Raw genomic sequence first — 55,074 nt, 5'->3', positions numbered from 1 at the left:
TTGCGGGTGAGGGAGGTCAGTCGCGGGCCGCGACCGGTGGCGCCCACGACCCGGATGCCGGCGGCCCGGACGCGATCGAGGACCTCATGGGTGTACGCGGACACGGTGTCGTCACTGCGAACCAGTGTGCCATCGAGATCGGTCGCGACCAGTTTGGGGAGTCCAGGCTTGACCATCGATTACCTCCGGGGTGTCGCAAACCCCCGCGGAGGGCGGAAGGAGAACGGTACACCCGCCGGACTACCAGCGGCTATGACTTCTGGTAGCCGGACGGTGTATTGACCGTTAGCGGGAAGGTTCCAACACGTCACGGCCCCCGAGGTAGGGCTGGAGGGCCTTGGGGACGCGCACCGAGCCGTCCGGCTGCTGGTGGTTCTCCAGGATCGGAATCAGCCAGCGGGTGGTCGCGAGCGTGCCGTTCAGCGTGGCCGCGGTCTGCGGCTTGCCGTCCGCGTCGCGGTAGCGGATGTTGAGCCGCCGGGCCTGGAAGGTCGTGCAGTTCGACGTCGAGGTGACCTCGCGGTAGCGGCCCTGCGACGGCACCCAGGCCTCGCAGTCGTACTTGCGCGAGGCGCTCGAGCCGAGGTCGCCGGCCGCCACGTCGATCACCCGGTAGGGGATCTCGACCTTGGCCAGCATCTCCTCCTCCATCGCGAGCAGGCGCAGGTGCTCCTCGGCGGCGTCCTCCGGCTTGCAGAAGGAGAACATCTCCACCTTGTCGAACTGGTGCACCCGCAGGATGCCGCGCACGTCCTTGCCGTACGACCCGGCCTCGCGCCGGTAGCAGGACGACCAGCCGGCGAACCGCTCCGGGCCGCTCTCGAGGTCGATGATCTCGTTTGAGTGATAGGCGGCCAGGGCCACCTCCGACGTGCCCACGAGGTAGAGGTCGTCGGCCTCGAGCCGGTAGATCTCGCTCGCGTGCGCGCCGAGGAAGCCGGTGCCCTCCATCGACTCCGGCTTGACCAGCGACGGCGTGATCGACGGGACGAAGCCGTGCTCCACCGCCTGGGCGATCGCCATCTGGAGCATGCCGAGCTGGAGCAGCGCGCCGACGCCGGTCAGGAAGTAGAACCGCGAGCCCGAGACCTTGGCCCCGCGCTCGGTGTCGATCGCCCGCAGCGCCTCGCCGATCTCGAGGTGGTCCTTGGGGTTGTCGATCTGGGGGATGTCGCCGACCTCGCGCAGCACGACGAAGTCGTCCTCGCCGCCGGCGGGCACGCCCTCCTGCACCACGTTCGGCACGGCCAGGTGGGCCTGGCGCAGCGCCTCGTCGGCCGCGCTCGTCTCGGCCTCGGCCGCCTTGACCTCGGCCGCCAGCTCCTTGGTGCGGGCGAGCAGGGCGGCCCGCTCGTCGCCGGAGGCCTTGGGCACCTGCTTGCTCAGCGATTTCTGCTCGGCCCGCATCGCCTCGAACCGCTGGGTGGCGGAGCGGCGGGCCTCGTCGGCGCGCAGCAGGTCGTCCACCAGCTCGGTGGACTCGCCGCGCACTCGCTGGCTGGCGCGGATCCGGTCGGGGTCGTCGCGAAGCAGACGCAGGTCAATCACGATTGACGAGCCTACCGGCGAGCAGGCCCGATCTTCATCCGGATATGCCGTCGGTGTAGGACGTGAACGGCTTGGCCGGTGCGACCGTCAGGTCGAGGGGAGCGTCGGGCTGCCTGTCGTCGGCGTCGGCCGGGCGGCGCCACGACCAGGGCTCGACCGAGGCCGGAGCCTCGTCGTCGTCCACCTTGTCCGGCTGCCCCAGGTAGCGTCCGGCCAGGTAGAGAGCGGCCACGGCCAGCGCCATGGCCACCAGCGCGCACCAGAGGCCACGCCCGTACGTCAGGGAGATCTGGTCGCCGTCGAGCGCGATCTCGTAGACCCGGTCGATCGCCCCGCTGCTGTCGCCGAGCTCGGCCGCGAGCGCGATGAGCAGGCCGAACGCCGTGCCGGCGGCGCTGAGGCCGGCCAGCCGGGCGTAGCGGCGACCGGCGGGCGGGCCGAACATGGTCAGCACCACGGCCGGGACCACGAGGAAGATGCCGATCAGATAGCCGGTGCCGAGCGCACCCAGGTCGCCGATGCGGGCCGCGACCGCGCGCTGGCCCACGTCGCCGCTGAGCACCTCGGCGTCGACAGTGGTGACCTGCCACTCGGAGAAGAGCGAGGCGAGGGCGGCGACGCCGGCCAGGGCCGCCAGCAACGGGACCACCCGCCGGTCGCCGGCCAGCTCACGAAGGGAGAAGCCGGACTGCCACCGCCGCTGCCGGACGGGCGGCTCCGGGCCGAACTCGACCACCGACTCGGCCGGGGCGACGCCGAGGTCGATCGGCTGCTGCTGCGCGGGCATGTGAACCATGATGACGGGTGCGCAGGTCCCACGGCCAGCGGCCGAACGATGGACTAGCGTTCTGGATATGCCTATTCGTACCGCAACCGCCCGCTGGCAGGGGAACCTCACCGAGGGTTCCGGCACGATCAAGACCGGCAAGGGTGGCATCCAGGGGAACTACTCGTTCAAGTCGCGCTTCGAGGAGGGCGAGGGGACGAACCCGGAGGAGCTGATCGGGGCCGCGCACTCCGGCTGCTTCTCGATGGCGTTCTCCAAGGCCCTCTCCGACGAGGGCTTCACGCCCAACTCGGTCGAGACGGTCGCCAAGGTGCACATGGACAAGACGGACGCCGGCTTCAGCGTCACCCGCATCGACCTCGAGACCGTGGGCGACGTCCCCGGCATCGACGACGCGGCCTTCCAGAAGATCGCCGTGGCGGCCAAGGAGGGTTGCCCGATCTCCCGGCTGCTCTCGCCCGGCGCCGAGATCACGCTCAGCGCCAAGCTGGCCTGATCTTCTTGATGGCAAGACCGGGGCGCTTGGTCGTACGGATGATCGGGCGCCCCGGGCACAATGGGTGGCGTGCCGGTCGAGATGAGTGCCGAACGTTTCGAGGAACTTGTCGGTGAGGCCCTCGACGAGGTGCCACCCGAGCTGATGCGCATGATGAACAACGTCGTGATCATGGTCGAGGACCTGCCGCCGGACGGCAGCGACGACCTGCTCGGCCTCTACGAGGGCACGGCGCTCACCGATCGCGGCTGGGACTACGCGGGCGTGCTGCCCGACCGGATCACCATCTTCCGCCTGCCGACGTTGAAGATCTGCGACTCCGAGACCGACGTGATCGACGAGGTCGCGATCACCGTGGTGCACGAGATCGCCCACCACTTCGGCATCGACGACCACCGCCTGCACGAGCTCGGCTGGGGATAGCTCCGCCCTCTTACGCTGGGTCCAAGGCCCCACAACAGGAGGACGTTCATGCGCAGTGAGCTTTTCTCGGCGGAGAACCTCGAGAAGGAGTCGGCCCAGCCCGGGCTGCGGCTGCAGAACTCGAAGCTGCTCAAGGCCGAGCTGAACGGCGAGTTCATGGCGCGGGTCGGCTCGATGGTCGCCTATCAGGGTCAGGTGCAGTTCGAGGCGCTCGGCTCGGGCGGCATCGGCAAGTTCCTCAAGCAGAAACTCACCGGTGAGGGCGTCCCGCTGATGCGGGTCAAGGGCCACGGAGACGTCTTCCTGGCCGAGCGGGCGGCCGACATCCACCTCATCGACCTCGACCCGGGCGACGCCCTGTCGATCAACGGCGCCAACGTGCTCGCCTTCGAGTCGTCCCTGCGCTACGACATCAAGATGGTCAGCGGCGCCGGCATGATGTCGAACGCGGGCCTGTTCAACTGCGTCTTCACCGGCCAGGGCCGGATCGCCGTCACCACGCACGGCACCCCGGTGGTGCTGACCATCGACCAGCCGACGTATGTCGACCCGCAGGCCGCGATCTGCTGGTCGGCGAACCTGCAGACCGGATATCACCGTGCCGAGCAGCTCGGCATGGGCACGCTGCTCGGCCGCTCGACCGGCGAGCGCTTCACGATGAGCTTCGCCGGTCAGGGCTTCGTCGTGGTCCAGCCCTCCGAGGAGCCGCCCGGCGGCATCGCCGGCCTGGGCGGCGGCAACCAGCAGCAGGGCGGCGGCGGCATCCTAGGCAACCTCTTCGATTAGGCGGTTTCGCCCGCCCTGACCTGGGCCAGCCAGGCCGCGGAGTCGGCGAAGTCGGCGTTGGCCAAGCCCGGTGGGGACGGGACCGGGGCCTCCTGGACCAGGCGGTGGCGGGGGTAGCTGCCCAGGAAGCGGACGTCGGCGCAGATGCGGCGCAGGCCTTGGAGGGCCTCGCCCAGCTGGGGCTCGGCGACGTGGCCGGTGCAATCCAGGAAGAAGACGTACGTGCCCAGCTGCTCGCCGGTCGGGCGGGACTCGATGCGGGAGAGGTTGATCCCGCGCACCGCCAGCTCGGTGAGCACCGCCAGCAGGGCACCGACCTGGTCGCGCCGGATCGAGACGGCCAGCGACGTGACATCGTCGCCGGTCGGCTCGGCCGGGCGGCCGGGGCGGGTGAGCAGCGCGAACCGGGTGACCGCGTCGGGGTGGTCGGCCACCTTGTCGGCCAGCACGGTCAGCTGGTTGCGGGACACGCCGATGGGGGCGCAGAGGGCGGCGTCGTGCTCGCCGGCGGCCGCGCTGATCGCGGCGGCGGCGTTGGAGAGCACGTCGACGATCACCGCGTCCGGCGCGTTGGCCCGCAGCCAGTTGCGGCACTGGGCCGAGGCCTGCGGGTGGGCGGCGATCGTCCGGATCGCGGCCAGCGGCGTGGGCTGCCGCGCGCCCAGCACGAACTCGACCGGCAGGACGACCTCCCGGGTGATCACCAGCGGGGCGCCGGTGACCAGCTCGTCCAGGGTGACCGGGACGGCGCCGCCGACCGAGTTCTCCAGCGGCACCAGCGCGGCGTCGGCCTCACCGGCGCGGACCGCCTCGAGCGCCTCGGGGACGCTGCGGGCGGGGGTGCGCAGGCCGCGCTCGGCCGCGGGGATCGTGCGCAGGGCGGCCTCGGTGAAGGTGCCCTCTGGGCCGAGGTAGACGAAGCGCGTGGGCGGCGTTCCGGGCATGACGGGAAGTCTAGGCCCGGCTCGCGCGCTCGGCGCGGCCGAGTAGCAGCAGGGTGGCGCGGCCCGGCCGAAGCCGCGCGGCCCAGCCGTGGCCGGGCGGGGCGCGTCAGAAGCCGCAGGCGAGCACGCGGATGCCGGGCGGCGCGCTGTTCTGCACCGGGTCGATGCACACCTCCGAGCCCGCGGCGACCAGGGTGAGCGTGGCCCCGGAGCCGGTGGCGACCACCATGAAGGGGTCCTCCTCGGCTCCGCTGAGCTCGAGGGCGGTGAAGGACCACGTGCCCGAGCAGCGCGGGCCGTCCTGCACGACCAAGGGCTTGTTCGCCATGCCCTGCTGCTTCTTGGCCAGGATGACGATCTCCGGACCGGTCGGCACGGTCGTGCACTTGGGCGCGTGCGAGGGCGTCGGGGTGGGTGACTTCTCGGTCGGCGCGGTCGTCGTCGGGACCGTGGCCGGCGGGAGGGTGGCCGGCGGGAGCGTGATCGTGGGATAGGTCGCCGTCGGATAAGCCGGGACGGTAATCGGCGGGGTGGTGACGGGCTGGGTCGCCGGCAGGGGCAGCGAGGGGTCCAGCGGGACGGGCGCGGCGCTGGCGGTCGCGTACGTCGGCGAGGTGGGTTGCGGCTGCGGCGGGGCGCCGCAGGCCGACAGGATCGCCAGGGGGAAGACGATCAAGGGGATGGAGCGTGTGCGGGGGAACACCCGGACATGCTAAGCCCGATCAATCAGGAAGCAATGCGATGACCGGCGGCGTGCAGGGTGTCCATGGCCTCGGTCAGGCGCACGGCCGGTACCAGCAGATAGTCGGTCGTGTAGGTGGAGAACGTCACGATGTTTACCCGGGCGTCGGCCAGCGGGCCGATGAGCGAGGCCAGGACGCCGGTCAGCGCGAGGTCGAGCGGCCCCACGACGCGCAGGCAGCGCCAGGCGGTGTCGGCCGTGGCGCCGTCCGGCACACGGTCGCTGGGGCAGATGATCGACAGCTCCTCCGGCGCCCAGCTCAGCGAGATCACACTCTTCTCGTCCGGCCCCTCACTCAGGGAAGCGGGAAGGGGTGAGCCGGCCGGAAGGCGGCACACCGCGTACTCCCCTGGTAGCAGGTCGAGATCGAGCATGAACGCAGACTACGTTTCGAGGTCATTTCTGCACATGCCCGCGAGGTGCGGTAAACACCACAGCGGCTAGTAGCGCACCGGGGAGAAGAACGTCAGGGACCCGGCCACGCGCTCGCTCTCGAACAGCGGCGTGGCGATCGCGTCGACCGTCAGCGGCGGCTCGCCCGGGCCCGGCACGACGCGCAGCAGACCCCGAGCCAGGCGCTCGCTGCGGACCGCGAGCAACGGCGGGATCTTGTCGGCGTCGGACTCCTCGAGCTCGCCCGCGCCGGCCGTGAAGTCGATCAGGTGCAGCACCCCGCCGAGGGGTTTGCCGATCACCTCCGGCGGCTTGCCCAGCCCGAGCAACTCCGCGGCCGAGGCCGAGAGGGCCTGGATCGTGGTGGAGTTGTCGATGATCAGGCACGGCTCGGCGGCGGCCGCGACGGTCGCCGTCCACCTCTCGAGACTGGGGACGAACTCGGCCTCGGACGGTGTGCGCGCCTGGGGGACGAACGCTCCGGAAAGTGAGAGTTCGACGTGCGCCACCCGGTCCTCCTCGCTCCTGCGGATCAACGGCGGCGCCGCGGCGCGACCGGTGACCCGGGCGCTCGCCGCGGCGATGAAGCCGTCGACATCAACCGCAAGGAACGTTACCGGCGAGCCGGACGCTTGTCAGCGGCCGTTTGTCCGTCGGCGTGCCAGCGATAGTCGCCGGCCGGCCGGTACGGAGCGTTGGCCCAGGTGGCCGGATGGTTGGCCACGGCCGAGAGCTTGCCCGCGGTGGCCGGCGAGATGCGGGCGCCGCCGGCGATCAGCAGGCGGTCGAGCTCCTTGTCGGTGGAGACCAGCACCTCCTTGGGGAGGCCGTGAACGCTGATCACGCCCGATCCGACGAAGGTGAGCACGGGGGTGACGGGCACGCTCAGGCCGACCGCGGCGGAGAGGGCCTTGCTCGCGCGGCGGGCCTCGCGGCGGGCCTCGGCCACGTACGCCGGGCGCTTGCCGTTGATCTGGACCACGTCGCCGGCGATGAGCACGCGGGCGCGGCCGTGGTCGGCGACGGTCACCGCGTAGACGCCGCCGGGGCCGATCGCCAGGAATCCGGCACGGTCGTCGGCCGGGTCGGGCTCGTAGTGGCCCAGGGCGTCGGTGCGCGGCCAGTCGACGATGTGCCACGCCGGACCGAGACGGTCCAGGCGGGTGAGAGCTCGGTTACCCGCGGCCTCGAGACGACGGGCGTCGCGCTCGGAGCGGCGGCGCTTGAAGTACTCGGTGGGCGACGGGCGGTTCGGTGCCTCCAGCGCTGCGGGCTGCGCGAGAGGGCGGTCGATGAGGCTGGTGGGCTTCGCGGGCAGAGCAGGGCGTGCTGGGAAGACAGTCACTTCGACCTCCGGCAAAAGGTCCTTCGGGCTCTCTTTTCACTACCGTAAGTGCTCGACCCCCTACGGAAGCAAGACACCAGGGCGGAAAGAAAGGGGAGTGAGTGGGGATGAATGCCGCATTCACGCATCGCGACTTCTTGCGGATGGTGCATCTTGGCGCCCGTTCCCCTGTTCGACTGGTTCTCGGACAAAGTTAGTCGGCGCGCCGGGTTCATGCACAGGTGTCTCATGATCTAGACCGAACGTCATCGAACAACCGCGAGGAGTGCTGGGAGATCGACTGCGGAGTACGGTCGGGTTGTGGCGCACTACGTCGACAGCGAGGTGGGCAGGCTCCGCACGGTGCTTCTGCACCGGCCCGGACCCGAATTGGCCCGATTGACCCCTAGGAATAACGATTCGCTGCTTTTCGATGCGATTCCGTGGGTCGGGCGGGCGCAGGAGGAGCACGACGCCTTCGCGGCCGCCCTGCGTGAACGCGGCGTGGAGGTGCTCTACCTCGGTGAGCTGCTGGCCGAGACGCTCGCCGTCGCCGAGGCCCGCGAGGAGCTGACCGCCGGGGTGCTGGCCGACCGCCGGCTCGGCGACACCCTCCGCGACAGCGTGGGACGGTATCTGGCCGACCAGGACCCGCGGCGCCTGGCCGACGTGCTGATGGCCGGGCTGGCCCACGAGGAGCTGAAACCGGGGCCGGGCGGCCTGGTCTACGAGCTCATGGACCGCCACGACTTCGTGATCGACCCGCTGCCCAACCTGCTGTTCACCCGCGACTCCTCGGTCTGGGTGCGTGAACACGTGGCGGTCACCAGCCTCGCGATGCCGGCCCGCAACCGGGAGACGACGCTCACCCAGGCGATCTACCGCTACCACCCGCGCTTCGCCGGGGCCGAGCTGCTCTACGACCCCGGGCTGGAGCACCTCGAGGGCGGCGACGTGCTGCTGCTGGCGCCGAACGTGCTCGCCATCGGTGTCGGCGAGCGCACCACCCCGGCCGGCGCCGAGCGGCTGGCCCGCCGGGTCTTCGCGGCCGGGCTCGCGCACACCATCCTGGCCGTGCCGATCGCCCAGGAGCGCGCCACCATGCACCTGGACACGGTCTGCACGATGGTCGACGTCGACGCCGTGGTCATGTATCCGAACATCGCCGACACCCTGCAGGCCTACACCGTGAAGGCGGACGCCGACGGCGAGCCGCGGGCGCGGGGGCCGAGGCCGTTCCTCGAGGCGGCGGCCGAGGCGATGGGAATCGACCGGTTGCGGATAATAGACACCGGTCTGGACCCCGTCACCGCCGAGCGCGAGCAGTGGGACGACGGCAACAACACCCTCGCCATCGGCCCTCGGCTCTGTGTGGCTTATGAGCGAAATGTCGAAACCAACGCCCAGCTGGAGCGGGCCGGCATCGAGGTCGTGCGGATCAGCGGCAGCGAGCTCGGCAGCGGCCGAGGCGGCCCTCGGTGCATGAGCTGCCCGATCGAGCGGGAGTCGCTCAGTTGAGGGCGGGAGTCGCTCGGCTAAGGGCGGGGATCGCGCGGCTGAAGGCGGGAGCCCTTCCGGCTAGGAGCAGGTGACGCGGGAGACAATCAGCTCGGGGACCGGGACCGGCCCGTCGACCAGGTCGGCCCGGTCGGGGAAGTCGAAGACGGCGATCTGGAGCTGCATCGGATACTGCGGGGCCTGGTCGACGCGCTTGACGACCTCGCCGTCGATCGTGAAGGCGAGTGACTCCCGGCGCCACTTCACGCCGTACGTGTGAAAGTCGGAAATGTCCAACGAATGCGTGACCGTTCCCCAGTCCTCGGTCAGGTTGGGATCGCGGAAGCGATGCAAGCCCATGCCGATCTCGTGCGGGGCGGTCCCGAAGACCTCCATCACGCAGATTTCGCCGGACAGCTCGGGGGCGGTCTCGACGCCGGCGAGCCAGAACGCGACCATCGACCACGGCGTGATGACGCCCCGCATGGTGATCTCGACGTCGCTGTAGAGGGGCGTGACGCCCCAGAACTCCCCCTGCTCCTCGCGGACCTCGAGCCCGTCGCGGAACGGCTGGCCGCCGACCGTGCTGCCGACCGACCCGGAGTAGTTGGCGCTCTGGATGCCGGAGACGCGCAGCGGCGTCTCATGAATGCCCTCGGCCCACAGCGGCTGGTCGGCGGGGATGCTCAGCCGAAGCTCCCCGCCGCCCACTTCATAGGTCGCCGCCGACCGCGTCCGAGAGCTCCAATGCGGCAAATACCACGGAACCCAGACAGAGCGGTCCAGCTCCGCAGAGGTGAACCGCTCGTCCAGCACGGTCAGCGCAAGGTCAGCTGGCGGCCGATCAAGCCCTGCTTGGCGCGGCGGGCGTCGGGGTCCAGCGGGCCCGTCTCGGCCAGGATGTCGGCGTAGCGCTTGGCGAAGTCGGCCAGCGGGGCCTCCCAGTCGGCACCCTCGCCCTCGCCCGGGATGTCCCAGACGGGCACGAGCAGGCCGTGGGCCCGGAACATGCCGGCGAACTTGGTGTTCTCGCCCAGCAGCAGGTCGCCGGAGGCCGAGAGGCGGGCCAGCGCGTCGAGCGCCTTGTCCTCCGCCTCGGGCAGTACCCAGCGGACGTGACCCTTGTCGGGGGCGACCCGGCACCAGTACGCCGCGTGGGCGCTCTGCAGGCGCACGGTCGGGTAGATCGAGGCGTTCGCCCGTTCGAGGGACGCCTTCACGTTCGGGTCCTCGGCCTGCTCGGCGTCGAGCCAGTACTCGAAGCCGTCGTGCATGGTGATCTCGAGCGGGCCGTCGACCAGCACGTCCTGCAGGCGCGGGCCCTCGCCGGGCAGGGCCGGCACCGACACCGTGTCGCCGGGCTCGGTGCGCAGCGCGCTCAGGATCGCCACCGCGAGGTCGCGGGAGACGTCACCGGACTGGACGTGCCGCTGGAGACCGATGAAGACCCGCCCGTCCTGGCGCGTCATCGCCGGCCAGGCCATCGGGAGGACCGTCGAGAGGGTGATCGGGCGGTCCCCGTACTCCTCGATGATCTCGGGCTTGAGGGTCAGCGGCGCGGACGCGGCCGGAACGAGCTCGCGCAACGCGATCCACTCCGGCTCGTCGGCCATGCCCTCGAACGGCCGGGCGACGAAGATGTCCCGCACCTTCTCGCGTTTGGGTGCGGACGACTGGCGTTGGTTGCGACGCTTGCTCACGGCGACACAGCCTAGGCGCTGAACCGCCCCGTGTCTTTTCAGGCTCGCGGGAGACGGACCTCGGCCGTGGTGCCGCCGCCCTCGCGGGGGCGCAGCGAGACCCAGCCGTGCTGCCGCTCGACGAGCCGGCGCACGAGGTAGAGCCCCAGGCCGGCGCCGGGGTGATGCTGCCGGTCGCCGGACTCGGCCTGCCAGTAGCGCTCGAAGGCCCGCTCGACGTGCTCGGGCTTGATGCCGGCGCCCCGATCGGAGACCCGGAAGCGCAGCGTCTCCTCGTCGGCGCCGGCGCACAGCTCGATCAGCGAGTCGGGTGGCGAATATTTGTCGGCGTTCGTGGTGAGCTCGGTCAAGATCGTCGCGATCGAGTCTTTTTCCCCGTACGCCTTCGGAAGCTCCGCCGGAAGGTTGCCGATCAGCATGCGCCGGCGCAGGTCGGCCGGCAGCTCCTCGACCGCGCCCCGCAGCGTCTCGGGCAGGTCGAACGGGCCGGCCGGCGAACCGCCGATCTCACCGTCGGCGCTGGCCGCGGAGAGCAGGCGGTCGACCAGCCGGGCCAGCTCGCCGGCCCGGGTGCCGATGATCCGGACCGCTTCCTGGCGCCCGTCCTCGCCGAGCGAGTCCCAGTGGTTGGTCAGCGTGTCCGCGTACCCCTTGATGACCGTGACCGGCGTCCGCAGCTCGTGGCTGGTGACGGCGACCCAGAGGTCGCGGGCGTCCTGGCGGGTGGAGCTGTGCACCGGCAGGCCCGCGCGGGCCGCGTAGAGCCGCCCCACGTGCGCGGCGAGCAGCTCCAGCACCGCGTGGTGCTCCGGGCCGGGCTCGCCGTCGCCATCGCCGAAATAGACGTGCAGGGAGCCGACGATGGCGTCGCCCACCTCGCAGCGGGCGCCGAGCATGCGGCGCACGTCGCCGCCCTCGACATGCTTGGCGAACTCGTCGTTGAGCGAGTCGAGCGGGATGAGCAGCGTGCGGCCGCCGCGCAGGCGGGAGTCGGCGCGGTCGACCCGGCGGCCGATGGCGGGCGCGCAGGCGCCGGTGGCCGCGATGATGCGGCCGTGGTCGGGCGCGTACTCGGCGAAGCCGGCCCCGCGGCCGCCCAGCGCCTCCTGGGCCAGCCGGACGACCTGGTGCAGCGTGGGCAGCCCGGTCTCGCCGGCGTTGATCCGGTCGAGGAGGGCGATCTGACCTCGTGTCAGCGCGCTGTAGTCGGGGCGGTCCGGCATGCTTGCGAGTTTGCCTCGCTTCCCTGTCTTTGGGCAGGGCCTCGGAGTGTCGTGCGTCACATTTCGGCGAGACGATCGAGAACGAAGCGCGGCCGGTCGGTGATCACGCCGTCCACTCGGTGCTCCAGCACCAGGTCGAGGTCGGCTTTCTCGTTCACGGTCCAGATGTACGCCTGATGCCCGGCGGCCCGGATGGCGGGGATCAGGCCCGGCCGGGCCCGTACGAGCCCGACGCCCGGCCCGGCGATGCGCGCGCCGAACGGCAGCCGGCCCCGGGTCACGCCGACGCCCGGCGGCAGCAGCTCGACGAGGTAGACCGTCGGGATCGTCGGCGCCTGGGCCCGGACGCGGCGCAGGGCCAGCGCCGCGAACGACATCACCGTCACCCGGACGGGGTCGTCGGGACGCTGCTCGGCCAGACCGTGCCGGCGCAGCATCTGCACGAGCCGCCGCTCGACCTCGGCGCCGTAGCGTGACGGGTGCTTGGTCTCGATGAGTAGCCGCACCTGCCGGCCGCTGTCACGCACCGCTTCCAGCAGCCGGTCGAGGGTGAGCAGCCGGGTCAGATCGGGCAGTGGCTCCTCGTCGACCGGATAACCGGGGTGCCACGAGCCGAAGTCGAGCGAGTCGAGCTCGGCGAGGGTCTTGGTGCTGACCAGGCCGCGGCCGTTGCTGGTGCGGCCCAGCCGCCGGTCGTGCACGCAGACCAGGTGGCCGTCGCGGGTCAGCCGGACGTCGCACTCGAGCCCGTCCACACCGTCCTTCAGCGCCTGGAGATAGGCCCCGAGGGTGTGCTCGGGCAGCGCGTCACCGCCGCCACGGTGCGCGAAGACCAAAGGACGGTAATTACTCACAGGACGCTGGGTGGCTGACCGTTCTCACTGACAACCTCGCGGCCGGAAGCCTCCCAGGACTTCATGCCGCCGTCGAGGTTGCGCACGTTGTCCCAGCCGTTGCCCATGAGGTACGACACGACCTGGCCGGAGCGGCCGCCGGAACGGCACACCACCACGACCTCGACATCGGTCGGCACCTCGGCCACGCGGGCCGGGATCTCCATCATCGGGACGTGGTGGGCGCCGGGCGCGTGGCCCGCCGCCCACTCGTCGGGTTCGCGAACATCGAGAAGGTACGCGCCGTCCTCGACTTCGACGGCGGTCACGCTGGGCACTTGGGGTCCGAACACGGCATTAAGCGTACGGGGGTCAGCCACCGGCGGTGGCGCTCGACCCCTTCAGGTTGGCCGACATCCACTCGCTCATCTTGTCGGCCGCGACCGCCTTGTAGAGCCCCAGCGCCTTTTCCCGGTCGGAGACGACGACGGACTGCCCGCCGATGGTGTCGGCGCCCTTGTTGGGGCTGGTGATGAAGGTGAGGTTGCTGCCGCGGACGCCGCGCAGCTCGGAGGCCATGTCGGTCAGCGAGAAGTCGTTGTCGACGGTGACGGCGGCCGTGACCGCCTTGAGGAACGAGTTGAGCTTGCCGGGGTTGGTGATCGTGCCGGAGCTCGTCGCCTTTTCCATCAGGGCCTTGAGGAACTCCTGCTGGTGCTGCATGCGGGCGAAGTCGCCACGGGCGAACTGCTTGCGCTGGCGCACCCAGTCGAGCGCCTGCTCGCCGTTCATGTGCATCATGCCCTTTTTGAACACCCGGTGCGGCTTGTGGATCGACGTGATGGTCTGCTCGACCTTGAGGTCGACGCCGCCGAGCGCGTCGGTGACCTCCTTGAAGCCGCCGAAGTCGATGGCCATGACGTGGTCGACCTTGACGTCGGTCATGCACTCCACGGTGTGCACGGCCCGGGGCAGGCCACCGAAGGCGAAGGCCGCATTGATCTTGGCGCGGCTGCCGTCGGAGCACTCGGCGTCGTTGCTCTTCGGGATCGTCACCCACAGGTCGCGGGGGATCGAGATGAGCTGGGCGCTTTTGTGGTCCTCGGGGACGTGCATGAGGATCAGCGTGTCGGCCCGCCACTTGCCGGCGCCGTCGTCCTTGGCGTCGGGGTCACGGGAGTCGCTGCCCACCAGAAGGATGTTCTGCGCGCCCTCGATCGCCTTGGCCGGGCGGTCGGTGGAGATGCCGGAGAAGGCGTCGGTGCGCTTGAGGTCCTTGTCGAGGCCGCGGGCATATCCGTAGAGGGAGATGCCGGCGATGACCGCGATGATCAGGAGCGCCAGGCCGGCCAGCAGGGCGATGCGCTTCCAGCGCGGCCGCGGGCGGTTGCCCCGGTAGGAGTTGCCACTGCCGCCGCCGGCGGGCGGGCGGCCACCGCCGCCACCGCTGTTGCCACGGGGCGGCCAGTCCTCTCCCGGCCCGGACGGACGTGACGGACGTGCCGTTGCCCGGCCCGCGGGCGGAACGGAGGCTCTTCCCGACTGATTGCCGTACGGAGAGGTGGGAGCAGACATGAAAGCAAGGTTACGGACCCCGCGCCCGTTCGCCTCGTCTTAACGGCCGACGCGGCACGAAGGGGGGAGAGGACGGCTCTCCCCCCTTCGTCTATTCGCAGGTCAGTGCGCGCCGTGTCCGGTAAGCGACCGGACCTCGAGCTCGGCGTACTTGTCGGCGTCGGACTCCTTGGAGATGACCGTGCCGATCCAGCCGGCCAGGAAGCCGGCCGGGATCGAGATGAGACCCGGGTTGGACAGCGGGAACCAGTGCCAGTCGTGGTCGGGGAACATGGCCGTCGGCGAGCCGGAGACGACCGGCGAGAAGAAGACCAGGCCCACGGCCACGATCAGGCCGCCGTAGATCGACCACATCGCGCCGGAGGTGTTGAACCGCTTCCAGAACAGGCTGTAGAGGATGGCCGGCAGGTTGGCCGAGGCGGCCACCGCGAAGGCCAGCGCCACCAGGAAGGCCACGTTCAGGCTCTGCGCGAAGATCGAGAGCGCGATCGCGACCGCGCCGATGACCAGGGCGGAGATGCGGGCGACCCGCACCTCGTCCCGCTCGGACGCCTGACCGCGCTTGATCACGTTGGCGTAGAAGTCGTGCGCGAGGCTCGACGACGAGGCCAGGGTCAGGCCGGCCACCACGGCGAGGATCGTGGCGAAGGCGACCGCCGCGATCACCGCCAGCAGGATCGCCCCGCCGGTGTCACCGCCGAAGTAGTCGATGCCGAGCGCCTGGGCCAGCTGCGGCGCGGCGGTGTTGCCGGCCTTGTCCTGGGCCGTGATGTTCTTGCCGCCCACCAGGGCCGCCGCGCCGAAGCCGAGGGCCAGGGTGAACAGGTAGAAGGTGCCGATGATGCCGATCGCCCAAAGCACGCTCTTGCGGGCGATCCGGCTGGTCGGCACCGTGTAGAACCGGGTCAGGATGTGCGGCAGGCCGGCCGTGCCGAGCACCAGCGCGATGCCGAGCGAGAGCAGGTCCATCTTGCTGTAGAAGGTGGCCGACGCGCTCGCCGTCTCGACGCCGTAGCGCAGGCCCGGCTCGAGGAAGGCGTCACCCTTGCCCGACTGGGCGGCGGCGTCGCCGAGCAGGTCCGACAGGTTGAACTTGTAGTGCGCGAGCACCAGGATCGTCATCAGCAGGGCGCCGGTCATCAGCATGAACGCCTTGACGATCTGGACGTACGTGGTGCCCTTCATGCCGCCCACGACGACGTAGACGATCATCAGAGCGCCGACCAGGATGATGGTGGCGACCTTGGCCGTGTCGGCGTCCATGCCGAGGAAGGTCGTACCCGGCTTGATGCCCAGCAGCAGCGACACGAGCGCGCCGGCGCCGACCATCTGGGCGATCAGGTAGAAGATCGACACGACGATGGTGGAGACGCTGGCCGCCGTACGGACCGGGCGCTGGCGCATCCGGAACGCCAGCACGTCGGCCATCGTGTAGCGGCCCGCGTTGCGCAGGTACTCGGCGACCAGCAGCAGCGCGACCAGCCAGGCGACCAGGAAGCCGATCGAGTAGAGGAAGCCGTCGTAGCCGTAGAGCGCGATCAGGCCGGCGATGCCCAGGAAGGACGCCGCCGACATGTAGTCGCCGCCGATCGCCATGCCGTTCTGGAAACCGGAGAACTGGCGGCCGCCGGCGTAGAAGTCGGTGGCGGTCTTGGTCTGCCGGCTGGCCCAGATCGTGATGCCCAGGGTGATCGCGACGAAGACCAGGAAGAGCGTGATGGTGAGACCGCGCGAGGAGGAGGCGGTGGCCTCGGCGGCGAGGAAGTGCGGTTCCATCAGGCCTCGGTCCCCTTCTTGTCGCCGCTCTCGATCTTCTCGCCGCTGTCGATCTCGTTGTAGATCTGCTCGGCCAGCGGGTCGATCTTCTGCGCCGCGTAGCGCGAGTAGTACCAGGCGATCAGGAACGTCGAGAGGAACTGGAGCAGGCCGAAGACCAGCGCCACGTTGATGTTGCCGACGAGCTTGGTGCTCATGAAACCGCGGGCATACGCGGAGAGCAGGACGTATAGGGCGTACCAGAGGAAGAACGCGGCCGTCATCGGGAAGACGAAGCTGCGGACGATGTGGCGCAGCCTTCCGAACTCCTCGGACTGCTGGACGGCCACGTACCTCTCGGCGGAGGTCGGAGGCACTTCGGTAGTCACCGGGTTTCACCACCTTCGGGTGGGGCGGACTTTCCGGCAACGTACGGAAGTTGCGGGCCGGTCACCGGCGGCCGGTCGGCCGTTGCGCCGAGTGGCCGTCTGACTGCGCCCAATGGAAGACGAAGGTCAGCGGGTTACAACTCCCGGTACCTCCCTCGATAGTGGATCAGCGGGCCGGCCGGGGAATCGACGGTGATCGTCTCGATCACGGCCTCGACCAGCAGCGCCCAGCCGCACTGGCGCGACGATGCGAGGCGGCAGCCGGCCCAGGTGCCGTGGCCGGCGGGCACCGGGCCGTAGTCGGTCTCGATCCATTCGTCGGCCGCGAAGAGGCCGCCGGGCGCGGGCATGAGGCCGGCGAACCGGTCGGCGACCTGCCGGTCGGCCGGGGCCAGCGGGATCACCGCGAACCGGCCGCTGGTCTCCACCGCGTCCCAGAAGTCGCTCTCGTCGTCGATCAGCCCGAGCACCCGGCCCGGATCACCGTCGGCGATCAGCGCCGACGAGACGGTCAGCCCGGCCGGGCCGGGCGTGGTCCAGAGGGTGACCGGGCTGGCCAGCCGGCCGCGCAGGCGCCGGACCGCGGACTTTTCCTCGTCCGGGGTGGCGAAGGGATCGGTCGAGTGAATCGTCACGCTGACCATTCTGGCTTTGCTTACAGAAGGTGCACGACTCTATCCGTCAACATTGATCAAGAACTATCTTCCTACGGGAGGAGGTCGCCCGTGCATCAGCAGGTGCAGTTGCACCCGGGAGAGGTGCTGCTCGTCGGCGCCGACGCGAGTGTGCAGTTCGAGGGGGCCCGGGCGCTCACCTTCCGGCTGATCCGGGTCGACACGCGCAGCACGTACGACGGCTGGCTCTGGCTCGAGGGTTACGTGCTCGGGCCGACCGGGGTGGCGCTGCAACGCCGCCGCATCTTCGTACGCCGTGAGGGTCTTCGTCCTGCTCTCTGAGAAGTTCCTGGATGTAACGTGTGCCAATGGATGAGGCGTTGCCTCGGCCCGGCGAGGTCATCTATGTGGGCGGGGCGGCCAGCGTCCAGTTCCAGGGCGAGCGGGCGCTCACCCTCCGGGTCATCCGCGTCGACCCCCGGCTGACCTACAACGGCTGGCTCTGGATCGACGGCTACGTGCTCGGGCCGACCGGCGAGGCGATCGAGCGGCGGGTGATCTTCGTACGGCAGGACGGCCTGGTCAAGCGGCGCTGACTCACCGGCCGGCGGTGACCGCGGCCAGCACCTCGGGCATGCGTCTGTCCAACGTGTCTCCGGCCAGGCCGGAGCCGATCAGATAGGCGGCGCAGCCGTAGGCGACGCCGGCCGGCAGGCCGATCCACAGCCAGACGTCGCCGAGGAAGAAGCCGACGACCAGCAGCGGCGCCGACACCACCACGGTGCCGGCCATCGCGCCCAGCGTGAGCAGGCCTTTCGCCACCCCGCCGCCCGAGGAGACCGCGAACGGGCTGGTCGTCTCGGGCAGCGAGTACGCGGCGAGGACCGAGATCGGCAGCACCACGCCCAGCCCCACCCCGTACGCCGCGACGAGCCCGCCGAACTGCGCGGCGATCGACTCGGGCCGCCCGCCCACCAGGGCCACCACGACCGCGACGACCACCAGCAGCGGCACCGTGAACAGGGCGTGCGCCGCGGCCCGCGAGTGGATCTCGGTGCGGCCGGGCACGCCCGCGGTCATGTTGGCCGCGTACGCGCTGCCCTCGTAGCCGAACTGGTTGGCCAGCGCGATCGCGGCCAGCGCGCCCACGAACAGGGTCATCGGGCCCGGCGACCCGCCGCTCATCGAGATCGAGACCGGCAGGAAGAGCCCGACCACGGTGAAGGTGATCAGCGAGGCGCGCCGCCGGGTCTCCCGCAGCCAATAGCGGACCTCGCGGCCGACCAGCGCCCCGAACCGAGTGGCGGGCAGGCGGCCGAACAACAGGCGGCCGACCGGCGATCTCGTGTCGGTGGCCGCGCCGCCGCGCCCGCTGCCGGCGGTGCCGAGCATGGCCTTTTCCAGTGTCGCGCCCCACCACCACAGCAGTCCGGCGATGGCGGCGATGACGATCAGGAGCTTCAGTGGTACGGCCCAGGGCCGCCCCGCCGCGACGTCGAGGCCGACCGTCCACGGCGCGCCCAGCGGCGTCCACCCGGCGATGTCGGCCACCGTGCCGAACGCCGCCCAGTCGGCCCGCTCCAGCCCGGCCAGCACGGCCAGTTGCAGCGGCCCGAGCAGCGCGGCCGTCACGGCGAGCAGGATCACCGCCAGGTCGCGCGAGCGGCGCGACCGCAGCCCGGTGGCGAACGCGCTGGTCACGGCCCGGCTCACGGCCACGCAGAGCAACAGGCCGGCAACGATCCCGGCGACCTGGGCCAGGGCGGCGGCGGCCCCGCCGAGCTGTCCGGCCGTGTTGACCGTCCCGGCCGTCGCGACCAGCGTCGCCACCGCCGGCAGCCCGACCAGCGCGGCCACGAACAGGCCGGTGATCAGGGTGCGGCGGCGCAGCGGGAAGAGCGCGAAGCGGGCCGGGTCGAGCGACTCGTCCACGCCGAAGAAGACCAGCGGCAGCACCACCCAGCCCAGCACCAGCGCCGACCCGCCGAGCGGGAGCAGGGTGGCGGCGGCCTGCTCGTCGCCGAGCACGCCGGGCACGGCGAAGATCGCGTAGCCGGCGACCGCGAAGATGCCGGACAGCAGCACGCCGCTCACGAACAGCGCCACGCGGCCCGGCCGGCCGCGGAGCCCGTTGGCGATGAGCCGAAGCTTGAGCCGCACGAACGGCATCGGCGAGCCGCCGGGCACCCGCGCCGGCGACGCCGAGGTCAGAGCCACGCCAGCTCCGACCCGGTGCCGACCCGGGCGCCGACGACCTGGACGAAGACCTCCTCCAGGGAGCGGTCGCCGCGCACGGCGTCGAGCGTGCCGTGCATCCGCAGAACGCCGTCGGACAGGATGGCGACGTGCGAGCAGAGCCGCTCGACGACCTCCATGACGTGGCTCGAGAAGATCACCGTGCCGCCGCCGGCCACGTACCGCTGAAGGATGTCCCTGATCCTCGCGGCCGAGACCGGGTCGACGGCCTCGAACGGCTCGTCGAGCACCAGCAGGCGCGGGGCGTGCAGCAGCGCGCAGGCCAGGCCGATCTTCTTGCGCATGCCGGCCGAGTAGTCGACCACCATCGTCTTGTTGGTGGTGCCGAGCTCGAGCACGTCGAGCAGCTCGCGGGCGCGCTGGTCGACGGTCGCGGCGTCCATGCCGCGCAGCAGGCCGTGATAGGCGAGGAGCTCGGCACCGGTGAGCCGGTCGAAAAGGCGTACCCCGTCGGGAAGGACACCGAGGCGGGCCTTCGCCGCGACCGGGTCGGCCCAGACGTCGTACCCCAGAAGGAAAGCCTGACCCGCGTCGGGCCGTAAGAGACCGACGGCCATGGAGAGGGTCGTGGTTTTGCCGGCGCCGTTGGGACCGAGCAGGCCGTAGAACGAGCCGGCCGGGACGTCGAGGCTGACGCCGGAGACGGCCAGCTTGGTGTCGAAGTGTTTGACCAGTCCGCGCAGCGACATCGCGGGCGGCGGTGCTTCTGAAGGAAGTTCTTCCCCTGATCGTTGCGCCGGCACGGTCATGATTTCGAAGTTAGCAGGTCACGACACCCGCAACGACTCCGGCGCGTGGAGGCGGAGCATGGTCGCGCCGACGTCCGGAGGCACCCGGCGGCCGGTCAGCAGCGACCCGGTGACCATGACGAAGAAGGCCAGCGGCACGGTCCACGCGGCCGGCTCGCCGATGAACTCGGCGAACCATCCGTGCAGCGGCGGGCCGAGCACGGTGATCAGGACGGCCGCCATCGATGCGCCGCCGCCGATCAGGATGCCGGCGATCGCGCCGACGTCGGTCAGCCGGCGCCACCAGATGCCGAGCACGAGCAGCGGGCAGAAGCTCGACGCGGCGACGGCGAAGGCCAAGCCCACCACCCGCGAGACGTCCATGTTGGAGGCGTAGATCGACAGCAGGATGGGCACGACGGCCGCGAGCACCGTGGCCAGGCGGAAGTCGCGGACCGAGCCGGCCCGGCCGCCGTGCAGCACGTCGGTGAAGACCACGCCGGCCACGCTGGTCAGCAGGCCGGAGGAGGTGGAGAGGAAGGCGGCGAGGGCGCCCGCGGTGACCAGCGCGGCCAGCAGCCGGCCGAGGTGACCGCCGCCGAGCGCGGCCTCGGGGAGCAGGAGGACGACCGCGTCGGTGCGGCCCGTCATGAGCAGTTGTGGGGTGTAGATGCGCCCCAGAACACCGTACAAAGTCGGCAATAAATAGAAGAGCCCCACGAGACCCAGCACGACCAGGGTGGTGCGCCGGGCGGAAGCGCCGTCGGGGTTCGTATAGAAGCGCACGAGCACGTGAGGGAGGCCCATCGTGCCGAGGAAGGTGGCCAGGATGAGCGAGTATGTGGCGAAAAGGGTGCTGTTGCCGCTGGGCTGAAGCCAGTCCGTTCCGAAGGTGCTGTCCACGGTGCTGACGGGCGGGACCTCGTCGCCCGCTTCATAGCTTAAGATTTGTCCCTTTTGTACGGGTGTGCCGGCGATGATCGCGTCCTGTTCCACAGTGACCGTGGTCGCGGTGGGAAAGACCGTGGGTGTGACCGCCGGACGGCCGTCCGACTGCCACTGGAGCACCAGGAAGATCACGGGGACGGCCAGGGCGGTCAGCTTCAGCCAGTACTGAAAGGCCTGCACGAAGGTGATCGCGCGCATGCCGCCGAGCGCCACATTGGCGGTCACCACCACGCCGACCAGCAGGGCGCCCCAGACGTACGAGCCGCCGGTGACCGTGGTGAAAGTCAGGCCAGCGCCCTGCAACTGCGGCACCAGGTAGAGGCAGCCGATGAAGACGACGAAGATGCTGGCCAGCCGGCGCAGGGTCAACGAGCCGAGCCGCACCTGGCAGAAGTCGGGCAGGGTGAACGCGCCCGAGCGCCGCAGCGGCGCGGCCACGAACAGCAGCAGGGCCAGATAGCCCGCGGCGAAACCGACCGGGTACCAGAGCACGTCCACGCCGTAGCGCAGGACCAGGCCGGCGACGCCCAGGAAGGACGCCGCCGACAGGTATTCGCCGCTGATCGCGGCCGCGTTCCAGGCTGGGCTGACCGAGCGCGAGGCGACCAGGAAATCCGAGGTCGTGCGGGCGAAGCGCAGGCCGTACACGCCGATGCCGACGGTCACCAGCACCACGACCACCAGGCCGGGCACGACGTACGGGTTCACCGCTCGGGCCTGCGGATCACGGCGATGAAGTCCTGCTCGTTGCGCTCGGCCCAGCGCACGTAGGCCCAGCCCACGACCAGCAGGAACGGGAAGGCGGCGACACCGAGCAGCAACCACGGCAGGTAGATGCCGAAGATCTTGAACTCGGCCACCCCGGGCGCGGCCACGAACAGCAGCGGCAGCGCGCCGAGGGCGATCACGACGACCAGCGCGAGCCGCAGAGCCAGCGCCAGCTGGGCCCGCATCAGGCCCTTGACCAGGGCCTCACCCACGGGAGTCTGTTCCGCGAGGTCCGTGCGGGTCAGGTCGGCGGGGCGGCTGCGGGCCGCGACTTCCCCGAGCACGACCCTCGTACGCCGGGGGGTCTCGTCATCGGGGGCCATGCCGGGAGTCTGGCCGCCCCGGACAGGATGTCAAGACCCGCATCGGGCATTCGGGTCGATCAACTGCTGGGCCCGCTCCCGGCCCCAGTTCCAGCTGCGCCAGTCACCGGTGCTTTCCACAAGACAGTTCGCGCGGACGCCGGGCACGTCGAGGAGGGCCGGCACGGCGTCGGGCGAGAGGTTCTGGAGATAGACGAAGTCGATCTCGCGGCCGTTCGCCGGGTGGATGTTGCGCTCGGCGATCAGCGCGTCCGGGTTGGCGGCGGCCAGGCCGAGCAGGGCGAGAACTCCGGCGGCGATCGCCACTCGGGGCAGCCAGGATCCATTTATCCGTACGCCGGCGAGCAGCACCAGGAGCAGGGTGAAGACGACCCAGAGCTCGCAGCAGAAGACCAGCAGGCGCAGGCGGGTCAGGCCGTACTCGTCGGTGTAGATGGTCATCCGGTTCAGGGCGGTCGCGGCGATGACCAGGGTGAGCGTGGTCAGCGTGCCGAGGATGACGCGGATCAGGAGGCGGTCGGCGGGCTCGTCGCGGGGCGCCCAGCGGGCGGCGCCGGCCAGGACGACAAGGGTCAGGGCGGTGACGGCGCTGAGCTGGAAGAAGCCGTGGCGGGCGGCGTTCGCGTACTCGGCGACCTGGAAATTGCCGGCGAACAGGACCACGGCCTGCACGCCGACGAAGGCGCCGAAGAGCATGGTGAGCAGGGTCAGCGGGATCGCCCACTCCCAGCGGTGCACCTTGCGGGTCGCCGCGGTGTCCAGGCTGGACAGATCGGGCGGAGCGGTGGCCAGCAGGGCGGCCCCACCGACGATCATGGTGGCCAGGCCGCCGATGAAGATCCAGCGGAAGAGGGATCCGCTGGTGAGGTCGGGCATGACCGCCTCGATGGCCTGGGAGAAGTAGAGGTCGGCGGAGGCCAGGAGGGCGCCGAACGCGGCGAGCAGCACGATCGAGACGGTGGCGGTGGCGGCGATCCGCACGCTGATGCCCTTGCTGAGACCTCTTCGCAGCCAGGGAAGGGCGCGGAAGGACGCGATCAACGGAATGGTGTACGCGGCGAAGATGCTCCGCATCGAACGGCCGCCGGCCAGGGCGAGGGCGGCGGTCAGCGTCGCGGTGACCAGGCAGAGGGCGAAGAGCCAGCCCGCCGCGCGCAAGGTGCTGACCGCGAGCAGCGCGACGGTGGCAGCCGTCCAGGCGATGCGCTCCGGGTTCACCACTCTTGTCGACATATCCGAAATGGGCGCTATATTACCGATCGGCATTGGTCGGGATGGCGCGATCCGGGCCACGGTCACGGCCGCGACCGCGACCAACGTGCTGATCAGCCAGCCCACGCCGGGCTCGCCCAGCGGGAGGCTGAAGGCGGTGACAGCGGCGGCGGCCATCACGGCTGCTGTCGTGGCGCCGCTCGCCGGGAGGCCGGGTCCCGGCCATTGCCGCCACCAGGGTGCGGCGGAGGGCCAAGGCCCGTGAAGAGGCCGTGTTCTCCAGTCCGGTGCGTTCGTGGTGAGGGACAAGGCTCTACCTCCGTCAGGGCAGCATCGATCGGCCCGGCTTCTCGGCGGGCTTTGTCGGTCTTGCTTTTGCTTAAAGCGGCAAGGTCACCTGGATGTGGCAGCCGGGGCGGCCGCGCTCGGGGTCGACCACGGCGATCGTGCCGCGGTGCATCTGGACCACCCAGCGGGCGATGGCCAGGCCGAGGCCGGTGCCGCCGCCGGCCGGGCGCTCGCCGCGGGTGAAGCGCTCGAAGACCCGGTCGCGTTCGTTCGGCGGGATGCCCTCGCCCTCGTCGGCGACCGAGACGAGCAGGTGCTCGCCGCGGCGCTCGGCGCGCACCTCGACGGTGCCGCCGGGCGGGCTGTGCCGGGCCGCGTTGTCGACCAGGTTGGCGAAGACCTGGTGCAGCCGCTGCCGGTCGCCCGGCACGACGATCTCGGGCGACGTGACCTTGAAGAGCACGTCACGGCCGGCGCCGGCCGCGTTCACCTCGGCCTCGCGCACCACGTCGCGCAGGAAATCCGGCACGTCGATCGGGTGGCTGGCCAGCGGTGTCACCCCGGCGTCGACCCGGGACAGGTCGAGCAGCTCGGTGACCAGGCGGCCGAGGCGCTCGGTCTGGGCGAGCGCGGTCTGCATCATCGCCGGGTCGGCCTCGGCCACCCCGTCGACGATGTTCTCCAACAGCCCCTGGAGGGCCGTGATGGGCGTACGCAATTCATGCGAGACGTTCGCGATCAGCTCTCGCCGCTGGCGATCGGCCGCGCCCAGGTCGGCCGCCATCTGGTTGAAGGCGACCGCGAGCTCGCCGACCTCGTCGGCCGAGGTGGCGCGGACCCGGCGGTCGTAGTCGCCCTGTGCCATGGCCCGGACGGCCGCGGTCATCTCGCGCAGCGGCGAGGTCATGCCGCGGGCCAGGAACTGGACGATCGTCACGCCGATGACCGTGGCCGTGACGCCGGTCCAGATCGGGAACCAGCCCAGCCACAGGTAGAACCAGACGAGCCCGCTGAAGCCACCGGCGAACAGCACCATGATGATCTTCATCTTGATCGACCGCACCGGGTCGAGCGGGCGCGGCAGTTTCACTTTCACTTCTCCACCTCTAAGGCGTAGCCCACGCCGTGGACCGTGCGGATGAGGTCGGAGCCCAGCTTGCGGCGCAGGCCCTTGATGTGGCTGTCGACCGTCCTCGTGCCGGAGGCGTCGGCCCAGCCCCAGACGTCGGCGAGCAGGCGCTCGCGGGGAAGGACCGTGCGCGGGTGCGCGGCCAGATGCACCAGCAGGTCGAACTCGGTCGGGGTCAGGTGTGCCTCGACGCCGGCCCGGGTCACCCGCCGCTCGGCCTGGTTGATCTCGAGGTCGCCGAACCGGAGCGGTGCCGGTTTCTCGCTTTTCGTTTTGGTGGCTCGCCGCAGGAGAGCGTGGACCCGGGCGGCCAGCTCGCGCATCGAGAACGGCTTGACCATGTAGTCGTCGGCGCCGACGGCGAGACCCACCAGCAGGTCGGTCTCGTCGTCGCGGGCGGTCAGCATGAGGATCGGCACCGGGCGCTCGGCCTGGATGCGGCGGCACACCTCGAGACCGTCGAAGCCCGGCAGCATCACGTCGAGCACGATGGCGTCGGGCGGCGTCCGCCGGGCGGCTTCCACCGCGGACGGGCCGTCGCCGGCCACCTCGACCGTGAAGCCCTCGGCCCGCAGCCGCGCCGCGACCGCCTCGGCGATCGTTTTTTCGTCCTCGACGACCAGGACCCGTCGCTCCGTCTCCACGGCCCCCACCCTTTCCTCGCCGTCGCGGCCGGTGTGCCCCCGTGACGCACCGGCTTTCCTCGTTGTGGCGGCCGGTGTGCCCCCGTGGCTCACCGGCTTCCTTCGACGGCGGTGAGCCTATTGATCACCCGTGCAGGCCGGGCGCTGAGGTTGTGAACAACCTGTGGAGATCAGAGTAGGCGCGGACACTTTCCCGGGTTCCAGCGTTTCCCCCATAACCGTATATAAACGGTAAAGGGGGAACAGTTGGACATCATCGATCCGTTGGTCGGCGCGCTCGTCGCGCAGGTCATCAACTGGATGGTGGCGGAACTGCCCGGACTGCGCATCCGCCACTTCGACCTCCGCATCACCTGGCGGTCCAGCCGGCCTTCCGGGGACGACGAGCCGTGACGACCTTCGACGCCTTCTACCGGGACCAGTTCCGGTGGCTCTTCGTCCGGATGAGGGCTTGCGGGCTCGGCGAACAGGACGCCGGGGACGTCGCCCAGGAGGCCATGCTGCGGTTGTACCGGCAATGGTCCGAACTGGACCGATCGTCGGAGCCGGCCTTGAAGGCGTACGTGCTGACCACGGCGAAGAGGATCCACATCGACCGGGCCCGCCAGGCCGTACGGCAGCGAACCGGCCTCACCCGCATGGCGCCGCTGGTGCGCGTGGCGGAGGACGACGCGTACGGCGGAACGGAGGCGCTCGACGTCCTGCGCGTCCTGGACGGCCCGTCGCGCGAGGTGATGTCGCTGCTCTACGACGGCCTGCGCATCGGGGAGATCGCCTCGCTGCTCGGGCGCAACCCCTCGACCGTCCGGTCACAGCTGCAGAAAGCCCGCGAAACCCTGCGGCCCTTGCTGGCCCGTCAAAAGGAGTTGGATCATGGTCGATGAGGTGCTGACGCCCGAGGAGCGCGCCCTGTTCTCCCGGGCCGAGGCGGAGGCCCTCACCGGCCTGTCTTTCGACTTCGAGGCAGGCTTGGCCGACGTGAAAAGGCGCGCGCCGGCCGGAATCCCGCGCCAGCGCACAGGATCGTCGGTAAGAGCCCGCATCAGCGTGGTGGCGGCGGTCGTGATGACGGCTTTCGGGGTGACTTACGGCTTCCAGCAGGCAACGACGGGCGCCCTGGTGTTTTCCGGCCCCTTGCCGCCGTCGCGGTCGTCTCCCCAGGCATCTGCGCTCTCCACCCCGCCGCCCTCCAGTCCGTCCGGGCCTTCCTCCATCGCGTCGGCTGCCGTGTACCCCGGCGGCCCCACGGCTCGGCCGGCCTCCCCGCCGGTCGGCCCGCCTTCACTGACCGGCCCTGTCGGCTCGCCCTTCGCGGGCGGTCCTCTGGGTTTGCCCTCTACGGGCGGCTCTGCGGGTTCGCCGTCCGTGGGCGGTCCTGAAGGTTCGCCGTCCGCGGGCGGGTCTGCGGGTTCGCCGTCCGTGGGCGGTCCTGGGGGTTCACCCACCGCCGGTGGCCCTGCCGGCTCGCCTTCTGGGGCCGGCCCCTCCCGGCCCGCGCCGACCTCGCCGGCGCCGTCCGGATCGCCGTTCCCTTCCACGGCGGGCACGGCGACGTACCGGCTGCGTTATCCGGCGACCCTGGTCACCGTGCCGATCAGCGGCGCCGCCCCGCAGAGCCTGGCCCTCGACGAGCCGAAAATCGTCAACGACGGCCCGGTGCGCATCTCGGCGTCCCCCGGCACCGGCGACTCGGTCCTGGCCAGCAGCGGCGGCGTGCTGGCGGCAATGATCCCCACCGCCGACGCGACCCCCGGCGACTGCGCCCAGGCGATCCAGCAGACGCCGGACTCCCAGCTGCCCCTGCGCGAGGACCGCACGTACTGCCTCATGACCGCAGACTCCGATCCCCAGCAGACCTTGGTCCGCCTTAACGTCGAGCAGCCGCACCAGGAGGGGCAGCTCTTGCTGCGGATCAAAGCCTGGGACGCCACGCCGTAATTCACGCGTGCTGAAACCGGCAACATCACGAGCGTTCAGACGGAGTCGAGCAGGTCGGGTTCTGCGTCTTCTTCAAGGGCCCACGCTAGTACGGGGTTTTCGACACCGGCTTGATCTAGTGCGATTTCGGCGGCTGTGCGCAGTCGTGCGAGTGAGATGTTCCGCTCCCAGGGCTTGAGAGTTTCTTTGCGAAGGGCGGCGTAGTAGGGGGTGAGTGTTGAGCCGGCGAGAGCCCACCGTTCCGCGGTAGCTGGGCCGAGTTTTGGTAGCCGTTCCTGGAAGACCGCCTCGATGCGCGGTCGGGAGGCCGGGGTGATGAGAGTCAGGTCATGGAGGGCGAGCTCGGTTCTGATCTCGTCGAGTAGCCGTGTCTCTGTCTTCGGGGGAAGGGTCAGAAACTGGCGGCGTGTCTCGGCGACGTGGAAGCCGAGGTCCTTGGCCATCCAGAACAGGCGATCATGCGCGCGGCGGCAGACCAACAGCGGGATGACGGGCAACTGTACGTTCGCGTTTCGCACCACGGCAGCCTTGTGGAGAAGCTGATGAACTTCAGCATGGCGTGGGTACAGCGTGAGCCGCCGGTTCTTGACCTCGATGAGGACTGCGTGTGTCTGTCGGGGAAGGGCGGTGATGGGGTCAATCGTGGAAAGCCAGGCACCCGAGTCGAGGGCTCCCTGTAGGGCTGTAGCGCCGACCTTCTTCACTTCGCCGAAGAGTTGGTTGATGTTGATGGAGGTGTAACCGAACTTGAGTGCGTCGCCGAGGGACTCTCGGACGACGGTCTCACCAGCGGTCCCGAACTGGGCTGAATAGTTGAGGTACCGGGTGTAAAGTATCGCCTTACGCCGGATCGCCATCTCGATGGCGGTTTTTCGGCCTCGGCCCGTGTCAGGCGGTATGTAAAGGTCGGCGCCGCGGCCGGCCTTCGTGGGATGAGCCACCTTGGCGATCGTGCCCGAGCTGAGCAGGTTGTTGAGGCCTTCTTGGATGATGTGGGGAAGAGGAGAAGTGGTCGTGGCGAATCGGCGGCACGCCGATCTCCCATAGCCGGGCCTCGAGTTCGGCGTGCGGTGCTGCCAGTTGCGTCTCGACGACCTCGGCGAGGTGCCTCTCGGCGAGTGCGACCCAGCCGGATCGGTCGAGTCCGCTAGGCCCACCCCGCCCGTGTTGAGCTGGCATCTTCTGTTTTCCCCCGCGTCGGTGCCCTAATACAGAGATGGCTCTGGTTCGCCCCGCGCACCTCCGCCAATGGCTGCTGACCCTTTGGCGGGCGTCAACATAAAGCGATGGTTGGCTATGGAGTCGCACAGTTTGGGCGACGGGGTGTCGGCCGTGGCCGGTACGGGCGCTCGTCTGAGTCACTGTGCGGAGGGCAGAGCTATCCGCCAGGGCCTGTGGATAACCCTGTGGACAAGGGTGTGGGGCTGTGGATAACTGTGTGGATTGGGTGGGGAGCGGGGTGTGGTCAGCGCTGCCAGTCGTGCTTGGCGGCTCGGATCAGGCGGTCTTTCAGCTCTCGGGTGTGGCGGCGGCTTACCGGGAGCTCTACGCCGTCGACGTTCACCACGTAGCCGGAAGGGGTCAGGCGTAGCTCGGCTATCAGGCGGATCTGCACCAGGAAGGATCTGTGGATGCGGACGAAGCCGGCGTCGGCCCAGCGCTCGGCCAAGGTGGCCAGGGAGACGCGGACCAGGTGGGAGGCGTCTGACGTGTGCAGGCGGGCGTAGTCGCCCTGTGCCTCGACCCAGCGGACCGAGCTTCTCGGCAGCATGCGGGTGGTGCCGGCCAGCTCGACGGGGATGGCGGGCTCGTCGGCGGGCTGGGTGGGTGCGGCGGCGGGGACGGTGCGCAGGCCGGCCACGCGGCGGAGGGACTCGCCCAGGCGTTCGGCCCGTACGGGCTTGCGGACGTAGTCGGTGACGCCCAGGTCGAAGGCGTCGACGGCGCCGTCGTCGTACGCGGTGACGAAGACGATCGCGGGTGGGCGGGCGAAGCGGCGCAGGATGCGGGCCAGCTCCATGCCGTCGAGGCCGGGCATGCGGATGTCCAGGAAGACCGCGTCGACCTCGGTGTCGCGCAGCACGCGCAGCGCCTCGGTGGCGTCGCCGGCGCGGTGCACGTGTGCCACCCGGCCGTCGGCGTTGAGCAGGTAGGCCAGCTCGTCGAGGGCGGGTGGCTCGTCGTCGACGGCCAGCACGACAAGGCTCACGCTCGTACTCCCGGGTGGAACTTCGGCACTCGCATGCTCACCTTCGTCCCGGCGCCGGGCGCGGTCTCCACGACCAGGCCGAAGTGGTCGCCGAAGACCGAGCGCAGGCGCTCGTCCACATTTGCCAGGCCCACGTGCTGCCCGTCGTCGGTCTCGGGCCCGCCCGCCGCGAAGACCTCCGGATCCATGCCGACGCCGTCGTCCTCGACCGTGATGTGACATTCGGCACCGGCGTCCCGTGCCTCGATGCTCACCATACCGACGCCCGGTTTACGGGACAGACCGTGGCGGACGGCGTTCTCGACGAGCGGTTGCAGGCACAGGAAGGGCAGGCCGACGGGTAAGACCTCGGGGGCGATCTGCAGGCGTACCTGAAGCCGATCTCCGAATCTCGCCCGCTCAATGGTCAGATAGCGGTCGATGGAGCGCAACTCCTCGGCGAGCGTGGTGAAGTCGCCGTGGGCCCGGAAGGAGTAGCGGGTGAACTCGGCGAACTCGAGGATCAGCTCGCGGGCGCGCTCCGGGTCGGTGCGCACGAACGAGGCGATCGCGGTCAGCGCGTTGTAGATGAAGTGCGGGCTGATCTGGGCTCGCAGCGCCCGCACCTCGGCTCGGGCCAGGCGCTCGCGGGACGATTCGAGCTCGGCCAGGGCGATCTGGGTGGCGGCCCAGCGGGCGGTCTCCAGGGTGGCCTGGACGAGCCCGGGCGCGGGATGGTCGTCGGCCACGGCCACCAGGGCGGCTGCCGCGCGGCCGTCGGGGCCGGAGAGTGGGGCGACGACGGCGCCGCGCACCACGCAGTCGACGCGGTCGCAGGGCAGGTCGGCGGCGGCGAGCACGACCGAGCGGTGGGTGTCGAGGGCGCGGGTGGCGGCGGCGGTGAACTGCTCGGCGTGGTGGCTGCCGCGGCCGTCGAAGGCGAGGCAGCGGTCGCCGTCGGCGATGGTCAGGCCGGCCGCGCCGACCAGGGCGCGCAGGTGGCGGGCGGCCTTGCCGGCCGAGGCGGGGCTGAGGCCGCCGCGCAGCGGCTCGGCGGCGAGCGCGGCCGTGTGCAGGACGTCGTAGGTGGCCCGCTGCATGGCGGTGGCGATGCCGCGGCGGGCCCGGAGCCGCACCACGGCGAGGACGGCGGCGGCCAGGGCGGCGAGGACGGCGACGACCGCGAGCACGCTTCCGACCTGGTTCACGCAGCAGATATTGACGGCTACGGGTCGATTCGTCCAATGGTCATACCGTGTTGGCAGGGTGCCAATTGGGATTACCGGCGAGTAACGAAGCGATCAACGATCGACGCACATCGATACACGTGCGACACCCCACACCCCAGGGAGTGCTCCATGAAGAGACTCGCGCTGATCGCCGCGGTCGCCCTCGCCGTGGCCGCGCCGGCCGCACCCGCCCAAGCCGCCAACCCCTACGAGCGCGGTCCGGCCCCCACCAACGCCAGCATCGAGGCCACCCGCGGATCGTTCGCCATCGCCCAGGTCACCGTGGCCCGCTCGTCGGTCAGCGGCTTCGGCGGCGGCACGATCTACTACCCCACCAGCACCGCCTCGGGCACCTTCGGGGCCGTCGCCATCTCGCCTGGCTTCACCGCATCGCAGTCGGCCGTGTCGTGGCTCGGCCCGCGGCTCGCCTCGCAGGGCTTCGTGGTGATGACGATCGACACCAACAGCACGCTGGATCAGCCCGACAGCCGGGGCACGCAGTTGCTGGCCGCGCTCGACTACCTGACCGGGCAGAGCTCGGTCCGCACGCGGATCGACGCCACCCGGCTCGGCGTCATGGGCCACTCGATGGGCGGCGGCGGCAGCCTGTCGGCCTCGCGCACCCGGCCGTCTTTGCAGGCCGCGATCCCGCTGACCCCCTGGCACGGCACGAAGAGCTGGAGCACCGACCGGGTGCCGACGATGATCATCGGGGCCGAGAGTGACACGGTGGCGCCGGTCAGCTCACACTCCGAGCCGTTCTACACGAGCATGACGTCGGCGCCGGACAAGGCGTACCTGGAACTCAACAACGCCAGCCACTCGGCGCCGACCTCGGCCAACGTGACCGTCGCGAAGTACTCGATCTCGTGGCTCAAGCGCTTCATCGACAACGACACCCGCTACGACCAGTTCCTGTGCCCGGCACCCAGCGGATCCGCGATCCAGGAGTACCGGGACACGTGTCCCCACAGCTAAAGCTTTAATAGGCGCCCTTGCGCTTCAGGACGACCCAGATCGTGCGCCAGAGGATGCTGAGGTCGTACGTCAGGGACCAGTTGTCGACGTAGTACAGGTCCAGGCGTACGGCCTCGTCCCACGAAAGATCTGAACGGCCGGAGACCTGCCACAGACCGGTTATCCCGGGCCGGACCAGCAGGCGGCGGCGGACGTCGCCCAGGTAGTCGCCGTCGTCGGCGGGCAGCGGGCGCGGGCCGACCAGCGACATCTCGCCCTTGAGCACGTTGATCAGCTGGGGCAGCTCGTCGAGCGAGGTGGCCCGCAGCTTGGCGCCGAAGGCGAAGATCCGGGGGTCGTTCTTCATCTTGAAGAGCATGCCGTCGGACTCGTTGAGCTCTTCCAGCGTGCGCTTGCGCTCTTCCGCGTCGACGTACATCGTCCGGAATTTCCAGACCCGGAACGTCCGGCCCTCGTGACCGACGCGGGGTTGCCGGAAGAAGACCGGGCCCGGGTCGGAAAGCTTGATGCCGATCGCGATGAGCAGCAGGATCGGGCTGAGCAGCAGCAGGCCGATGCCGGCGGCGACCCGGTCGAGCAGGTTTTTGATCAGCCAGCCGGGGCCGGAGAGGGTCGGCTCCTCGACGTGCAGCAGCGGCAGGCCCTCGATCGGGCGGATGTGCACCCGGGGGCCGGCGATGTCGGTGAGCTGCGGCGCGACCACCAGGTCGACGCCCGTGCCCTCGAGCTGCCAGGCCAGGCGGCGCAGCTCGCCCGGCTCGGCGCTGGCCGAGCCGCAGACCGCGATCGTGTCGGCGCCGACCTCACGCACCAGCGAGAGCACGTCGCGGGCCGCGTAGACCGGCACCGGCGTCTCTATGCCGCGGGCGGCGGCGTAACCGTCCGTGATGTGGATCGCGACCGGGATCAGGCCGGCGGCCGGGCTGCGGGTGACCGCGGTGTAGACCTCGAGGGCCTCGGGCAGGGTGCCGACCAGGATCATCCGGTGGGCGCCGTGCCCGGTGCGCCGCCGGGCGAAGTGCAGCACCTGGCGGGCGAGCACGCGGTCGAGCAGCAGGAACAGCACCGCGCTGAGCGAGACCAGGGCGACCGTGCCACGCGAGAGCTGGGTCTTGGTGGCGAACGCGAGCAGCGACACGCAGGCCACGACCGTGACCGAGGTGCGGACGATGCGTTTGAACTCTTCGCTGCCCAGGCCCAGGTAGCGCCGGTCGTACGTGCCGTTGGCCCACAGCAGGATCAGCCAGCCCAGCGGCAGCACGAGGTACGCGAAGAAGTAGAAGAGCTCGGCGCCGTGCAGGAACCCGAGCGACCGCTCCTGGAAGCCGGATTTCGCCTTTTCCAGGTATGTCGCCGCGAGGTAGCTCGCCGACAGGACGGCGAGAAGATCGAGAAAGACCAGGACCGCCGTGTACGGGCGGTGCCAGCGCGACAGGCGCTTGTGCTGCCGGGTCCAGGCCGATCGGGGTACGCCGTTGCTCGGCGGCGGCTCCTGCTGCCACTCGAAGCTGTCGTACGGCACGGGTCTGCTCCGGCTGCTGTCGGTAACTGGGCGATGCAGGCTAGCGGTCACCTCGCCTACGTCCTCCCGCATCCGGAAAAGATTACGCACCGCCACGGAATTCGAGGGCAGCCGCGACTCCGGGGCCCGCTCGAACGTGTGACGGTTACGTTGGACCGGGCCACTATACCGATGGATCGGGCGGAAAGAAGCGGACGTTCAGGCCGCTTTCCCACTCCTGTACGCAGGGTGACCGTTGCGGCGCTAACGGATCAACTTGGACAGGCGTCGGTCGGCGAGAGGCTTGCCTCCGGTCTGGCAGGTCGCACAGTACTGGAGGCTCTTGTCGGCGAACGACACCTCCCGCACCGTGTCGCCGCAGACCGGGCAGGGCAGCCCCGTGCGAGTGTGTACCCGCATGCCGGCCCTCTTCTCGCCCTTGAGTTCGGCCGCCCTCTGCCCCACCGAACGGGCGACGGCGTCGGTCTCGACCTCGCGCATCGCCGCGTAGAGCGTGTCGATCTGCTCGTCGGTCAGCTTGCCGGTGAGCGCGAACGGCGACATCTTCGCCACGTGCAGGATCTCGTCGGAGTAGGCGTTGCCGATGCCGGCGAGCACCTCCTGGTCGACGAGCACGCCCTTGACCTGGCCGTTGCGCCCGCGGAGGCGCTCGGCGAACTCGTCGCGCGAGACGGCGAGCGCGTCGGGGCCGAGCCGCGACACGCCGGGCACCTCGGCCGGGTCGCGCACCAGGTAGGCCGCGAGCGACTTCTGGGTGCCGGCCTCGGTCAGGTCGAAGCCGGAGCCGTCGTCGAGGCGTACCCGAAGGGCGATGGGCCCACTGCCGGGCTTGAGCGGGGCCGGCGACTTGAAGGCGTCGCGGTAGTGCAGCCAGCCGGCGCGAGCCAGGTGGATCACCAGATGGATCTCGGGACGCTCATCCTCTGGACCCAGCCCGATGTCGAGGAACTTGCCCTGCCGTCCGGCCGAGATGATCTTTAGGCCGTTGACGGCGGTGGCGGGCGGGTCGTACGTCTTCAGGGCGCTGAACGACGAGACCTCGAAGCGCTGCACGGTGTGGCCGACCGCGCGCTCGCGCAGATAGGCCGCGAGCGCCTCGACCTCAGGAAGTTCGGGCACAGGGTCAACGGTAGCGTTTCCGGGCGTGAAGGTCGTCGTTGCGCACAACCGGTATCGAGAAGCGATGCCGTCCGGTGAGAACGTCATCGTGGACACCGAGATCGCCCAGCTCCGCGCGGCGGGGGCCGAGGTGATCCCCTTCCAGCGCAGCTCCGACTCGATCGGTGACCTGCCGCTGGCCGAGAAGGCGCTGCTGCCCCTGTCGCCGATCTACGGGCGGGCCGCCCAGCGGGACCTGTCCCAGCTCCTCGAGGCGGAACGGCCGGATGTGCTCCATCTGCACAACCCGTACCCCCTGCTCTCGCCCTGGGTCGTCCGGACCGCGCACAAGCACGGGGTGCCGGTGGTGCAGACCGTGCACAACTATCGCCAGGTCTGCTCGTCCGGGCTGTACTTCCGCGACGGGCACAACTGCCAGGACTGCCGGGGCAAGATCATTGGCTGGCCGGCCGTGCAGCACAAGTGCTACCGGGGTTCGTCGGCGCAGAGCGCGCTGATGGCGACCACGCTGGCCGTGCACCGGCCGACGTGGCGCTCGGTCGACCGGTACATCGCGCTCACCGACCGGATCGCCGCCCACCTGCGCGACTACGGCATCGCGGACGACCGGATCGTGATCAAGCCGAACGGCCTGCCCGACCCGGGCGAGCCGGAGCCGCTGGGTTCGGGCTTTCTCTATGGGGCCCGACTTTCCCCCGAGAAGGGCCTGGGTTTGCTGCTCGACGCGTGGCAGCGGCACCCGGACGGGTCGCTCGGCACGCTGCGCATCGCCGGGGACGGCGAGTTGCGCCCCTTGGCCGAAACCGTGGCAGCTGCCCGTGGCGACGTCGAATATCTCGGTATTTTGGACAAATCGGGCATGGAGGCCGCGCGCCGCGCCTCGGCGGTGGTGATCGCGACGCCGACCTGGAACGACGTCCTCCCGACGGTGATCCTGGAGGCGCTGTCGGCCGGCCGGCCGGTGCTGGGCACCCAGGTCGGCGGCATCCCCTACCTCGTCGGCGACACCGGCTGGGTCGTGCCGCCCGAGCCGGAGGCGATCGCGGCCGCCCTGCCGCTGGCCCGCGACGAGGCGCCGGGCCGGGCCCGGGCGGCCCGCGAGCGCTATCTGCACCACTTCCACCCCGACGTGCTCACCGCCCGGCTCCTGGAGATCTACGCCGGACTCTCAGCGAACTCCGAGCGCTCGCCGAGGTAGAAAGCGCGCCGGCCGGGGAAGGCTCGGTCGGTGACGACCCGCAGAAACCTCCTGATCGGCGCGGGCGCGGCCGCGCTCACCGGAGTCGCCGGCGGCGGCTTCGGCTACGCGATCGGCACGCCCGCCGCCGCGCCCGCACCGGCCGCCGCGACCACGCCGAAATACTCCTCCCGGCCCGACTTCCAGAACATCGCCGACGTCACGATCACGACGCCGGCGTCCGGGACGGCGCCGGGCTACCTGCTCTTCAGCCCGGCCTCCGGCTCCAGCCTGTGGGGACCGCTGATGGTCGACCAGGCCGGCTCGCCGGTCTGGTTCCGGCAGACGCCGCCGCCGGCCACCGTGTCGATCGACTTCAAGGTGCAGCAATATCGCAAGCAGCCGGTGCTGACCTGGTGGGAGGGCACGATCGGCGGCACCGGCGGCCAAGGGGTCGGCCAGGGTGAATTCGTGATCGCCGACCGGTCGTACCGGGAGATCACCCGCGTCCGCGCGGCCGGCACCGAGCAGGCCGACCAACACGACCTGATCATCACCCCACAGGACACGGCGCTTTTCTGGGTGTACGACCCGAAGGCGTACGACCTGACGTCGATCGGTGGCCCGAAGGACGGGGTGCTGCACGACGGCGTGCTCCAGGAGATCGACATCGCCACCGGGCGGAAGCTGTTCGAGTGGCGGTCCAGCGACCACGTGGGCGTGGACGAGTCGTACGCACCGCTGCCGCAGGGCGACTCGGCCCACCTGCCCTACGACTACTTCCACGCCAACTCGGTGGGCCTGGCCGCCGACGGCGATCTGATCATCTCGGCCCGGCACACCTGGGCCGTCTACAAGATCGACCGGAGGACCGGCGCCGTCCGCTGGCGGCTCGGCGGCAAGAAGTCCGACATCGCTGTCGACGAGCGGACCAGTTTCGCCTGGCAGCACGACTTCCGGCAGCGGCGGGACGGCTCGTGGAGCGTCTTCGACAACGGCGCCGGGGTGACCAAGGTCCGCGACTACTCGCGCGGTGTGGTGTTCACAGTGGATGAGGACGCCAAGACAACCGCCTTCGTCGCGGAATACCTGCATCCCGACAAGATCTCGGCGCCGACGCAGGGCAACTTCCGCGAACTGGCCGACGGCGGCTCGTTCATCGGCTGGGGTCAGATGCCGCACTTCACCGAACATGACGCGGACGGCTCGGTGCGGCTGGCCGGCCACATTCCGCTCGACAACCAGTCGTACCGCGCCTACAAGGCCGAATGGACCGCCGAGCCGCTCGACCGCCCGGCGCTAGGCCTGCGCCCCGACGGCGGCAACGTGATCGTCTCGGCCAGCTGGAACGGCGCCACGAAGGTAGCGAGTTGGCGGGCCCGCTGGGGCACCCAGCCCGACGTGCTCACCGGCGGCACGATCGAGGCGCCCCGGTCCGGCTTCGAGACCACGCTGACGGTGCCGGGCACTCCCGAGTACGTGGTGGCGGAGGCCCTCGACGACAAGGGCACCCTGCTGGGCGTCTCGTCAGCCGTCCCGGTCCGCGTTTGATCCACGGGGTCAGCAAGGCGCGACCTCATTCACCGTCCCGCCGGCAGCGGGACCCCGAAGCGGACCTCGAACGCCCCCGGCATCCCGTCGACGGCCGCCGAGTGCCTCTCGACCTGCTTCCGCAGCGCCGAGGGCCACGCGGTGGCCCCCGCCGGAGCCGTGCCGTCCGACCACCGCACCCCGTCGAGATGGTCGAGCCCGATCGTCACACCGCTCAGATCCGCACCCTGGAAGTCCGACAGCGCCTCCCACAGTTTTTCCAACGTCCCGGACAGCTGCGATGCCGCAACGTGGCACCGTTCCCGGAGCTCCCGAGGTGCTCGCGCCGGAGACGAGTGCAACTCGTCGCAGACGTCTCCCACCTCGTCGGCAACCGCCTGCACCAGTTCGGACGCCCGCCTCAGATGATCCTCCGGTAGCCGGGTCTTCTTCGTGAAGTTGACGCCCCCGCCGCCCGCCCCGGCGACGATGCTCTGTGAGAATCTCGAACTGGACCGCAGCGTGAAGGGTTCCTCGGGCGTCTCCCGCCCTGGACGTTCCTCGTATGCCCGTATCCGAACGTCGACAGCATCCTCGAGGTTCTGCTCCGGAGGGGTTCGAGACCGGAGCGCTTCAAGAAGTGACTTGGTGAAGGCCGTCAACCGTCGTGGTTCACCGGACGCGGCCGCCAGCGACGCCGTCGCGTCCGCGATGCGACTCTGCTGCTGGGTGAGAATGTCCGGGAGCAGGTCCAGCGGGTTGGCGGGCGCGGACCGTCCGATAGGGACGAAATCGAGGACTTCGGTGAGCGTGACCAGCATCTGGCACGCATTGCGCACGGCATATGCAACATCGCCCTTGCGCAACTCCAGTCGCTGTCGTGGAGCCGCGCCGCGAAGCGCGACCACGTGCTCGTCCAATGATGTTTCCGGCTTCGCTGTTGCCAGGATGGCGGTCAGGCCGCGGTCGATCTTCGTCTCGCGAGCGAGGCTGCCCCGCAGGGCCGAGATATCGCTGTGGGTGTCGAAGATCGCGGCCAGGCCGGAGGTGAGCGATTCGCGAAGATTGGTGACCAGCGCGACGTGCTCCACATCGCTGTCAGACGCTGGGGGTGGCCGGTCTCCGAGGATGGCGGCCAGGCCCACCCGGGCGCGTAGCCGGGCGCTGAGGGTGGCCGTCAGGGCCTCGTACTCGATCATGTGCGCCGGCTCTGGATGGCCGCGCGGGCGTCGCGCAGGGTCGTTCGCACCGTGGCCGGGTTCATGTTCAGCAGTGGGGCGATCTCCGTTGGGCGGTAGCCGTCGTAGGTCCAGGCCAGGACCGCTCTCTGCTGAGGGGACAGGGCCGCGATCTCGGTGAGGAACTCGTGATGGGTGAGGATCGCCTCGGCCTCGGCCGGGGGCAGCAGGCCGCTCGCCTCGGGCAGATCGTCGTAGGGGATCTCCTGGGTGGCGCGCTCCCGCATCCGCCACCACTGGCGCTGGGCGACGCGCCGTACCCAGGTCTTCGGCCATTCCACGACGTCCCACTCGCGGTAGACGGCGATCATCGCCTCCTGGGCGACGTCGGCCGCCAGGCACGGGGCCGCGCCCTGCACGATCAAGAACGCCACCAGCCGCGCGAACTCGTCCTCGTAGAACAGGCTGAACTCGGTGTCGCGGGCCGCTACCGATGATTCCGACCAGGCGGTGGAGGGCTCGGCGGACCAGGTGCTCACGTGCGGGCCAGCAATTGGTGGGCGACCGGGACGGTCACCCCGGCGGCTCCCAGCGCCGCCAGCAGCGCTGCCGGCCAGGCGGCCGACTGGGCGAAGGTCAACATCCCGATGACCAGGCCCGCCAATGCCGCGATGGTCAGGATCGTCGCCCAGCGCAACGGCAGCGGGTCGGGTGACGGCGTCGTCATGTCCGCGTACCCCTCTCGTTCGTGTCCACAGGGATAGTGGTGTCGAGAGGGCACGGCGTGCAGACGGGTCACTCGGAAGTGGGCGCCGGGATCGTTACGGGGCGGGGTTCAGCAGGACCTGGGGGCCGGTGCCGTCGGAGGCGAAGCGGTCGCCCGGGTTGATGAGCTTGCAGCGGTGCAGGGAGAGGCAACCGCAGCCGATGCAGCCGGTCAGCTGGTCGCGGAGGCGCTCCATCAAGGCGATCTTCTCGTCCAGGCGGTGGCGCCAGTGCGCGGACAGCTTGGCCCAGTCCGCTTTGGTGGGTGTCCTGTTCTCCGGGAGATCGGCCAAAGCCGTTCTTATCTCCTCCAGCGAGACGCCGACCTGCTGGGCGATGCGGATGAAGGCGACCCGCCTCAGCTCGGCGCGGTCGTAGCGGCGCTGGTTGCCGCCGGTGCGGGTGGAGCGGATCAGGCCCTCGCGCTCGTAGTAGCGCAGGGCCGAGGGCGCCACGCCGCTGCGGGCCGCGAAGTCGCCTATGGTCAGGGTCTCCATGAGGGTCCTTGAGTTGAAGTGAACTTCAACTTGCAGCCTATCCTCATGACAGTCACCGCGATGCACACCGACCGGCTCCGTCCGCTGTTGCGGCGGCTGACCGGCGACGAGAAGCACGCGCCGAGCGCACACTCGACGCTCGACGTGCTCTGGGTCCTCTACGACCGGGTCCTGAGAGTTTCCCCGGAGACTGCCGACGATCCCGGCCGCGACCGGTTCCTGCTCTCCAAGGGGCACGGGCCGGCCGCCTACTACGCCGTGCTGGCGGCCAAGGGCTTCATCCCGGAGTCGGCGCTCGACGACCTCGGTGGATGGGACAGCCCGCTCGGCCACCACCCGGACCGCGTGCGGATCCCGGGCGTCGAGGTCGGCACCGGCTCACTCGGGCACGGGCTCGGTCTGGCCGTCGGCACCGCGCTCGGCCTGCGGGCGCAGGGCTTCCAGGACACCCGGACCTTCGTGCTGGTCGGCGACGCCGAGCTGGACGAGGGCTCCAACCACGAGGCCATCGCGTACGCCGGTGCGACCCGCCTGCCGCTGACCGCCATCGTGATCGACAACCAGTCGGCCACACACGGCTGGCCGGGCGGGATCGCCGCCCGGTTCGTCGGATGGGACGTCGCGATCGTCGACGGGCACGACCACGGCGAGATCGAGTGCGCCCTTCAGAACACGCACGACCGCCCGAATCTGGTCATCGCGACCGTCGAGAAGAAGGGGAGCTGAGAAATGCGGCAAACGTTCATCGACACCACCACGCAACTGCTGGCCGACGACCCGCGCACCGCCCTGGTGCTGGCCGACATCTCGGCCGAGCCCTTCGACCCGGCCCGGCGCCGCCACCCCGACCGCGTGATCAACGTCGGCATCCGGGAGCAGCTCATGACCGGTGTCGCCGGTGGGCTGGCGCTGACCGGGATGCGGCCGTTCGTGCACTCGTATGCCCCGTTTCTCATCGACCGGGCGTACGAGCAAGTGAAGTTGGACCTCGGTCATCAGGACGTGGGCGCGGTGCTGGTCAGCATCGGCGGCTCCTACGACGCGGCGGCCGAGGGCTACACGCACCAGTCGCCGGGCGACGTGGCGCTGCTGGACACGCTCGACGGCTGGACCGTGCACGTGCCGGGTCACCGCGACGAGGTGCCGGCGCTGTTGCGGGACGCCGCGCGGCACGATGATCGGGTCTATGTGCGGCTCGGCATGCAGGAGAATCGCCAGGCGCACACTGCGGCAAATCGCCTCATAACCCTCAGGCTTGGCGGCCCGCTGGTCGTGGCGGTCGGGCCGCTGCTCGATCCAGTGCTGGAGGCGACCCGCGGCATGGACGTCACCGTGGCCTACACGAACACGCCACGCCCGCTCGACGCGGACGGCCTGCGCGCCCTCACCGAGCATGAGGTGATCATGGTCGAGCCCTACCTGGCGGGAACCTCGGCGGCGGCGGTCAGCGCGGCCCTGACGGGCCTGCCGCATCGCGCGCTGCATCTGGGCGTGGGCCGGGCGGAGGTACGGCGGTACGGCAGTTGGCGCGACCACGCGAGAGCGCACGGTTTGGACGCGGCCGGATTGCGCGCCTCGATCAGCGCATTCCTCTAAGCCGCGACGCTCGGGGCCGCGACGCTCGGGGCCGCGACGCTCGGAGCCGCGACGCTCGGGGCCGCGACGCTCGGGGCCGCGACGCTCCGGGCCGCGACCGCGCGCTTCGTCGCCGCGATCCTGCGAGCCCTCAAGCCGCGATGGCGCGTGGCCGGAACACGTTCTGGAGCAGCTTGTCGAAGTGGATTACGGCCTTCGGGCTGCTCAGCCGCATGCGGAAGCGCTCTCGCACCCCGTCGACCGCGGTGGCCGTCACATCCACAGTGGAGCGCTGCGGCTCCGGCTGCCACGAGACGTTGCTGAGATGCCTCAGGTTGGTGTTGAGATGCAACTTCAGCCGGTGCAGCACCTTCGTCTCCTGGGTCACCACCAGGCGGCGATATGTCAGCACCAGCATGAACTCGCCGGCCATCGGCGCGTCCGGCCGCAGACATCGGCTGACCAGCACGGTTTTCTCGTCCGGCTCGATGCACCGGCGGAAGATCGGCATGTGCCGGCTCACGGTCGGGATGGCGACACCGGCCTCGGCGGCGGCGGGGAGGAACGTACGGGAGAACACGTCCATACGGCGTTCAACGGTGCCGGCGCGAGGAAGTCACTGCATAGTTGGGTCATGCAGTGGCGTGTGAAGCCGGTCCTCCCGGTCTCGAAGCTGATGGGCGCGGTCGCCGTCGTGGTGCTGGCGCTGGCTTTCGCCGGGAACGACCCGATTCGGTGGGCGCTCGGCGCGATCGTCGCGGTCGCCCTGGCCGTCTGGGCCCTGCGCGATCTGATCGCGCCGGTCCGCCTGGCGGCGGATCCGTCGGGGGTCACGGTGGTCTCCGGCTTCGCGCGCCGTCGCCGCCTGCTCTGGGATCAAATCGAGAGGGTACGGGTCGATCGCCGCACCCATCGGGGCCTGCGCAGCGAGATGCTCGAGCTGGACGCGGGCGACGCCATCTACCTTTTCAGCACCCACGACCTGGGCACCGAGCCCGAGGAGGTCGCCACCGCCCTGGCCGACCTCAGGGTCAGGACCAGCTAGCCGAGCAGCATCTGGGTTCGTACGACCGCGGCGATCAGCAGCACCACCAGCACGGCCGCGCTGCCGGCGAGCTGGATTCGGCTGCGGTTGCGCATCGGGGCGTAGGCCAGGACGAACGCGACCGCGCCGCCGATGACCAGGCCGCCCAGGTGGCCGGCGATCGACACGTTCGGCACGGCGAAGGTGAAGATCAGGTTGACCACCAGCAGCGGGATGAGCTGGCTGATGTCGCGTTTGAGTCGCCTGTTCACCACGATCATGGCCAGGAACAGGCCGAAGATGGCCGTCGAGGCGCCCGCGGCGGGCTGGTTCTGCGGGGTGAACAGGTAGGCCGCGACGTTGCCGCCGAGACCGGCCAGCAGGTAGATCGCGGCGAAGCGCAACGGGCCGAACTGGACCTCGAGGTAGCGCCCGAGCTGCCAGAGCAGCCACATGTTCAGCGCCAGGTGCAGCAGGCCGTAGTGCAGGAACATCGCGGTGACGAGCCGCCACCACTCGCCGGCGGCGATGCCGTGCGGATCACCACCGAGGGTGTACGGGGCGTAGCCCAGCACCTCGCCCCACCGGGTGAGCGGGGTCTCCGAGCCCATGAGGCCGAACCAGCCGCCGTTCCCGGCCAGGGCCGTGGCCCCGCCCAGGATCGCCGAGAGGGCCATCACGGCCACGTTGATGCCGATCAGCGTGCGGGTCACGTAGCCCGCGGTACCGGCGCGGCTGCCGCCGAAGGCGGTACGCGCCGGCCGCTGGCTTCGCTTGCCCTCCGCGACACACTCCGGGCACTGGTGACCGACGGACGCCTCGTTCATGCAATCGGGGCAGATCGGCCGGTCACATCGGGTGCACCGGATGTAGGTCTCCCGCGACGGATGGCGGTAGCAGACCGGGACCGTCGAGGGAGCCTCACTCATGTATCAACGGTACTTCAGGCCTGCACCCGCTCGATTTCCACCCGCTCCACGACGACGTCCTCGCGGGGACGGTCGCCGGGGCCGGTCGGCGTGCCCGCGATCGAGTCGACGACCTTGGCCGACTGCTCGTCCGCGACCTGGCCGAAGATGGTGTGCCGACGGTTGAGGTGCGGGGTCGGGGCCACCGTGATGAAGAACTGCGAGCCGTTCGTGCCCGGGCCGGCGTTCGCCATGGCGAGCAGGTACGGGCGGTCGAACTGGAGCTCCGGGTGGAACTCGTCGGCGAACTGGAAGCCCGGGCCGCCACGGCCGGTGCCGGTCGGGTCGCCGAGCTGGATCATGAAGCCGGCGATGACCCGGTGCGAGATCGTGCCGTCGTAGTACGGGCCGTTGCCCTTCTGGCCGGTGCGCGGGTCGACGTAGTCCTTCGTGCCCTCCGCGAGCTCCACGAAGTTGCGCACGGTCGCCGGGGCGTGGTCCGGGAAGAGCTGAAGCCGGATCGGGCCATGGTTGGTGTGCAGGGTGGCGTAAAGCGTCTCGGCCACGGGTACTCCTGTCTGTGTCACGGTCGCCCCACAGGTACCTCTCAGGGGGCGATTGGACAGTTCTTTGCAGTTCGGATCCTCCCCCATGTGTCTGAAAGCGGCAGCGCGGGGGTACCGAAGCAGGGCACGATGACGTGGGAGAGAGCCACAGGAGGTGGGCACTGGTGTTGGCAACGATGCGCCGTAAGCGCCGTAACCGGCGGATGAAGAACGAGCTCGGGCAGGGCGTGGACCACTTCAAGCGCGCGGCGACGCTGGCGGCGCAGGAGACCAGCGCGACCGTGGGCCCGACGATCAGCGCCGCCGTCGACCGCGTGCAGCCGGCCGCCGTCAAGGCCAAGGACGCCGCGTCGAGCGGGTGGGGCAGCGCCGTGGCGACCATCACTCCACTGGTCGCGGCCGCGAGCGACAACGTGAAGCAGGCCGGCAAGGTCAGCAAGCGCTCGGCCAAGAAGAGCGCGAAGCAGAACAAGAAGGACGCCAAGAAGCTCCAGAAGCGCGCGAACAAGACCCTGGCTCGCAAGCAGAGCAAGGGCCGTGGTTCCAAGCTTCTCGGGTTCGCGCTGCTCGGCGCGGCCGTGGGCGTCGGCGCGGCGTACGTGAACAAGCGCCGCCGGGCCGCCCAGTGGGACGAGTACGAGCCGGCCGCCCCGCTGACCACCAGCCGGAACGCGGGCGCGGACGACGCCGCCTTCGAGCCGGACGAGCCGCAGGCCTACACGTCGTCGCCGAACGGCACGGTGCCGAACCCGGCGCCGAAGGGCCTGTAGCTACTGCGGAGATGTCTGACGGGCCCGCGCTGGATCCAGCGCCGGGCCCATCGGCATGAGCGAGATCAGCTCGGACGGGATCTGCTGCGGCCGGACCCCGCCGTATCCCAACTTGGTCAGCAGGGCGCGGTTGGCCAGCGGATATTGCCGGCCGGTGTCGGTGACGACGCTGACCGTGCCGGAGCCGGCCGGTGCGGTCGACGAGGCGGCCAGGGCAGTGACCGCGCCTTTGCCGCGTTCGACGAAGACCCGGTCGGCCCGCACGCTGTTGTCCGCGCCGGGGATGCCGGCCACGGCCAGACCCTGCGGTGTGGCCGGGTCGATCCGGATGCCGTCGCCGGCCTTGTCGACCGGCAGGGTGATGCAGGCCTTGGCCGGGGTGCCGTCGGTCAGGGCGGGCACGGCCGGCGGTAACCCGTCCGGGTCGCCGGCGTCACTCACCCGCGTCTGTGACGTCGGGATGCTCAGGAAGTCGTTGCCGACCGCGATCGGCTCTTGACGGCCCGGCACCGTGCGCATCAGGGCGGCCTGCATCTCGGTCAGCACGGCCTTGCCGTCGGCCAGGATCACCGCCACCTGCCGCCCGTCGGTGACCAGCTGGCCGACCCGGAAGTCGCTGCCGGCCGAGTTGCCGCCGACGCCGGCGATCCGTGGTGCGACCAGGTCGGGGCCGGCCGGCACGGCGTTGATCCAGGCCACCGAGACCGGCCAGGGCGACTGGGCGCCGAGGCGCAGCGCGTTCAGCGTGACGTCGACCCGGCCCGCGGGGATGGCGAAGCGCCGGTTGCCGAAGATCAGGTAGGTCCGGTCGCCGGGGTCGCTCACCAGCAGGGCCTGGCCCTTCTGCGCGAGCACGGTGCCGTCGGTGATCCGGACCCCGGCCAGCAGCGTGCTCAGCGGCGCGCCGGACGTGTTGTCGGTGCAGACCGACCAGCGCTCGGTCAGCAGCGCCTTCTTGCCGGGCAGGGAATCGGGCGCGTCCGGGATGCCGAGCGGGTCGCCGAGCGGCACGGTGGCCAGTTTCTCCGACGAGATGCCCTTCATCTCGGGCGCCTCGGCGTTGGCCAGCAGCAGGCCGGAGGCGTAGTTGAGGACCGGGTGCAGCCGACTGTCGGCCTCCGAATAGACGAACCGGGCGCCGGTGCCTTTCTCCTGGAAGACGACGCTCGCGTCCTTCGGGCTGACGTTGCTGTTGCCGGTGAAGATGCCGTAGATCGTGGCGGCCAGCACCGCGAGGGCGGCGATCAGCAGGCTGACCAGCGCGGTCGTGCCGGCCCGGCGCAGCGGCGAGCGCTGCGGATCGGGGTCGTGAGTGACCAGCGCGGCCACCACTCGCTGCAGCGAGTACTGGTACGAGTGGAGCTGGTCCTGACGCGACGGCACCCTGTCACTCTAGGGGCCGCTGTCTATCTGTTACAGCCAGCCGCTGCGCCGCAGCGCGCGGTAGAGCAGCACCGAAATGATCAGGATGACCGTCCACCACGCCGGATATCCGTACTGCCAGTCGAGCTCGGGCATGAACTTGAAGTTCATCCCGTAGATGCCGGCGCCGGCGGTCCACACCGTCGCGATGGCCGCCCACGCGGCGATCTTGCGCATGTCGTTGTTCTGGTCGACCGTGACCTGGGCCAGCCGGGCCTGCAGGATCGAGTTGAGCAGATCGTCGAACGAGGACACCTGCTCGACCGTACGGGTGAGGTGGTCCTGGACGTCGCGGAAGTACTTGCCGATGCGCTTGGGCACCAGCGCCACGATCATGGCCAGCGGGCGCTGCAGCGGCGTCACCGCGCGGCGGAACTCCACCAGCTCCCGCTTCATCTGGTAGATGGCCGGAATCGGGCTGGCCTGGTCGCGGGCGAAGACGCCCTCCTCGATCTGGTCGAGGTCGACCTCCACCTTGTCGGCGACGGCCACGTAGTGGTCGACGACCCGGTCGGTCACCGCGTACGCCACCGCCCACGGGCCCTGCTCGAGCAGGTCGGCCCGGCTCGACTCGAGGTCGGCGCGGACCGAGCCCATCTCGGAGGCGTCGCCGTGGCGGACCGTGATGACGAACTGCTCACCCACGAAGATCATCATCTGGCCGGTCTCGACGACCTGCGAGGTCTCGGTGAGCTGGCTGTGCGGCACGTAGCGGGCAGTGCGCATGACCAGGAAGTGCACCGAGCCGAAGTTTTCCAGTTTGGGGCGCTGCTCGGCCTTGACCGCGTCCTCGACGGCCAGCTCGTGCAGGCCGTACGTCCGGGCGATGGCCGCCATCTCCTCCTCGCCCGGCTCGTGCAGGCCGAGCCAGACGAAGGCGTTCTCCTGCGAGCAGGCGACCTTGAGCGCCTCGTCGGGTGAGTGGTCGCCGGGCTGGCGCTGCCCGGCCACGTAGACCGCGCAGTCGACCACGGCGCTGCCCGCGCCGTGACCGGTGAGGGCGCCGTTGGGGCTGTCGGCGGCGCCGAGCACCCTGTTCATCGCCCGCAAGGGTGCGGCGAGGGCTCGCGAGAGCGGCCTGTTCCGTTCGCGATCGCTCATCTGAACCTCCCCCACACAAACGTCGACCGGGCAAGGGTGAAACGTACCCGCCCGGTCGACGTTGATGTCTGCCGCGTCAGGCACGTACCTCTTCGATGGCGGCGGCGATCCGGCGCACACCCTCGTCGATCTGGTCGACGGTGACAGCCGAGTACGCCAGGCGCAGCGAGTGGTTGCCGCCCTCGAGCAGGAAGTCGCTGCCCTTGACGACCGCGACGCCCTTTTTCATGGCGGCCGGGAACAGCTTGTCCACGTCGACATCGTCCGGCAGGTCGACCCAGAGGAAGTATCCACCGTCGGGCTCGGTGAAGGTGGCGCCCGGGATGTGCTTGCGCAGCGACTCGGCCAGCACCTGGGCCCGCTCGCCGAGCGCCGTGCTCACGGTCTGCACCGAGCGCTCGATGTCGCCCGAGACGCAGAATTGGTGCACGATCGCCTCGGAGACCATACCGGGCGAGATGTACAGGTTGGTGGCCTTCTTGGCGATCGCGTCGATCAGCGCGGCCGGGCCGACCAGATATCCGACCCGGACGCCGGGGCAGACCGTCTTGGTGAAGCTGGAGGCGTGCACGACCGCGTTGTCACTGTCCATGGACAGCATCGACGGCAGCGCGTCGCCGCGGAACCGGATGTCGACGTACGGGTCGTCCTCGAAGATGGTGAAACCGAACTCGACGGCCAGCGCGAGCAGGGCGCGGCGCTTGGAGACCGAGAGCGTGATGCCGGCCGGGTTCTGGTAGTTCGGGATGATGTGCGCGAGCTTGGGGCGCACGCCGGACTCGAGCAGGGTGCGCAGCTCGTCGACGTCGATGCCGTCGGACTGCAGGGTCACCTGGTGCACCTTGGCGCCGAGGTTCTGCAGGCTGAGCAGCGTGCGGTCGTACGTCGGCTTCTCCACCACGACGTCGTCGCCCGGCTGGACCAGGTGGTTGAAGAGGAACGCGTCGGCCTGAAGGGAGCCGTTGGTGACGATGACCTGATCGGCCGAGACGTTGTGCTTCTCGGCGATCCACTTGCGCAGCGGGACGTAACCGACGGACGTGCCGTAAGCGGTCACGCCGGCGGGGTCGGCGTCGAAGGCGCGCGCGGCGGCGGCCTTGAGGCCCTCGACGTCGATGATGTCCAGCGACGGAGCGCCACGGGCGAAGGAGATCAGCTGCTCAGCGGTCATGCTGACAAGCTTACGAGCAGCCTCTATAGAATTTTCGTCTGCCTCGCGCGGTCCGGGCTGTGGGACAAGGGCCGTATTGTGCTGCCTTTAAGAAGATTTAGGAGACACCTTCATGATCGGCCTCATCCTCGCCGCCGGCGCCGGGCGCAGACTCCGTCCGTACACGGACACGCTGCCCAAGGCCCTCGTCCCGGTGGACGGGGACACCACGATCATGGACATCGCGCTGCGCAACCTCGCGGCCGCGGGCCTGCCGGACGTGACGATCGTCGTCGGATACCGCGCGAGCGCCGTCGAGGAGCGCGTCGCCGGCTTCGAGAGCAAGTACGGCGTGAAAATCACCCTCGTGCACAACGACAAAGCCGAGGAATGGAACAACGCCTACTCGCTCTGGCTCGCCCGTGACCACTTCGCGCAGGGCGCGTTGATGGTCAATGGAGACACCGTTCACCCGGTCAGCGTCGAACAGACCCTCCTCGATCACCGTGGCCCGAGCATCCTGCTCGCCATCGACAATCTGAAGAAGCTGGCTGACGAGGAGATGAAGACCGTCTTCAGTCCGGATGGACAGCTCACCAAGATTACGAAGCTGATGGAGCCCGGCGACGCCTTCGGCGAGTACATCGGTGCCAACATCATCGAGGCCTCGGCCGCGGCCGAGCTGGCCGACGCGCTCAAGACGACCTGGGAGCGCGACCCGAACCTCTACTACGAGGACGGCTTCCAGGAGTACGCGAACCGGGGCGGCGAGGTCCGCGCCGCCACCATCGGCGAGGTGTCGTGGGTCGAGGTCGACAACCACGACGACCTGGCCAAGGCCCGGGACATCGCATGCCGCTACTAGCCCGCAGCGTCCAGGCGCCGCTGCACATCATCGTCCGGCGCGGCGCCGTGGCCGACCTCGGGCAGATCCTGGCCGACGGCCGCGTTTCGGCCGGCGGCGACGTGGCCGTGGTGGTCGGTCCCGGCCTGGGCGAGCGGATCGTCGAGCTGATCCGCCCCTCGCTGCGCTCGGCCGACGTCTTCTCCACCAGTGGTGGCACCCTGGACGCGGCGCTCGAGCTGGCGGCCAAATTGCGGGCCGGTCACTACGACGCGGTGGTCGGCATCGGCGGAGGCACGACAGTCGACGTGGCCAAATACGCGGCCAATCGCTGGGGTCTGCCCATGATCTCGGTCGCCACCAGCCTGGCCAACGACGGCATCGCCTCCCCGGTGGCCAGCCTGATCAACGATGGCATCAAGGGCTCGTACGGGGTGCACATCCCGTTCGGTGTCATCGTCGACCTCGACTTCGTCGAAACCGGACCGGACCGGGTCAACCGGGGCGGCATCGGCGACGCGATCAGCAACATCAGCGCTCTGGCCGACTGGGAGCTCGGCCGGGAAGTGCGCGGTGAGCCGTTCGACGGTCTGGCCGCGTCGCTGGCCCGGATGGGCGCCGAAGCCGTGCTCACCATGCCGGGCGACCTCACCGACGACGCCTTCGCGACGGTTCTCGCCGAGGCGCTGATCGCCAGCGGTCTCGCGATGGCGGTCTACGGCGACAGCCGTCCGGCCAGCGGTGGCTGTCACGAGATCATGCACGCCGTCGACTCGCTCTTCCCGGGCACCGGTTCGCACGGTGAGCTGGCCGGGCTGGGCGCCCTGTTCTGCACGTTCCTGCGCGGCGACGAGCGGCGCTTCGCTCAGATGGCCGACTGTCTCGGACGGCATCACCTGCCCCGGGTGCCGTCGGATGTCGGGCTCACCCACGAGCAGTTCGTCGAGGCTGTGGTGTTCGCCCCGCGCACCCGCCCCGACCGCTACACGATCCTCGAGCACCTCGCCATGTCCCCCGACGAGATCAGCCGAAAGCTGGCCACATATGTCGAAGCAGTCGCCGCCCACTGACTCCACCGCCCCCACGGCCGCCGACTACTACGCGGTCAACCGCGGCGGCGGCCTGTTCAGCGAGGGCCTCAGCCAGCACATCGGCGCCCGGATCGCGGTGCAGGCGTACAAGCACAAGATCGCGCCGTCGGTGCTCACCGTGCTCAACCTCGGTCTCGGCTGCCTGGTCTCGTTCGTCGTGGTCGCGGCGGCCGGCCCGGTCGCGGACGGCGACGTCTGGGCCTGGCCGATCGGTCTTCTCGCGCTGGTCGGCTGGCAATTGGCGTACGCGTTCGACTGCGCCGACGGGCAGCTCGCCCGGGTCACCGGCCAGACCAGCGCGGCCGGCGGCCGCCTCGACGTGCTGTGCGACGTGGCCGTGCAGATCTCCCTGGTCGCCGCGATCGCCGCGACCGCGGAGGCGCAGGTGCCGGACACCCCGGCCTGGCTGCTGGCCGCGTTCGCCGGCACCTGGATGGTCAACCTGGTCACCTCGGTCATGCAGTCCGGCGCCCAGGCGGCCAGCATGGTCACCAGCCGCTCCCTGCCGGTCCGCGTGGTCAAGCTGGTCCGCGACTACGGCGCCGTGATCGCCCTGGCCGGCGTCGTGCTGGCCGTGGCGCCACAGTGGACGATCTGGTTCATCGGCCTCTTCACTCTGGTCAACGCCGCCTTCCTGGCCGCCAGCGTCGTCTTCTCCGCCCGCGAGGCCCTCCGCGGCTGAGCTCGCGTGTTGGCCGAGTGTTCACTCGGCCGTCCATGAAGGGGGCAGCGCGCACTCGGCCGGTCACGCATCGTAGGCATCGATGATCCTTCGTCTAAGGAGATCGATGAAGCGGTTCTTGAAGGCCGGCCGTCTGCTGGTCGCCGGTGCGCTCGCCGCCGTCTGTGCCTCGCTCGGGCTGGCCGCGCCGGCACAGGCGGCGATTCCCGGTGTCGGCTGGTACATGCTGGTCAACGACTACTACGACGGTGGCTCGGGGCACGACGACGGGGTGAAGTGGTGCCTGAGCACCAACGCCGACCAGTCGCCCGCCGGGTCGGGGACGCACAAGGTCTACCTGGCCAAGTGCAACGTGTCGACGCCGGCCCAGTGGTGGTACCTGCGCACCGCCAGTGGCTTTGACACCAACCGCAAGCTGGTCAACTACCAGAACTTCGGCGGCGAGGTGTGGGAGCTCAGCAGCAACTCGACCACGCCGTCGGGGTGGGCGGCCAACACCTATCCCGGATATACGGCGCAGCAAAGCTCGGCGGCCGGGCACATCTGGTCGGCCATCGAATACACCGAGCCGTACAAGTTCCGGTTTCAGAACCTGCACTCGGGCTCGATGTTGAGCGCGTCGCACAACAACCCGTACAGCGGTGGCGTGTTCAAGGTCTACACGGCGGGATGGCAGATTCCGGTGCCGCCGGCGCATCTGTGGCGGTTCTGGCAGCCGGCGGGCCGGCCCAGTTGCTCGCCGTGTGGGGCGCTGGCCTGAGAAGGGTTTTCAAGCCCAGCCCGGCGGCTCAGCCCGATCAGAGCGAGCCGCCGGGTTTTCAGCTGATGTCGGGGCCGGTGAGGACGGCGTTCGGGTCGTCGACCAGATGGCGGACATCCCAGACCCAGGCGCCGCCGGTCCAGGTGGGCTGGAAGCCGAGGAGGTTGGTCATGGCGCGCAGCATCTCGGTGTCGCGCAGCTGCGGGGTCAGGACGATGACGGCGGCCTTCCAGTAGCGCAGGTCGGCCAGTGTCATCTCGCGGCGCGTGTCGGTGATCTCGGGGATCGGGTTGCCCTGGCGGATGGAGGCCATCAGGCCGCTCGTCGGGCGCCACGGCGGCGAGAAGATCGCGGTGCGGTCGGCCGGGTTGAGCGGGTTCTGGTTGGGCAGCAGGGCGTACGCGCCGGCGATGCGCATGTCCTGGCCGGTGATGGCGGACCAGCGCAGCGGGTCGGGGTAGCTCGAATCGGGCAGCGGCAGGGCGACGACGGTGTGATTGTCGTCGACGAACTGCTTCCAGGCGCCCGACGTGACGAACTCGGGGGTCGGCGCCATCGGCGTGGTCTGCAGCTGGATCGGCGCGAGCGGGACCAGGGCCATCGCCACAGCGGTGATCATGGCGACGCGGACCGGGCCGCGGGCGGCCGGCTGCGCCTTGATCAGGTCGGCCGCCCGCTGGCAGCCGAGGGCCAGGATGATGCCGACGACGGGCGCGATGGCCATGGCCCAGCGGGTCGGCACGGCCGAGTTGAGCACCGGGACGCTGTGCAGAACGGACCAGATGCCGGGGATGCCGGTGTTGATGCCGTTGAGGAAAATTCGCGGTCCGAGCGACATCGCCGCGAACAGCAGCGCCACCCCGCCGAGGGTCACGATGGTGACCGTTCGGCGCATCCAGACGACCAAACCGAAGAACAGAATGACCAGGCCCCAGCCGAAGAACGCATTTTCCTCGGCCGGGTTCTGCGCGAGCTCGGCGGCGACGGCGGAATTGCCGGCGACGGAACGGCTCGAATAGGCCGTGAACGACGCGAGGTCGGCGCCGAAGTTGCGCACGAACTGCGGAAGGCCGTGGTAGCTCTGCGGGCCGAAGAACTGCACGGCCAGCGGGTACGCCAGCACCGCCAGCGTCACCGTGCCGGCCACGGCCAGCCCGCGGACGAACTGGCGGGTCTCGCCGCGGTGGCGCTTGCGCCGGGCGATGGCCATGACCAGGCAGAACACGCCCAGGCCGACCGCCGTCATGAAGAGGATCTCGAGGTTGATGAAGGCCTGCCAGATCAGCAGGCCGGCCAGGATCAGGCCGTTTCGCAGCGTGCGCCCGGGCTCACGCAGGCGCAGGGTGCGCACGATGATCCAGGGCACCAGGAATTGCGAGACGATGTTCGGGTGGCCGCCGGCGTGCGAAATCATGCTCGGCGCGAACGTGCAGAACAGGGCGCCGACCCAGGCCGCGAGTCGTGAACTGACGAAGTGGCGCGAGAGAGCGAAATACCACGAGATGCCGGTGATCGCCAAAGCCAGCGTGAGAAATACGTTGAACGCCACATGGGGACCGAACAGAAGGGTCACCGGTGTCATCGGCAACGAAACGGCCAGCACCGAGGTGTTGGCCATCATGTTCACCCCATCGGGGTAATTCAAGCGATCGGAGAAGAACGGATATGCGCCATCGGTGAGCACCCGCGCACCATGCGCCATCATCCACTCAAAGAAAGCCTGATCCTGTGGATCATCACGCAACTGGTGATCAAGATTGAGCCAGAGTGGCGCGGTGATGTACAGCGCGATGACGACGAAGGTCGCGCAGGCCAGCAGATCTCGCCAGGCGGTAAAACGAAGGCGGCGGAGTTTTGGCTGTTCAGCGTCACGTGCCGGCGCTTCGGTGATGGCTGATCCGAGCGCCGCCAACTCGGCGTCGAGATCCTCGGTCTTCCCCACTTGACGGGGCGGAAGCACGTTCCCGCCAGCCGACTGGCCTGTCGAGTCAATACCCGTAATCGTCATAGCGTCGGCGAGCCTATCCGAGGTCCGTAACGTTGCAGTGACAAGCGGGGCATGCGTGACCGAGCCGATATGAACGGGGCTATCCGGACGCGAAGCAACCACATGTAGTACCCAGCTCGCCTGTGTCTCAATCAGGCAAAAAATGAGCGGGCGGCCCGGGCTCAACTTTCGGTTGTGAACCGAAGATGGTTAACTCTTCCGGTCCCGCTGTCAGCTTCGATCGGCAAGACGAGGGAACCTTACATATGGCAGACATCACTGGAGACCAGCGGATCCAGTCCGAAGTGCTCGAGGGCCTCGCCACGGCGGTGAACCACCGCCGGTGGTTCGTCGAGCTCGCTCTTCCGTACCTCGGGGACAACCCGATCGAGATCGGCAGCGGCCTCGGCGACTACGCGATCGAGTGGGCGGAGCACCTTCCGCGGTTCACGGCGACCGAAGCCGACCCCGACCGGCTCGTCCAGCTCAAGGAGCGGATGGCCGATCACCCCAACATCGACGTGCGGCAGATGCTGCTGCCCGCGGCCGACGCCAACGGTGAGTACAGCGCCGCGGTGTCGTACAACGTGCTCGAGCACATCGAGGACCACGTCGGCGCGCTGCGCAGCATGTCCGAGCTCGTCCGCCCCGGCGGCCGGGTCATCATCATCGTGCCGGCCTTCATGTTCGCGATGAGCCAGGTCGACATCGCGACCGGTCACATCCGCCGGTACACGAAGAAGACCATGCGCGCCGCCATGACCGAGGCCGGTCTGCAGATCGAGAAGATGCACTACGCGAACGCGCTGGGCCTGATCGGCTACTACGGCGCGACCAGCATCTTCAAGCTGGCCCCCAAGGAGGGGCCGATGGTCAAGGTGTACGACTCGCTCGTGCTCCCGGTGACCAAGGCCGCCGAGCAGGTCGTGAAGCCGCCGTTCGGCCAGTCGGTCTTCGCGGTGGCGCGGACCCCTTCGAAGTGATCGTCAGCCGCCGGCCGGAGCCGGCGGCTGAGATTCGTCTCTAACTCTGGAAGATCGGCCGGATCGTGGCCCGGGCCAGAGTGTGGAACGCCAGGTTGAAGCCGACGTAGGCGGGCGTCGCGTCCGGGCCGACGTCGAGCTTGTCCACGTCGATCGCGTGCACCGCGAAGACGTAGCGGTGAGGGCGGTCGCCGGGCGGCGGGGCGGAACCGCCGTAGTTGCGCTCGCCGTAGTCGTTACGGACGCAGAAGGCACCGCCGGGCAGCGGGTCGACGCCGCGCGGCAGCTCGGTGACCGTCGCCGGCAGGTTGACCAGGACCCAGTGCCAGAAACCGCTGCCGGTCGGCGCGTCCGGGTCGAAGCACGTCACCACGAAGCCGCGGGTCTCGTCGGGGAAGCCCGACCACGCGAGCTGGGGTGACACGTTCTTGCCGCCCGCGCTGGGGTGCGCGAACAGCTCGTCGAGCGGCCGGCCGTCCTGGAGATCAGCGCTGGTCACCGTGAAGGACGGGACCGGGGGCAGCAGATCGTACGGATCCGGGGCTTCGGCGCGGTCGAGACTCATGGTGATTCGTCCTCCGGCCATACGTGGGTTGCTCTCCCTCGCAGACTAGCCCGAAACGCCGGGCTGTCACCCGATCGGGCGGACGCACACGGGGTGCGCGGCGTGTCCCGCGTGCCGGGTGATGCTTCTTTCCGACATCCGATCGGGTGTGTGCGGCAGAGATCCCCGCGCCCGATGGCGATAAGCAAGTCGGCATCTGC

Annotated in this window: 62 protein-coding genes (1 of these 62 only partly in view); 21 read left to right on the top strand and 41 right to left on the bottom strand. The window is 69.9% G+C overall.

Annotated features, from left to right (window positions below; all coding sequences use genetic code 11):
- From CRP55_RS33255 to CRP55_RS33245, 3 genes are all read right to left on the bottom strand, one after another.
- On the bottom strand, positions 1-176 hold the start of the coding sequence (locus CRP55_RS33255; RefSeq protein WP_097325393.1) for an HAD family hydrolase. The gene continues 637 nt to the left of window position 1, outside the view; the window shows 176 of its 813 coding nt (coding positions 1-176); the start codon lies at positions 174-176; its stop codon lies beyond the left edge, outside the window.
- A 109-nt stretch (positions 177-285) separates the two neighbouring features.
- On the bottom strand, positions 286-1,548 hold the full coding sequence (gene serS, locus CRP55_RS33250; RefSeq protein WP_097325391.1) for a serine--tRNA ligase: 1,263 nt from the start codon (positions 1,546-1,548) through the stop codon (positions 286-288).
- Positions 1,549-1,582: 34 nt separating this feature from the next.
- A complete protein-coding gene (locus CRP55_RS33245; protein WP_097325389.1) occupies positions 1,583-2,335 on the bottom strand; it encodes a hypothetical protein in 753 nt (250 codons plus the stop codon).
- Between the two features lie 67 nt (positions 2,336-2,402).
- Here CRP55_RS33245 and CRP55_RS33240 point away from each other — a divergent pair, with 67 nt between their 5' ends.
- The 3 genes from CRP55_RS33240 to CRP55_RS33230 are packed head-to-tail and all read left to right on the top strand — an operon-like array spanning position 2,403 to position 4,040.
- Complete coding sequence (locus CRP55_RS33240; RefSeq protein ID WP_097325388.1) at positions 2,403-2,831, top strand: OsmC family protein; 429 nt, start codon at positions 2,403-2,405, stop codon at positions 2,829-2,831.
- A 60-nt stretch (positions 2,832-2,891) separates the two neighbouring features.
- Positions 2,892-3,254 carry a metallopeptidase family protein gene (locus CRP55_RS33235; protein WP_179855433.1) on the top strand — a complete coding sequence of 121 codons (363 nt, stop codon included), beginning with the start codon at positions 2,892-2,894 and terminating at the stop codon, positions 3,252-3,254.
- Between the two features lie 48 nt (positions 3,255-3,302).
- On the top strand, positions 3,303-4,040 hold the full coding sequence (locus CRP55_RS33230) for an AIM24 family protein (protein ID WP_097325386.1): 738 nt from the start codon (positions 3,303-3,305) through the stop codon (positions 4,038-4,040).
- On the opposite strand, the gene pheA is transcribed toward CRP55_RS33230, so the two are convergent.
- The 5 genes from pheA to CRP55_RS33205 form a co-directional block, all read right to left on the bottom strand.
- Positions 4,037-4,984, bottom strand: a complete 948-nt coding sequence (gene pheA / locus CRP55_RS33225) for a prephenate dehydratase (RefSeq protein WP_097325384.1) — start codon at positions 4,982-4,984, stop codon at positions 4,037-4,039. The two genes, CRP55_RS33230 and pheA, sit on opposite strands and share 4 nt — an antisense overlap.
- A 106-nt stretch (positions 4,985-5,090) precedes the next feature.
- Positions 5,091-5,687, bottom strand: coding sequence for a hypothetical protein (locus CRP55_RS33220; RefSeq protein WP_097325382.1), 597 nt, complete (start codon positions 5,685-5,687; stop codon positions 5,091-5,093).
- A 23-nt stretch (positions 5,688-5,710) separates the two neighbouring features.
- The gene (locus CRP55_RS33215; RefSeq protein ID WP_097325380.1) at positions 5,711-6,100 is read right to left on the bottom strand and encodes an ACT domain-containing protein; all 390 of its coding nucleotides are present in this window, start codon (positions 6,098-6,100) and stop codon (positions 5,711-5,713) included.
- A gap of 66 nt (positions 6,101-6,166) precedes the next feature.
- Positions 6,167-6,628 carry a PAS domain-containing protein gene (locus CRP55_RS33210; RefSeq protein ID WP_097325378.1) on the bottom strand — a complete coding sequence of 154 codons (462 nt, stop codon included), beginning with the start codon at positions 6,626-6,628 and terminating at the stop codon, positions 6,167-6,169.
- A 104-nt stretch (positions 6,629-6,732) separates the two neighbouring features.
- Positions 6,733-7,464: a hypothetical protein gene (locus CRP55_RS33205; protein WP_097325493.1), complete on the bottom strand. Its 732-nt coding sequence runs from the start codon at positions 7,462-7,464 to the stop codon at positions 6,733-6,735.
- A gap of 300 nt (positions 7,465-7,764) precedes the next feature.
- Here CRP55_RS33205 and CRP55_RS33200 point away from each other — a divergent pair, with 300 nt between their 5' ends.
- Positions 7,765-8,961 carry an arginine deiminase gene (locus CRP55_RS33200; RefSeq protein ID WP_097325377.1) on the top strand — a complete coding sequence of 399 codons (1,197 nt, stop codon included), beginning with the start codon at positions 7,765-7,767 and terminating at the stop codon, positions 8,959-8,961.
- A gap of 60 nt (positions 8,962-9,021) precedes the next feature.
- On the opposite strand, the gene CRP55_RS33195 is transcribed toward CRP55_RS33200, so the two are convergent.
- From CRP55_RS33195 to CRP55_RS33155, 9 genes are all read right to left on the bottom strand, one after another.
- A complete protein-coding gene (locus tag CRP55_RS33195) occupies positions 9,022-9,651 on the bottom strand; it encodes a glycoside hydrolase family 16 protein (RefSeq protein ID WP_245923537.1) in 630 nt (209 codons plus the stop codon).
- 107 nt (positions 9,652-9,758) lie between these two features.
- Complete coding sequence (locus CRP55_RS33190; protein ID WP_097325373.1) at positions 9,759-10,640, bottom strand: DUF5926 family protein; 882 nt, start codon at positions 10,638-10,640, stop codon at positions 9,759-9,761.
- A gap of 38 nt (positions 10,641-10,678) precedes the next feature.
- Entirely contained in the window at positions 10,679-11,863 is a 1,185-nt protein-coding gene (locus CRP55_RS33185) for a sensor histidine kinase (protein ID WP_097325372.1), read from the bottom strand.
- A 56-nt stretch (positions 11,864-11,919) separates the two neighbouring features.
- Positions 11,920-12,717: a glycerophosphodiester phosphodiesterase gene (locus tag CRP55_RS33180; RefSeq protein WP_097325370.1), complete on the bottom strand. Its 798-nt coding sequence runs from the start codon at positions 12,715-12,717 to the stop codon at positions 11,920-11,922.
- Positions 12,714-13,049, bottom strand: a complete 336-nt coding sequence (locus tag CRP55_RS33175) for a rhodanese-like domain-containing protein (protein ID WP_097325368.1) — start codon at positions 13,047-13,049, stop codon at positions 12,714-12,716. Before CRP55_RS33175 ends, CRP55_RS33180 begins: the two co-directional genes overlap by 4 nt.
- A gap of 19 nt (positions 13,050-13,068) precedes the next feature.
- The gene (locus CRP55_RS33170) at positions 13,069-14,271 is read right to left on the bottom strand and encodes an LCP family protein (RefSeq protein ID WP_097325366.1); all 1,203 of its coding nucleotides are present in this window, start codon (positions 14,269-14,271) and stop codon (positions 13,069-13,071) included.
- A 102-nt stretch (positions 14,272-14,373) separates the two neighbouring features.
- The gene (locus CRP55_RS33165) at positions 14,374-16,047 is read right to left on the bottom strand and encodes a monocarboxylic acid transporter (protein ID WP_097325365.1); all 1,674 of its coding nucleotides are present in this window, start codon (positions 16,045-16,047) and stop codon (positions 14,374-14,376) included.
- Positions 16,047-16,415: a DUF485 domain-containing protein gene (locus tag CRP55_RS33160; RefSeq protein WP_097325363.1), complete on the bottom strand. Its 369-nt coding sequence runs from the start codon at positions 16,413-16,415 to the stop codon at positions 16,047-16,049. The genes CRP55_RS33165 and CRP55_RS33160 overlap by 1 nt, the downstream gene beginning before the upstream one ends.
- Before the next feature lie 134 nt (positions 16,416-16,549).
- On the bottom strand, positions 16,550-17,050 hold the full coding sequence (locus CRP55_RS33155) for a flavin reductase family protein (RefSeq protein WP_245923536.1): 501 nt from the start codon (positions 17,048-17,050) through the stop codon (positions 16,550-16,552).
- Between the two features lie 90 nt (positions 17,051-17,140).
- Between CRP55_RS33155 and CRP55_RS33150 the strand changes: the two genes are divergently transcribed.
- Complete coding sequence (locus CRP55_RS33150; RefSeq protein ID WP_342751598.1) at positions 17,141-17,371, top strand: hypothetical protein; 231 nt, start codon at positions 17,141-17,143, stop codon at positions 17,369-17,371.
- Between the two features lie 26 nt (positions 17,372-17,397).
- A complete protein-coding gene (locus tag CRP55_RS33145; protein WP_097325360.1) occupies positions 17,398-17,625 on the top strand; it encodes a hypothetical protein in 228 nt (75 codons plus the stop codon).
- Position 17,626: 1 nt separating this feature from the next.
- On the opposite strand, the gene CRP55_RS33140 is transcribed toward CRP55_RS33145, so the two are convergent.
- The 7 genes from CRP55_RS33140 to CRP55_RS33110 all read right to left on the bottom strand — a co-directional run bounded on the left by CRP55_RS33140 (position 17,627) and on the right by CRP55_RS33110 (position 25,325).
- On the bottom strand, positions 17,627-19,198 hold the full coding sequence (locus CRP55_RS33140; RefSeq protein WP_097325490.1) for an ABC transporter permease: 1,572 nt from the start codon (positions 19,196-19,198) through the stop codon (positions 17,627-17,629).
- A gap of 38 nt (positions 19,199-19,236) precedes the next feature.
- Entirely contained in the window at positions 19,237-20,034 is a 798-nt protein-coding gene (locus tag CRP55_RS33135; protein WP_097325359.1) for an ABC transporter ATP-binding protein, read from the bottom strand.
- An 18-nt stretch (positions 20,035-20,052) separates the two neighbouring features.
- On the bottom strand, positions 20,053-21,669 hold the full coding sequence (locus CRP55_RS33130; RefSeq protein ID WP_097325358.1) for a sodium/solute symporter: 1,617 nt from the start codon (positions 21,667-21,669) through the stop codon (positions 20,053-20,055).
- Complete coding sequence (locus CRP55_RS33125; protein WP_097325356.1) at positions 21,666-22,052, bottom strand: DUF485 domain-containing protein; 387 nt, start codon at positions 22,050-22,052, stop codon at positions 21,666-21,668. The genes CRP55_RS33130 and CRP55_RS33125 overlap by 4 nt, the downstream gene beginning before the upstream one ends.
- A gap of 30 nt (positions 22,053-22,082) precedes the next feature.
- Positions 22,083-23,441 carry a DUF4153 domain-containing protein gene (locus CRP55_RS33120; RefSeq protein WP_097325355.1) on the bottom strand — a complete coding sequence of 453 codons (1,359 nt, stop codon included), beginning with the start codon at positions 23,439-23,441 and terminating at the stop codon, positions 22,083-22,085.
- A gap of 202 nt (positions 23,442-23,643) precedes the next feature.
- Complete coding sequence (locus CRP55_RS33115; protein WP_438865833.1) at positions 23,644-24,648, bottom strand: HAMP domain-containing sensor histidine kinase; 1,005 nt, start codon at positions 24,646-24,648, stop codon at positions 23,644-23,646.
- Positions 24,645-25,325 carry a response regulator transcription factor gene (locus tag CRP55_RS33110; RefSeq protein ID WP_438865832.1) on the bottom strand — a complete coding sequence of 227 codons (681 nt, stop codon included), beginning with the start codon at positions 25,323-25,325 and terminating at the stop codon, positions 24,645-24,647. Before CRP55_RS33110 ends, CRP55_RS33115 begins: the two co-directional genes overlap by 4 nt.
- Before the next feature lie 246 nt (positions 25,326-25,571).
- Here CRP55_RS33110 and CRP55_RS53385 point away from each other — a divergent pair, with 246 nt between their 5' ends.
- From CRP55_RS53385 to CRP55_RS33100, 3 genes are all read left to right on the top strand, one after another.
- Positions 25,572-25,718 (top strand): hypothetical protein, encoded by a 147-nt coding sequence (locus CRP55_RS53385; RefSeq protein ID WP_179855432.1) that lies wholly within the window; start codon positions 25,572-25,574, stop codon positions 25,716-25,718.
- Positions 25,715-26,209, top strand: coding sequence for an RNA polymerase sigma factor (locus tag CRP55_RS33105; protein WP_097325351.1), 495 nt, complete (start codon positions 25,715-25,717; stop codon positions 26,207-26,209). Before CRP55_RS53385 ends, CRP55_RS33105 begins: the two co-directional genes overlap by 4 nt.
- A 703-nt stretch (positions 26,210-26,912) precedes the next feature.
- On the top strand, positions 26,913-27,263 hold the full coding sequence (locus CRP55_RS33100) for a hypothetical protein (RefSeq protein ID WP_097325349.1): 351 nt from the start codon (positions 26,913-26,915) through the stop codon (positions 27,261-27,263).
- Positions 27,264-27,298: 35 nt separating this feature from the next.
- Here the strand turns inward: CRP55_RS33100 and CRP55_RS33095 are convergent, their stop codons facing one another.
- The 3 genes from CRP55_RS33095 to CRP55_RS33085 all read right to left on the bottom strand — a co-directional run bounded on the left by CRP55_RS33095 (position 27,299) and on the right by CRP55_RS33085 (position 30,659).
- Positions 27,299-28,204 (bottom strand): hypothetical protein, encoded by a 906-nt coding sequence (locus CRP55_RS33095; RefSeq protein WP_143235076.1) that lies wholly within the window; start codon positions 28,202-28,204, stop codon positions 27,299-27,301.
- A 524-nt stretch (positions 28,205-28,728) separates the two neighbouring features.
- Complete coding sequence (locus tag CRP55_RS33090) at positions 28,729-29,472, bottom strand: LytR/AlgR family response regulator transcription factor (RefSeq protein ID WP_097325347.1); 744 nt, start codon at positions 29,470-29,472, stop codon at positions 28,729-28,731.
- Positions 29,469-30,659, bottom strand: a complete 1,191-nt coding sequence (locus tag CRP55_RS33085) for a sensor histidine kinase (RefSeq protein ID WP_097325345.1) — start codon at positions 30,657-30,659, stop codon at positions 29,469-29,471. The genes CRP55_RS33090 and CRP55_RS33085 overlap by 4 nt, the downstream gene beginning before the upstream one ends.
- Before the next feature lie 150 nt (positions 30,660-30,809).
- Between CRP55_RS33085 and CRP55_RS33080 the strand changes: the two genes are divergently transcribed.
- A complete protein-coding gene (locus CRP55_RS33080) occupies positions 30,810-31,658 on the top strand; it encodes a poly(ethylene terephthalate) hydrolase family protein (RefSeq protein ID WP_097325343.1) in 849 nt (282 codons plus the stop codon).
- A gap of 4 nt (positions 31,659-31,662) precedes the next feature.
- Here the strand turns inward: CRP55_RS33080 and CRP55_RS33075 are convergent, their stop codons facing one another.
- Together CRP55_RS33075 and CRP55_RS33070 are read right to left on the bottom strand one after the other, a co-directional pair.
- Complete coding sequence (locus CRP55_RS33075) at positions 31,663-33,252, bottom strand: sugar transferase (RefSeq protein WP_097325341.1); 1,590 nt, start codon at positions 33,250-33,252, stop codon at positions 31,663-31,665.
- Positions 33,253-33,423: 171 nt separating this feature from the next.
- Positions 33,424-34,299: an Fpg/Nei family DNA glycosylase gene (locus tag CRP55_RS33070; RefSeq protein ID WP_097325339.1), complete on the bottom strand. Its 876-nt coding sequence runs from the start codon at positions 34,297-34,299 to the stop codon at positions 33,424-33,426.
- Positions 34,300-34,324: 25 nt separating this feature from the next.
- On the opposite strand from CRP55_RS33070, the gene CRP55_RS33065 reads away from it, so the two are divergent.
- Both CRP55_RS33065 and CRP55_RS33060 read left to right on the top strand, forming a co-directional pair.
- A complete protein-coding gene (locus tag CRP55_RS33065; protein WP_097325338.1) occupies positions 34,325-35,497 on the top strand; it encodes a glycosyltransferase family 4 protein in 1,173 nt (390 codons plus the stop codon).
- Between the two features lie 30 nt (positions 35,498-35,527).
- Complete coding sequence (locus CRP55_RS33060) at positions 35,528-37,027, top strand: arylsulfotransferase family protein (RefSeq protein WP_097325335.1); 1,500 nt, start codon at positions 35,528-35,530, stop codon at positions 37,025-37,027.
- A gap of 29 nt (positions 37,028-37,056) precedes the next feature.
- On the opposite strand, the gene CRP55_RS33055 is transcribed toward CRP55_RS33060, so the two are convergent.
- The 4 genes from CRP55_RS33055 to soxR form a co-directional block, all read right to left on the bottom strand.
- Positions 37,057-38,097, bottom strand: a complete 1,041-nt coding sequence (locus CRP55_RS33055; RefSeq protein WP_143235074.1) for a hypothetical protein — start codon at positions 38,095-38,097, stop codon at positions 37,057-37,059.
- Positions 38,098-38,201: 104 nt separating this feature from the next.
- Positions 38,202-38,723, bottom strand: coding sequence for an RNA polymerase sigma factor (locus CRP55_RS33050; protein WP_097325331.1), 522 nt, complete (start codon positions 38,721-38,723; stop codon positions 38,202-38,204).
- Positions 38,720-38,911, bottom strand: coding sequence for a hypothetical protein (locus CRP55_RS33045; protein ID WP_097325329.1), 192 nt, complete (start codon positions 38,909-38,911; stop codon positions 38,720-38,722). Before CRP55_RS33045 ends, CRP55_RS33050 begins: the two co-directional genes overlap by 4 nt.
- Positions 38,912-39,005: 94 nt before the next feature.
- Positions 39,006-39,446 carry a redox-sensitive transcriptional activator SoxR gene (gene soxR / locus CRP55_RS33040; RefSeq protein WP_097325327.1) on the bottom strand — a complete coding sequence of 147 codons (441 nt, stop codon included), beginning with the start codon at positions 39,444-39,446 and terminating at the stop codon, positions 39,006-39,008.
- 45 nt (positions 39,447-39,491) lie between these two features.
- Here soxR and CRP55_RS33035 point away from each other — a divergent pair, with 45 nt between their 5' ends.
- Both CRP55_RS33035 and CRP55_RS33030 read left to right on the top strand, forming a co-directional pair.
- Positions 39,492-40,172 (top strand): thiamine pyrophosphate-binding protein, encoded by a 681-nt coding sequence (locus tag CRP55_RS33035; RefSeq protein ID WP_097325326.1) that lies wholly within the window; start codon positions 39,492-39,494, stop codon positions 40,170-40,172.
- Positions 40,173-40,175: 3 nt separating this feature from the next.
- Positions 40,176-41,042 (top strand): transketolase family protein, encoded by an 867-nt coding sequence (locus CRP55_RS33030; protein ID WP_097325324.1) that lies wholly within the window; start codon positions 40,176-40,178, stop codon positions 41,040-41,042.
- Between the two features lie 130 nt (positions 41,043-41,172).
- Here CRP55_RS33030 and CRP55_RS33025 read toward each other — a convergent pair whose 3' ends face one another.
- Entirely contained in the window at positions 41,173-41,607 is a 435-nt protein-coding gene (locus CRP55_RS33025) for a hypothetical protein (RefSeq protein WP_097325322.1), read from the bottom strand.
- A gap of 48 nt (positions 41,608-41,655) precedes the next feature.
- On the opposite strand from CRP55_RS33025, the gene CRP55_RS33020 reads away from it, so the two are divergent.
- Positions 41,656-42,066 (top strand): PH domain-containing protein, encoded by a 411-nt coding sequence (locus CRP55_RS33020; RefSeq protein ID WP_097325321.1) that lies wholly within the window; start codon positions 41,656-41,658, stop codon positions 42,064-42,066.
- On the opposite strand, the gene CRP55_RS33015 is transcribed toward CRP55_RS33020, so the two are convergent.
- Together CRP55_RS33015 and CRP55_RS33010 are read right to left on the bottom strand one after the other, a co-directional pair.
- Positions 42,063-42,974 (bottom strand): rhomboid family intramembrane serine protease, encoded by a 912-nt coding sequence (locus CRP55_RS33015; RefSeq protein ID WP_097325319.1) that lies wholly within the window; start codon positions 42,972-42,974, stop codon positions 42,063-42,065. The two genes, CRP55_RS33020 and CRP55_RS33015, sit on opposite strands and share 4 nt — an antisense overlap.
- 14 nt (positions 42,975-42,988) lie before the next feature.
- Positions 42,989-43,519 carry a peptidylprolyl isomerase gene (locus tag CRP55_RS33010; protein WP_097325317.1) on the bottom strand — a complete coding sequence of 177 codons (531 nt, stop codon included), beginning with the start codon at positions 43,517-43,519 and terminating at the stop codon, positions 42,989-42,991.
- A 164-nt stretch (positions 43,520-43,683) separates the two neighbouring features.
- Here CRP55_RS33010 and CRP55_RS33005 point away from each other — a divergent pair, with 164 nt between their 5' ends.
- Positions 43,684-44,289, top strand: coding sequence for a hypothetical protein (locus CRP55_RS33005; protein ID WP_245923535.1), 606 nt, complete (start codon positions 43,684-43,686; stop codon positions 44,287-44,289).
- Here CRP55_RS33005 and eccB read toward each other — a convergent pair whose 3' ends face one another.
- From eccB to CRP55_RS32990, 3 genes are all read right to left on the bottom strand, one after another.
- Positions 44,290-45,672, bottom strand: a complete 1,383-nt coding sequence (gene eccB, locus CRP55_RS33000) for a type VII secretion protein EccB (protein WP_097325314.1) — start codon at positions 45,670-45,672, stop codon at positions 44,290-44,292. It lies immediately after the preceding gene.
- A 30-nt stretch (positions 45,673-45,702) separates the two neighbouring features.
- The gene (locus CRP55_RS32995; RefSeq protein WP_097325312.1) at positions 45,703-46,812 is read right to left on the bottom strand and encodes a magnesium and cobalt transport protein CorA; all 1,110 of its coding nucleotides are present in this window, start codon (positions 46,810-46,812) and stop codon (positions 45,703-45,705) included.
- Between the two features lie 76 nt (positions 46,813-46,888).
- Positions 46,889-47,983, bottom strand: a complete 1,095-nt coding sequence (locus CRP55_RS32990; RefSeq protein ID WP_097325310.1) for an aminotransferase-like domain-containing protein — start codon at positions 47,981-47,983, stop codon at positions 46,889-46,891.
- A gap of 112 nt (positions 47,984-48,095) precedes the next feature.
- Between CRP55_RS32990 and CRP55_RS32985 the strand changes: the two genes are divergently transcribed.
- The 4 genes from CRP55_RS32985 to CRP55_RS32970 all read left to right on the top strand — a co-directional run bounded on the left by CRP55_RS32985 (position 48,096) and on the right by CRP55_RS32970 (position 51,339).
- Complete coding sequence (locus tag CRP55_RS32985; RefSeq protein WP_097325308.1) at positions 48,096-48,827, top strand: phosphocholine cytidylyltransferase family protein; 732 nt, start codon at positions 48,096-48,098, stop codon at positions 48,825-48,827.
- Positions 48,815-49,876, top strand: coding sequence for an iron-containing alcohol dehydrogenase family protein (locus CRP55_RS32980; protein WP_097325307.1), 1,062 nt, complete (start codon positions 48,815-48,817; stop codon positions 49,874-49,876). The genes CRP55_RS32985 and CRP55_RS32980 overlap by 13 nt, the downstream gene beginning before the upstream one ends.
- Entirely contained in the window at positions 49,851-50,579 is a 729-nt protein-coding gene (locus CRP55_RS32975) for a CDP-alcohol phosphatidyltransferase family protein (protein WP_097325305.1), read from the top strand. Before CRP55_RS32980 ends, CRP55_RS32975 begins: the two co-directional genes overlap by 26 nt.
- 106 nt (positions 50,580-50,685) lie before the next feature.
- Complete coding sequence (locus tag CRP55_RS32970; RefSeq protein WP_097325303.1) at positions 50,686-51,339, top strand: hypothetical protein; 654 nt, start codon at positions 50,686-50,688, stop codon at positions 51,337-51,339.
- A 58-nt stretch (positions 51,340-51,397) separates the two neighbouring features.
- Here the strand turns inward: CRP55_RS32970 and CRP55_RS32965 are convergent, their stop codons facing one another.
- Positions 51,398-53,347 (bottom strand): DUF6311 domain-containing protein, encoded by a 1,950-nt coding sequence (locus CRP55_RS32965; protein WP_097325301.1) that lies wholly within the window; start codon positions 53,345-53,347, stop codon positions 51,398-51,400.
- 245 nt (positions 53,348-53,592) lie between these two features.
- Between CRP55_RS32965 and CRP55_RS32960 the strand changes: the two genes are divergently transcribed.
- Entirely contained in the window at positions 53,593-54,309 is a 717-nt protein-coding gene (locus CRP55_RS32960; RefSeq protein ID WP_097325299.1) for a class I SAM-dependent methyltransferase, read from the top strand.
- Positions 54,310-54,349: 40 nt separating this feature from the next.
- Here the strand turns inward: CRP55_RS32960 and CRP55_RS32955 are convergent, their stop codons facing one another.
- Positions 54,350-54,874, bottom strand: a complete 525-nt coding sequence (locus CRP55_RS32955; RefSeq protein WP_097325297.1) for a YbhB/YbcL family Raf kinase inhibitor-like protein — start codon at positions 54,872-54,874, stop codon at positions 54,350-54,352.
- Between the last annotated feature and the right edge of the window lie 200 nt (positions 54,875-55,074).

It is taken from the genome of Paractinoplanes atraurantiacus (genome assembly GCF_900215205.1).
Classification (GTDB): domain Bacteria; phylum Actinomycetota; class Actinomycetes; order Mycobacteriales; family Micromonosporaceae; genus Actinoplanes; species Actinoplanes atraurantiacus.
This window is presented reverse-complemented; position numbering and strand designations above follow the sequence as displayed.

Bases quoted from the DNA above. Each gene is read 5' to 3' on its own strand.
- CRP55_RS33245 (WP_097325389.1), bottom strand. From the start codon at position 2,335: ATGCCCGCGCAGCAGCAGCCGATCGACCTCGGCGTCGCCCCGGCCGAG.
- CRP55_RS33240 (WP_097325388.1), top strand. From the start codon at position 2,403: ATGCCTATTCGTACCGCAACCGCCCGCTGGCAGGGGAACCTCACCGAG.
- CRP55_RS33235 (WP_179855433.1), top strand. From the start codon at position 2,892: ATGGGTGGCGTGCCGGTCGAGATGAGTGCCGAACGTTTCGAGGAACTT.
- CRP55_RS33230 (WP_097325386.1), top strand. From the start codon at position 3,303: ATGCGCAGTGAGCTTTTCTCGGCGGAGAACCTCGAGAAGGAGTCGGCC.
- pheA (WP_097325384.1), bottom strand. From the start codon at position 4,984: ATGCCCGGAACGCCGCCCACGCGCTTCGTCTACCTCGGCCCAGAGGGC.
- CRP55_RS33215 (WP_097325380.1), bottom strand. From the start codon at position 6,100: ATGCTCGATCTCGACCTGCTACCAGGGGAGTACGCGGTGTGCCGCCTT.
- CRP55_RS33185 (WP_097325372.1), bottom strand. From the start codon at position 11,863: ATGCCGGACCGCCCCGACTACAGCGCGCTGACACGAGGTCAGATCGCC.
- CRP55_RS33170 (WP_097325366.1), bottom strand. From the start codon at position 14,271: ATGTCTGCTCCCACCTCTCCGTACGGCAATCAGTCGGGAAGAGCCTCC.
- CRP55_RS33165 (WP_097325365.1), bottom strand. From the start codon at position 16,047: ATGGAACCGCACTTCCTCGCCGCCGAGGCCACCGCCTCCTCCTCGCGC.
- CRP55_RS33145 (WP_097325360.1), top strand. From the start codon at position 17,398: ATGGATGAGGCGTTGCCTCGGCCCGGCGAGGTCATCTATGTGGGCGGG.
- CRP55_RS33140 (WP_097325490.1), bottom strand. From the start codon at position 19,198: ATGCCGTTCGTGCGGCTCAAGCTTCGGCTCATCGCCAACGGGCTCCGC.
- CRP55_RS33135 (WP_097325359.1), bottom strand. From the start codon at position 20,034: ATGACCGTGCCGGCGCAACGATCAGGGGAAGAACTTCCTTCAGAAGCA.
- CRP55_RS33125 (WP_097325356.1), bottom strand. From the start codon at position 22,052: ATGGCCCCCGATGACGAGACCCCCCGGCGTACGAGGGTCGTGCTCGGG.
- CRP55_RS33120 (WP_097325355.1), bottom strand. From the start codon at position 23,441: ATGGCCGCCGCCGCTGTCACCGCCTTCAGCCTCCCGCTGGGCGAGCCC.
- CRP55_RS33080 (WP_097325343.1), top strand. From the start codon at position 30,810: ATGAAGAGACTCGCGCTGATCGCCGCGGTCGCCCTCGCCGTGGCCGCG.
- CRP55_RS33075 (WP_097325341.1), bottom strand. From the start codon at position 33,252: ATGCGGGAGGACGTAGGCGAGGTGACCGCTAGCCTGCATCGCCCAGTT.
- CRP55_RS33045 (WP_097325329.1), bottom strand. From the start codon at position 38,911: ATGACGACGCCGTCACCCGACCCGCTGCCGTTGCGCTGGGCGACGATC.
- soxR (WP_097325327.1), bottom strand. From the start codon at position 39,446: ATGGAGACCCTGACCATAGGCGACTTCGCGGCCCGCAGCGGCGTGGCG.
- CRP55_RS33035 (WP_097325326.1), top strand. From the start codon at position 39,492: ATGACAGTCACCGCGATGCACACCGACCGGCTCCGTCCGCTGTTGCGG.
- CRP55_RS33030 (WP_097325324.1), top strand. From the start codon at position 40,176: ATGCGGCAAACGTTCATCGACACCACCACGCAACTGCTGGCCGACGAC.
- CRP55_RS33025 (WP_097325322.1), bottom strand. From the start codon at position 41,607: ATGGACGTGTTCTCCCGTACGTTCCTCCCCGCCGCCGCCGAGGCCGGT.
- CRP55_RS33020 (WP_097325321.1), top strand. From the start codon at position 41,656: ATGCAGTGGCGTGTGAAGCCGGTCCTCCCGGTCTCGAAGCTGATGGGC.
- CRP55_RS33015 (WP_097325319.1), bottom strand. From the start codon at position 42,974: ATGAGTGAGGCTCCCTCGACGGTCCCGGTCTGCTACCGCCATCCGTCG.
- CRP55_RS32995 (WP_097325312.1), bottom strand. From the start codon at position 46,812: ATGAGCGATCGCGAACGGAACAGGCCGCTCTCGCGAGCCCTCGCCGCA.
- CRP55_RS32990 (WP_097325310.1), bottom strand. From the start codon at position 47,983: ATGACCGCTGAGCAGCTGATCTCCTTCGCCCGTGGCGCTCCGTCGCTG.
- CRP55_RS32985 (WP_097325308.1), top strand. From the start codon at position 48,096: ATGATCGGCCTCATCCTCGCCGCCGGCGCCGGGCGCAGACTCCGTCCG.
- CRP55_RS32980 (WP_097325307.1), top strand. From the start codon at position 48,815: ATGCCGCTACTAGCCCGCAGCGTCCAGGCGCCGCTGCACATCATCGTC.
- CRP55_RS32975 (WP_097325305.1), top strand. From the start codon at position 49,851: ATGTCGAAGCAGTCGCCGCCCACTGACTCCACCGCCCCCACGGCCGCC.
- CRP55_RS32970 (WP_097325303.1), top strand. From the start codon at position 50,686: ATGAAGCGGTTCTTGAAGGCCGGCCGTCTGCTGGTCGCCGGTGCGCTC.
- CRP55_RS32965 (WP_097325301.1), bottom strand. From the start codon at position 53,347: ATGACGATTACGGGTATTGACTCGACAGGCCAGTCGGCTGGCGGGAAC.
- CRP55_RS32960 (WP_097325299.1), top strand. From the start codon at position 53,593: ATGGCAGACATCACTGGAGACCAGCGGATCCAGTCCGAAGTGCTCGAG.
- CRP55_RS32955 (WP_097325297.1), bottom strand. From the start codon at position 54,874: ATGAGTCTCGACCGCGCCGAAGCCCCGGATCCGTACGATCTGCTGCCC.